Below are 44,189 nucleotides of genomic sequence, written 5' to 3'. Positions count from 1 at the left end.
GCCAGCCTGCGCAACCTGGCGATCGCGATCCTTCGCCTGACCGGCGCCACGAACATCGCCCAGGCAATCCGACACCACGCGCGGCGCCCCGAACGACCACTAGAGACGATCAAGAGCCTTGCTTGCTAACCGACAACTTTGCCGGGGCCCTGCCAGGCGGCCGACCGGGGGGATCAGATGATCAAAGAGTCTAAAGGTCGCGCTCGAAGCAGCAGTCCCACGTGCCTGAAGATCCCCACGTCACACTAGAAGACGGGCTCCACCTACGGCACCAAGGCAGCCCGACGTCGACCGGCCGACCACCAGCGATTTTCCATCGCCCCACGTGGCCGGCCAGTAGCCGCGTGAGGTCGATGCGGTGACGCTCGATCGCATCAGCGCCATCCCGGTGGTACTTCGATAGCCGCAGATAGASCCAGATCGGCCGCGTCCCTGACCGAACCTCGACGCCGTAGGACCGAAAGGGCGGATAGACCACGGCCCGTGTGCGTCGGCCTGGGCGACGCAGGAACGGGTGTTCTTCGCCTGTTTCGGGGTTGATGGYGATGCCTTCGACCGTTCCGTCACTTAGTTCGCGTTCCATAGGGTGTACTTTAGTTTGCACGACTCAGCGCTTAATAATGTACTTTGGCAGGCTATAGTGGGCCATGCCCTGCTACGCGGCACGCAGGTAGCCACGATCGTTGTCGAGTATCGCGACCGGTTCGGCCGGTTCGGCGTCGAGTATGTCGACGCCGACCTTGCCGCGTCCGGCCGCCGGCTGCTGGTCGTCGACCCCGCCGGGGTGGATGAGGACCCCGCCGGGGTGGATGACGATCTGGTCGGGGACGTGACCGAGATCCTGACGTCGCTGTGCTTCCGGCTGTATGGTCGGGAGGCCGCCGCGGACCGGGTCCGGCGCGCGGTCGCAGCCGCCGTCGAGGAAGCCCGTGAGGGTCCTCCAGGCGTATCGGGTTCGCTCTTGACCCGGAACGACGCCCAGCTCGCCGACCTGCGCCGGTATGCCAGCGCAGGTCGGTTCGTTTACAAACGGAACCTATAGCTCGACGAAGCCGGACACGCAGGTGATCGTGTCGCCGCCGATCCAGACCGTGCCGTCCGCATCAGCGGAGATGTGCACCCGTCCGGTCCGGTGGAGCAGTGTTCCCTGGCTCACCGTGTAGGGTGCGCTCGCTCGCCCGGTCCGGAGCAGCCATTGGGCGACGGACGCGTTGAGGCTTCCGGTTACCGGATCCTCCCTCGTCGTGCCGTTCACGGGGAAGAAGGCCCGAACTTCGAACGTCTMGGTCGACTCGGGCGGATACGGGCCGAGCACGCCGAGATGCAGGTCGACGATGCCCGGTTGCAACGCGAGGACCGCCTCGGCGCTGTCGAGTAGAACAGCAATMCATCCCGGCCCGTTATCCGCCCACTCGGCGGCCACGATGTCATCGCGGGCGATGCCCAGCGCCGTGCCGATGCGCTGGACGAGGGCCTCCTTAACCGGCCCCGAGCGTCGCAGCGGGGGTGCGGCGAACGCGAGTCCGTCCGCGGTCCGCCGGACGGGAACGAGCCCGGCACCACACTCCTGAACGACCACATCGCCCCGTTCGGCCGGAGGCCGGGTGGTCAGCCAGGCGTGGCAGGTACCCAGCGTGGGATGCCCTGCGAAGGCCAGCTCGGCACCGGGTGTGAAGATCCGGACCCGGTAGTCGGCGTCCGATGAGGTGGGCGGCAGGATGAAGGTAGTCTCCGAGAGGTTCGTCCACCGGGCGAACCGCTGCATCTCCTCCGGGTCGAGTCCCGATCCGTCGAGCACGACGGCTACCGGATTGCCCTGATACGGGGATCTTGAGAAGACATCGATCTGTTGGAAGGGACGCGGCATCGGCCCAGTGTCCCGCGGGCCGCCGGCTGACCGCGCGGATGCAGGTGAGGAATTCCTGGATTCCGATCGCCAGGCGGCTGGAGGCGATGGAGCGTCACCAGGAGCGGGCCGGCGCGGGAACGCATCCGGGTGCATATCAGCATGAAGGCATGAGTTCCTCCGCCGACACCCATGGCCGACCCCGTCACGCCGAAGCGGGTGGCCGCCCGCATCCGCGTATTTCCAACGAGCGGATCGCCTTCGCCCGGATGCGCACCTCGCAGGACCGCGGGGCGGATCTGATCACCTCCTTCGCGGGATCGCTGCCCTTCGTCTACCTGCATGCGGTCTGGTTCGGCGGCTGGATCCTGTTGAACGAGGGCGTGTTCGGCGAGGACGCCGTCTTCGACCGCTACCCGTTCGGCCTCCTGACGATGATCGTCAGCTTGGAGGCGATCTTCCTATCGACGTTCGTGATGGTCAGCCAGAACCGTGAGGCCGCCCGGCAGAACCTCCGTGCCGAACTCGACTTCGAGACCAACCTGCGGTCCGAGGTGTGGTCGGTCCACATCGGGCGGGCGCTCGGGCTTGACCCCGACGAGGTGGAACGGGACGTCCAGGAGCTCGTCGCGCACGCCCGCGCGGAGATCCGTAACGGCCAGGCCCAGCCGATGGGTCCGGGAGTGATGGATCCGGGAGTGTCGTGACGCCTCAGGTTCATCGTCGGCGACGACGCGAATCCGGTGCCTGGTGCCCGGCGCCGGGCGTGTGGGGCCGGGTCAACCGAGCGCGACGATTCAGTCGAGCGTGACGACGAGGCCGCGCAGCTCGTAGGCCGCGATCTCGTCCCGGAGGGTGACCTGGGGTGGGCTGGCCATGTGCAGGCCGTCGAGCATGAACAGCTTGTGCAGGAAGATGTCGGTTTCGTGGATGGCGACGTGTGCGCCGGGGCATTTGTGGGGGCCGTCGCCGAAGCTCAGCCCCGCCGGACTCACGCCGTCGCCGATCGGGCGGGCGGGGCGGACTGTGTACGGGTCGGCGCCGATGGCCTGCGTGTCGATGTTGGTGCTGCTCACCGCGATGTCGATCTGGGCGCCGGCTGGGATCGTTAGCGGGCCGTGCGGGCCCGGTAGCTGGATGTCGGCCGTCGTGCGCCGTTTGAGAGTGGAGATGACCGGTTCCAAGCGCAGGAACTCGTGCAGGATCGCGATCCGTTCGGTCTGGTCAGCGTCGTGGTAGCGGGCGCGCAGTGTGTCGTCGGTGAACAGGTGCCAGGCGGCGACGTTGATGAACTCCCGGGTGGTGATCATTCCTGCGGGTGCGAAGGTGACGCACTCGGCGAAGATTTCGGCATTGGTGCAGCCTTGGTCGATCATGTGTGAGATGAGGTCATCCGTGCGTCGCCGACGGCGGGCGCGTACCGCGGGGCGCACGTCGGCGAGGTAGAAGGCGAGGGCGTGGCGGTTCTGCCGGATGAACTGCCTGATGCCGCGGATGCTGGTGACATTCGGCGGTCCGAGGTCTCCCTGGGCGAACCGTTCCAGGCGGGCGGCCATGCCGGGGCGGCTGTTGGTGAGGCCGATCACCGCGGCGGCGACCTCGACGGCGAGGGCGAAGCTGAGCTCGGACAGGTCGACGCTCCGCTCGCGGCGCAACCGGTCGATCTGCTCGTCGGCGACGCGGTGCATCAGCTCGCGGTAGTGCTCGTCGACCCTGCGTAGAGTGAAGAATCGTGCGGTCAGCCGGCGGCGTTCCCGGTGCTCGGGGCCGTCGCTGTGCAGCACCGGTCGGCGGATCCGCTTGGGAATCGCCTTAGATGCGTCGATACCGAGGCCGGCCTGCTTGGTTTCCAAGCTGCGCAGCACCGCCTGCCCGGCGGCGTACCCGCTGATCCGCCATACGCCGTCGGCGCCCTGTACGACCGGGCATCCGCCGTTCGGGTCTTCGCGGTCGATCTTGCGTGCCGACGTCCCGACGTCGGTCACCACGGGATCCGCCATGGATTCTCCTTCCCAGGGCACTCCGGAAACCGGCCGGGGCGCGGCTTCAGGGCCGTCATGACTGACCGGTGCGGCGATGGAGTGCTGCTGATGCCTATCGAATCGTTGGTGGATGCGAGGGAAAGCCGCCGCCGCCGCCCCTGCGGCTGGCTTGTTCGGGTAACGGCTCGAGGCGGAGTCGGGTGGCATCGGAGGAAGCCGTCGGCCGGACGCCTGAAACCTCTTGCAACCACTTGTGAGCCGGCAATGATGCCCCCTGCGCGGGGAATCCGTGACGGTCCCGGCCATGACGGCCCGCCGGGTTCGGCGGCATTCCTCAACGGTTCTGGCCGCTTTTCACGCTCCGCTTTTCACGCTCCGCGTCCGGGTCCGGGTCCCGTCCGACTTTACCGGAAGGATTGGGAGGGCCGGCTCATTCGTGCCCTCATTCGTGCCCTCCGGGGCGCAGCAGCGGGCCGTGATCTGACTACCCAATTGTGTCAGTTGGTGGGCGGGGCGTTCACGCCGAGCGTGGTCACGGCGCTTTTTCGGAAGCTCGCCGTCATGGTCTACGGCAGACCCGGCAAGGCGATCGCGACGGGAATCACGTGTCGCGCCCTTCCGTGCCGCGTGAAGGATTTCACGCCGACCGGGACGCCCTCCGTGTCCCTCCGTGTCCCGCCGTGTCCCGCCGTACTTCCCGCCGGATGCCACCTCGGTGGTGCGGGTGACGCTCTTCCCGGCCATGGCCGTGCCGGGTTCCCGCTTCACAGCCACCCGCCCACCAGGGTGGGTCTTACGGTCGGCTCCACGGGCGTTTATCGTCTCCGACGTACTGGCGGCGACGAGGTGACGCAGGTTGACCGCGGCGTTGGCGTCGCGGTCGGCCACCAGCCCGCAGGACGGGCAGGTGAAGATGCGGTCCGGCAGGGTCAGGTTTGGGTTTCGCCCGCCACAGCCGGAACAGGTCTTGCTCGAGGGGTACCAGCGGTCCGCGACCACCAGGGTCGATCCGTACCAGAGGGTTTTGTAGGCGAGCTGGCGGCGGACCTCGGCCATGCCGGTATCGGACACGGCACGGGCGAGGCGGCGGTTACGGACCATTCCGGCCACGGGCAGGTCTTCCACCACGATCGTTTCGTGGGACGTCGCGAGCCGGGTGGTGAGCTTGTGCGGCCCGTCGCGGCGCAGCTTCCGCAGCGACCGGGCCAGCGGCTTCGGGTTCGCCACGGTCTCACCGGTCGACAGGACGGCGAGGTGGCGCACCCCGAGGTCGACACCGACCGTCACGGCGGCACGCTGCCGCCGTGACGGGCCGGTGGGAACCTCCCGCTCGACCTCGACGGTGAACGATACGAACCAGCGGCAGGCCGTGCGCGACACCGTGGCGCCTAGGAGGCGGGCCCGACCATTCGCCAGCCGCCCGGTCAGCGCGCCCATCGGCTCGCGGACCTTCACCCGGCCGATCCGGGGCAGCTTCACATGCCGGTCGTCRGCCGGCACGCTGGTTGTTGTTCGGGTCGAGCGCGAACCGGTACGCCCGCAACGCCTTCACGCCGGTCGTCCTTCGTMCACCTGAACACGGTGCCCGTCGGGTTGGCCCGAACGGAGAAGTAGCACGTGATCAACCCGCCGAGGCCGGTCCTGAATGAGGGCTCCGCGTAGGTCTCCTCGTAAGTGTCCTACCAGGGGAAGGCCAACCGGCGGGGTGCCCTGTCGAGGACGCTGGGTGCCCGGTCGAGGACAACACGGCCGGCGAACGTGATGACCGCCAACACTCACGAGCGTTCACGAGGTCAGGTCCCAGATTCGCCGRCCGAAGGCCAGTCGAAGGATCGTGGTCACCGCAGGAGCGGGTGCGGTGGGAGGCCGGCGCACGGTTTACACGGTCTGCGTAGTTCGTGCGGTCAGYGCGGGGTGAGAGGACCGCCGCTACCGCCGCCGGCCTGCCGTGGCCGTCTCGCTGGCCGTCTCGCTGGCCGTCTCGACCGTGTATAACCAGCCAACCGCTGGACCGTTTTCCGGTCAACGAGAACGATCAGATCACCGCCGTACCGGACCAGGAGATGGCCACCCTCGCCATGGCCACCCTCGCCATGGCCACCCTCGCCATGGCCACCCTCGCCGTCACCCTCCGCGGGTTCACCTCCGTGATCTCGGGTGTCAGATCCGGTGTTCGGTGAGTACCTCGGCGGTGAGTTCCTGGGCTTTCTGGGCGCGGTCGGGTTGCGCGAGGTGGACGGCCACRAACAGGGCGTCGAGGACCGTCGCGTGGATGATGCGGCTGCTCATGGCCTCGACTCGATAGTTTGTTTCGCTGCTGCCGGCGACGAGGGCTACGTCGGCCAGCCTCGTCAGGGGGGATCGGAAGAAGCTGGTGAGGGCTATGGTCGTGGCCCCTGCCGCGCGCGCCGCGGCGGCGCCGGCCAGGGTTTCGCGGGTCTGCCCGGTGTGGCTGATGGCCAGGCAGGCGGAGGCGGGAGGCAGCAGGCGCGCGGCCACGTGTTGGACGTGGGCGTCGGCGGGGGCTTCGGCGAGCAGGCCGAGAGTGCGGAAGCGGTAGGCGGCGTCCTGGGCGAGCGGGGCGGACGTCCCCGCGCCGATGAGCAGGACCCGGTCAGCGCATTGCAGGGCGTCGACCGCGCGGGTGAATGCCGCGCGGTCGACGGTGCGGGTGGTCTCGGACAGAGCCGACTCGGTGCTGTGGAGGATCTTTTCCAGGATGGTGGCAGGGGAGTCGGCGTGGGTGACGGCCTCGTGGAGGCCGMGTTCGGGAGGAATCGCTTCGCCGGCGAGACGAATTTTGAGGTCGGCGAAGCCCTTGAGGCCGAGATCCTGACAGAACCGGACCACGGTCGCGACGGAGGTGCCGGTCCGGTCGGCGAGATCGGTGACGGTGAGGTGAACGATCTCCCTCGGGTCGTCGAGGATCAGCTGGCCGATCTTGCGACCGCTGGGAGTGAGAGTCGGCAGGCAGGCGCGTAGGTGCGCGATGGTGCCGCCCGGCCCGGGGGTGGGTTGGGCGGGCTCGTCGATCGTCTCGACGGCCGTCGGTCCGGTCATGGTCTCTCCCAACGTCGTCACCATCCTCGCGCTTTTCGGCTTCCAGCTTGCCGGTGGTGCGCTGTCATCTGCCGCACGGGCCGGATGAAGATCTGTTCCTTTGGTAGAAATCATACTGTATGAAAATTCTATCCATCTAATGCATTCCGTTAAGAGGATGTTTCCTTCTGTCTCCGTCTCTCAGCCCTGCCCCCGCTGAGCCCGTTGACCGTCTGCCGTAAGCGAGGAGAGATATGAAGCTGAGCACCGACCGCATCGTGACCGCCCACGTCGGCAGCCTGCCGTGCCCAGGATGCTGGCCGAAGAGGTGCTCCAGCGGGAGCATCACGACCCGACCCCGGAGCGGGCACAGCGGCTGCCGGGAACCATCCGCCAGGCGGCCGCCGAGGCGGTGCGCCGCCATGCCGAGGTCGGCATCGACGTCGGCAACGATAGCGAGATGATCAAGATCGTCTATGCCACCTACGTCAAGGAGCGGCTGAGTGCCTGAGCGCCTGAGTGGCTTCGACGCGACCGCCGGGGCCAGGCCCATCCCGCCGAAGGCACCCGATCATGACCAGCGTCCCGCCGCCAACCGGGCCGTTCCCCGCACCCGACGCGTACTGCGACTCACCCGCTGAGCATCGACCGCATCGCGGCCGAGTTCGGGGGACGGCCACCGTGGCGGACGGGTCCCTGCTGCCGTGTCGGTCGTACAGTTCCGATCCGGAACTGTACTCGGGAGAACAGCACCTGACCGGRCACAACCCGGGCCGTCGCCAACTCCAGGGTCTGGCGAGTACTGCACACCGACCACCGGCGTCCGCTCCCGACCCGTCGGACGGAATTCTCCGTGATCTGGGCGCTCTATTTCTATTCCCCGAGTTCTGCGTAGCCCTCCTTATCACCCTCCTGGTTCTGGCGGTGCCGGGTGGACCCGGCCCAGGCCGACCTCGTTTACCGCACCCACCATTCCGGCGCGCTGGCGGCCATCGTCCTGCACACCACATCCGCGTACCTGGCCCGTTCGKAGAGCCCGACATAATCGTATCGCCGTCCTCACCTGTCCTGGTGAGGACAGGTGAGTCGGAAGATACCGGCCGAACAACTTTCGCCGGCGCCTCCTGGTGGGTACGAAAAAATCCTCTGCACACACGGCACGGACGGACCGTCCGCGCCCGGTTCCCGCCGCCGTGTTAGCCCGGACGGGGTACCTGGTGAGATCGTGCGGGGTAGCACGAGGACGTCGCAGAGTACTGTCGCCAGGGCGATTCAACGTACACGTACGCCGATAAATTACGCAGGGAAGGGGCGTCCCGCCATGCGCTCGCGAAAAATGTATTTTGCCGCCGTCGGTGCTGCCGGCGCCCTGGCCGCCGCCGTGGCCGGTCCAGCCGGTGCCGCGTTCCCCGACGGGGTGCCCGGTTCCAGTCAGGTCACGCTCCCGGGCGGCTTCGCCCTGCGGCCAGATCTCGACGTGAGTATCGACAACGTCGTCGTCAACCCGACCCCGCCTCATATCGTCGCGCAGATCAACCCGTTGTTCCGCGCCTACTCGATCGGGGCGGCCGACATCAACCGGATCCAGAGCCACCTGCGGTCGCTCGACCTGCGATCGGCAGGCGGGCACGGCATGGTCTCGTGGACGCTGAAGAACGTCACCGATCATCCGGTCGCCTTCGGCTGGTTCTCGAAGGAGGGGCGGGGCGGCAACGGGGTGCTGGCGGCGGGTGCCTCGCGCACCTTGGACACGCATTCCTCCCTCGTCGTGGCCCGCGTGTTCGACCAGTCGTGGAACCCCTCACCCCAGCTGCCGACGATCGGTGTGTCGACCCACGGTCGGCCGGTGCCGGCCAGCGGACAGGGCCCGTCGACCGCGGCCACCACTACCGGCCTTACCGGCACCGGTCCTACCGGCACCGGTCCTACCGGCACCGGCCCCGTCGCCCCGGGAGCCGGTATCGTGCCGGGCACGCGGGGCGAGGCGCCCTCGTACCCGCAGGCCTCTGGTGGCGGACAGGCCTCTGGTGGCGGACAGGCCTCTGCTGGCGGACAGACTCCCGGTACTGGGGAGTCGACCGGTGGCGGACAGATCCCCGGTACCGCGAAGGCTCCCGGAACGGGAGAAGCCCCGGCCCAGGAGACGGGCTCGACATCACCCGTAACCAGCGGCACGACACCACAGGGCTCGCCCGGGCAGCAGGGCGGCACCGGCACCAGTACCGGCACGACGGTACCGGCGACGCCGATCACGACGAACACCGTCCCCTTMACGGGATGACCGGCTCTATGGGATGACAGAGGTGACGGACGCGGGCACCCGGCGGCCTCGACCACCCGCCGGCTTGTCGGCGCCGCGCGCGTCGGCCGCGCTGATGGTCGCCGTGTGCGGGCTGCTGTTCCCGGCCGCCTGCGCGGTCGGTGGTGAGGGCATCGGCGCCGGCTCTTCGGCCACCGGTATGTCTTCGGCCATCCCCAGGTCTTCGGTAACCGCCAGGTCTTCTCGCGGCGCGGCGGCCGAGCCGGAGGCGGTGAACACGATTCTGACCGCGACCGTCGCCGGCGTGGACGTCTACCCAACGCCCATGTCCACCTGGCCCGCGTCGCGGCTGAGTAACCCGAATGAGGCGGGCGCGCCACGGGTCTTTCTCGTCACGGCGAGACTGCCCGGATGGTGGCAGGTCCTGCTGCCGATATGGCCCAACGGCAGCCGCGGATGGATCAGGGACGACCAGGTCCGCGCCAGCACCACCGCCTATCACCTGCAGGTCGTCCGCGGAGCCCACCAGTTGCGGCTGTATCGCGGGAACACGCTCATATCCCTGTTCGTGGTGGCGGTCGGAACCACGGACACGCCGACCCCCGGGGGGCGGTACTACCTGACCGAACTGCTGCGGCCGCGGAATCCGACCGGACCCTACGGGCCCTTCGCCTTCGGCCTCTCGGGCTTCTCCACCTCACTGGCCTCCTTCGAAGGCCATGCTCCGATTATCGGTCTGCATGGCACCGACCAGCCCCACACGCTGGGGCGTGACGTCAGCCACGGCTGCATCCGCCTGAGTAACAGCGACATCACCTGGTTGGCGGGCATGCTGCCCCTGGGCACGCCGGTCGACATCGTCGCCTGACCGGTCCCATCTCGACCTCGTCGGGGTCTGTCGCGGATGCGACAGACCCCGATGCCGATCTTGAATTACTCAAGGCTGAACCGGCAGCCCGGCAGCCCGGCAGCCCGGCAGCGGCTGGCCGCGGGGCAGAGCCGGTTCTGCGGGGTCGGCTGGGTGGATGCCGGCGCAGGAGCGCGAAGCCGAGGGTGGCGATCCATACTCCACCAGAGTGTGGAGCCGAGGAAGCCCGCCGATTCCCATGCGGGGACCCCGGGGATCGCGGTGGTCAGGATGTCGCCCTGGTTGAGCAGGTAGATGGCGCTTGCGACCAGGCCCAGCATGCCCACAGCGGCGGGAAGCAGACGGCGGCGGAGGATGATCACGGAGATCGTCGTCGACCAGGCGATGGCGAGCGTCTGGCCGAGGTGCTCGCCAAGCAGGGCGCCGCCGAGCTGGTGTTGTGCGAGCCAGGCGGCGTCGACGGCTGCTCGGGTCGTCGTGTCGCCGGCCATGTACTGCCGTGCCAGCGGCGGCACGACGAAAACCCAGCGCAGGAATCCGGCGAGCGCGAGCACGATCGCGGCGGAGCCGACCCAGGTCGCGGCGCGCAGGACGGGATCGTCCCGGCGACCGAGGGCCGTGGGCAGCAGCAGCGTCGGCGGTAGTAGCAGAGCGTAGGTCCAGCCGGTCGCGAACCAGGTCCAGACCAGGCCGGTGCCGCCTCGATGGAAGGACGGAAGGACGACTCGGTGGCCCGATGGACGGCCCCAACGCGCTCGCGCTCAACGAGCGGCTGCTCGCGGCGCTGGCCGACGGCGGGGTGCCGGCGGCGAACGCGGCCCGGTCCGCATATCTGCTGATCGTGTATGTGCTGGGCGCCATCGCGTTGGAGGCCGCCGAGCCGCACGAGCCGGGAACCACCGAGGCGGAGCGGATCGCCGCCCGCCGTGACGCGTTCGCTGCCGTGCCCGTCGAGCATTACCCACGCACCGCCAGCCAGATTGACGTGCTGGCCGCCTACGTCACCACCGAGCAGTTCAGCTGGGGCCTCGACCGTGTCCTTGACGGCATCGAACGCCTCATTGACCCCTGAGCGCGGGCAGTTCGTCGGCGCGGAGTCAAGGCTGTGGGATATTTTCAGTGGCGCTTCTCGCGCGTCCGCATCGAAAATCTTGTCGGGATTTCAGCGGTACCTCCTGGCCGGGCGGTGAACGGCCAATGAATCGGTCGGAATGGCGTCGGAATGGCGTCGGAATGAAGGTGGATAAAGCCGCTGTTCGGTGCTGCTCGATCGCCATCTCGAATGAATCGATAGCGCTGTGTAATAAGTGTTGACGACCTTCGTGGCGTGGGCCACAGTACCGGTTGAAAGTGGTGCTCGGCAGGTTGACCTGCTCGTGGCGACGAGAGGAAGCCGTTTCGAATTCCAGTAGTCTGGGCCAGGTCGGCTTTCCACATAGCCTCGCCGTGGGGCCAGACCTCCGGTCGGAAAAGTCGACCCAACGTTACGAGAGGCTCGATATGCACAACCCGGAAGGGCGCGGCACCTCGCCAGGTCCGGTGGCGCCGACGAGCGCGCGCCGCCTCGGGTCGGGAGCCGTGCGGTCGGGCGGAGACGTGGAAAGGATTCCGCTGTCGGCGGTGCAGCACGCAATGCTGTTGCACAGTGGCAGCGCTCCCGGCGAGGGATTCTACGTTCTGCAGAAGTTGTTCACGTTGCGGGAGCAGCTGAATCTGGCGGTGTTCGAGCAGGCACTGCGGGACCTGTTCGACTGGCATCCGATGCTGCGGACCAGGCTTCTGCTGGACCATCCGGACGGTCCGAGCCAGGTGGTCAGCAGTGATGTCGATGTGTCCTTGCCCGCGCGGGACTGGAGGCAGTTGGACAGCGCAACTCGGCAACAGAGCCTGCGCGAATACCTCGACRATGACAAGCGCCGGTCCTTCGATTTCGCGGCCGGGCCCCCGATGCGGTTCGCGGTCTTCCGCATGGATAATCATGAATACGAGTTCGTCTGGACGACCCATCATGCACTGATGGACGGGCGCTCCCTTTTCATGGTGAGCGCGGAACTCTTCGAACGGTACGATCACCTGCTCGTCGGGCGCCGGGCCGAGCGTCCCCGTCCGCGCCCGTACCGGGACTACGTCGCCTGGCTGGCCGAGCAGGACCTTGTCGCAGCGGAGTCGTTCTGGCGTGCCGATCTGGCTGGTGTTACGGAGCCCACGCCATTCGTCGTCGACGTGGTCCGCGTCCCCGACCCCGGTGAGAACGTCCTGACGGCCGTGGAGACCGAGCTTTCGGAAGAGATGACCAGGGCACTGGAACTCCTGGTCCGTGAGCAACAGGTAACCGCTAATAACGTCGTGCAGGCGGCGTGGACGGTCCTCCTGCAACAGCTCAGTGGCCGCCATGACGTAGTATTCGGTACAACCCGGGCATGTCGCGGATTCCTGGACGGCGCCCAGGACATGCTTGGTCTCTTTCTCAATAMGCTGCCATTCCGCGTCGTCGCCCCGAGCACGATGACCGTGATCGAGCTGCTGAAGCGGCTGCGACGGCATCAGCTGGCGCTGCGAGAGTTTGAGCACACCTCGCCGACCCGTATCCACACCTGGAGTGATATTCCGGCCTCGCTCCCGATGTTCGAGAGTCTGCTCATCTTTGAGAACTACCTGCCTGCTACCCGGCTGCGGTCGCTGGGGGGTTCCTGGCGGCACCGGGAATTCCGTCTGGAGGAGCAGACGAATTACCCGCTCACTCTCTATGCGAACCACGACCACCGCCTCATCCTCAGGATCGGTTATGACCGCCGCCGTTTCACCGACAAGACGGTAGAACGGATGGGATCCCAGGTTCGGCGGTTGTTGGAGGCGATGGTTGCCGCCCCGGAGGTCCCCCTCGGTGCGCTTCCGAAACTTGCCCCGGAGGAGCTGGCCGGCCGGCGGACGAAGGGACTGGCCGGGCCGGTCGGACCGGTTGAGCCGGTTGAGCCGGGGGAGCCGGCTGGAGTTGTCGAGCACGAGACCGACTGGGTACGGCGCCTGATGTCCGTCGAGCCGCTCGACCTCCCGCGCCGTAATCCGGTCGCGGATCCGCCGCACCGGTACCGGGATATCCGATTCCCCGTCCCCGCTGATCTCGCCGGCGTGGAGGAGAAGATGGCCGCACGGGATGGTGACGGCCGGGGGCGCGATAGGTCCGAATGGTTGCTCACGGTGCTGCTGGCCTTCCTGGTTCGATTCAGCGGTGCGGACGGTCCGGACGTCGACCTGTCGTGGGAAGCCGAATCCGACGCCTCGGGCGGGGATGGCATACCGCTTGCCCGCCATCGGCCGTTCCGGGTGCCCTCGCTCAACGAGAGCCGGGGTTTCCTGGAGTTCCGCCGTGAGGTGGCCAGGCAGCTCCGCCTGTTCAGCGGGCGTAGCGGCCACCCCCGCGACCTAGGGGTTCGTCACGCGGAGCTACGTGCGTGCGCGCCATGGGCCGAGCGCGGCATGCCGGTCGCCGTCGAGCTGGTTGACAATCTCGATGTCGCTGCCGAGCCGCGGTCCGCGACCGTGCTGTTCGCGCAGATCCCGCGAGACGGTGAGGGATGCCGCTGGCTCATCGCCGAGAACGTCCTGCAAACTGGTGCGGCCGACACGATGCGCTCCATGTTCGTCGCGTTCCTCGAGRCCCTCACGGGCTCCGCGACGGCCGATCTGACCCAGCTCCCGCTATTGTCGCCCGAGGACACGCAACGTGTGCTTGTCACCTGGAACGACACGGACGCCGACTACCCGCGCGACCTGTGCGCGCATCAGTTGTTCATACGGCAGGCACGTAGCCGTCCCGAGGCACCCGCCGTCGTCTGCTCTGATCGCAGTCTCTCGTACGGCGAACTTGATCGACGGTCGACGCGCCTCGCCGCGTTCCYCGGTCGCCACGGCATCGGTCCCGGCAGCCTTGTCGGCATCTACCTCGAGCGGTCGGAAGAAATTGTTGTCGCTGTACTCGGCGTGATGAAATCCGGAGCGGCCTTTGTGCCGTTGGATCCGGTGTATCCACCCGACCGCATCACTCAGATGCTCACCAGTTCGGGGTCGACACTGCTGCTCACCCGGACGAGTTTGGAGCCCGATGTCCGGGACTGCCCGGCGACCGTCGTCACGCTCGATCAGTACTGGGATGTGATCGCGACAGCCGGGGGCGGTCCGGGCGAGGAACATGACGAGGAATCTGACGAGGAAAAATATGACCGAGGGTCACCGGAGGGTCGTGCTTATGTAATCTACACGTCGGGGTCGACCGGCCGGCCCAAGGGGGTGGATGTCGGCCACCGGGCCCTGACGAACCTTCTGTGCTCGATGGCGCGGACTCCAGGATTTACCGAGTACGACCGCCTGCTGGCGGTGACCACGGTCTGCTTTKACATCGCCTACCTCGAGCTTCTCCTGCCGCTGGTGACAGGCGGGCAGGTCGAGGTGGTACCCGCCGATGTCGCCAGTGACGGGTTCGAACTGCGGAGACGGATCGAGCGGAGCCGCCCGACGGTCATGCAGGCGACCCCGGCGACCTGGCGGATGCTGATCGCCGCGGCCTGGGAGGGTGACCGTGGCCTGACGGCCCTGTGCGGAGGCGAACAGCTGCCTCGCGACCTCGCTGACGGCCTTCTCGCGCGGGTTGCGAAGGTGTGGAACCTCTACGGCCCRACCGAGACGACGATCTGGTCCTCGGTCGACCGCGTGGAGCCGGGTCGGCAGGTTACGATCGGGCGACCGATCGCCAATACCCGGTTTTACGTCCTCGACAGATGGCTTCAGCCGGTGCCGCCCGGGGTACCCGGCGAGCTGTACATCGGTGGGGACGGGGTGGCCGCGGGCTATCTCGGCGAGCCGGAGCTCACCCGGGAAAGGTTCGTCCGAGACCCGTTCGGACCGGACGAGTCCGCCGTCATGTACCGGACCGGGGACATCGTGCGCCACTTGCCCGACGGCCGGATTGACTACCTCCACAGGGTCGACAACCAGGTCAAGCTGCACGGATATCGCATCGAACCCGGTGAGATCGAAGAAGCTCTGCGCCGGCATGACGGCATCGCTGAGGCGGTGGTCTGCCCACGCGACATCGCCCCCGGTAACCGCCAGCTGGTGGCCTACCTCGTCTCGGCCGAATCCGGCCTCGGCGCGCGGCCGGAGGAACTCCGGCGGTACCTACGTACCCGACTACCTCCCTACATGATCCCGGCTGCGTTCGTGACCGTGACACGTCTGCCGCTGACAGCCAACGGCAAGATCGATCGTCGGTCCCTACCGGGGCCGCCTGAGGTTCTCCCGCCCGCAGGCGGAGAGCGGGTCCTGCCCCGTAGCGAGCTCGAGGCGGCAGTCGCCAGCATCTGGCGGGGTGTCCTGGGGGTGCCGGAGGTCGGAATCGACGAGAACTTCTTCGACGCCGGCGGTAACTCGTTGCTGCTCATGCAGGTTCTGATCCGGCTTCRGGCGGAGCTGTCCGAGTCGCTTACGCGGGTCGACATGTTCGCCTATCCGACTGTCCGGGGACTGGCGGCATACTTGTCCACCGCTGCGCCACGCCGGTCCGGTGACGCCGGATCCGGCGCGCCACACCCTCCCGGACGAGCTGGGGCACCCGAAGAATCCGGGGGGCGTTCCCGGTCAGCACTCGCGGGCCTCAGGCGCAGACGTGGTGGTCTCAGCTCCCGCCAGCCACCCGGCGCATGAGGCACCCGGCGCATGAGGCGGGCCCGTCGGCGACGCGTTCGAAAACTCGGCTGGGAAGGTGAGGAATGGTCCGCTRCAAGATCTGTTCACTGAACGCTGGTCATCCGGGAATATCACTTGACAATGATGGCGTGTGCAACCTGTGTAGCCTCGACGTCGCRGTCGAGATGTTCGAGAACTTCACCTACGTGTCCAGAACCTACGAGGAGTTCGCGAACAGCGGGCCGAACGAGCGTGGTCCCTACGACTGCCTGCTGATGTACAGCGGTGGCAAGGACAGCACGTACATGCTGGACAAGTTCGTGAACGAGTACCATAAAAGAGTCGTCTCCTACACCTTCGAAATTCCCTTCGAGAGCAGCCATGCCGCAGCGAACATGCGGCTTGCCCAGGAGAGGATCCCGGCCACCTTCGTCACCGACCGGTCCGACAAGATAAAGGACATGATGAGGGAGGTGTTCAACCGACCGGTCCCGGAGCGGCCGGGTAAGTACCTGGACGAGAAACTTCCCTGTGTCTCGTGCCGGTCATTCTTTGTCATCCGGGCAATCCTGCACGCGTGGCGGAACAACATCCCCTACATCATCCTGTGCGCGGACCCGCAACAGACGCTCACGATGGAGTCGAACGTCCGGAAGATCGTTAAGAACTTCTACCAGATCTTCGGCCGGGACCGGACCGGCGAGTTCTTCTCGGGCGGGCTGGAKGAACTACTGTTCGCCGACGAGCGTGAGCTGCCGAAGATTGTCTTTCCCTTCGTCGCCCTACGCGACGAATACGACCCCGACCGGATCGTCGCGGAGCTGAAGGCGAAAGGAATTTACGAATCCTCGCCATTCGAGAMCCACTGCACGCTTTTTCCGCTACTCAACTACTACTCGTTCAGGAATTGGGGCTGTATGTTCTACAAGCTGAACGCGTCGAGTTATGTGCGGGCGGTCAACCGAAACAAGGACTACGACCGGTCCACCTACAGTGTCAAGTTCCCCCGATCGGTCGATGTGGCCGAGGTCGAGGACCGACTCAGGGCGATCGTGTTCGAGATCGCGGCAGGGGAGGGGGACCCCGGCGCGCACGAGGAGGCCCTCGTCGAGGTGTTCAAGCAGCTTGATGCCGGCGAGGACRCCGCCCGGTATGTCGCCCGTAGTTTCCTCGACCTGCGTACCGTGGCCGCGGACATGGGCATCCGACTCGACTGAGAGTCTGCGCTGAAGGGGGAGACGATGGAACGACCAGACGACGTCCGGGATTCCGACATCGCTATTATCGGGATGGCGTGCCGTTTTCCCGGGGCCGATACCGTCGAGGAATTCTGGCAGAATCTGTGTGACGGGCGTGAGACCACCACCTTCTTCACCGAGGCCGAACTGCTGGCAGCCGGCGTCGGCCCCGCACTCGTGGCGGACCCGCGCTATGTGCGGGCCGGGCAGATACTGGCCGACATCGAGATGTTCGACGCCGAGGTCTTCGGGATCACGAGCGAGGAGGCGGAGCTCCTGGACCCACAGCAACGGCACTTCCTCGAATGCGCGCTCACGGCGCTTGAGAACGCCGGTTACAACCCGGACACCTGCCCCGGACCGATCGGTATCTATGCCGGCGCCGGGCTGAACACCTACCTTCTACGCAACCTCTCCGGCCGTTTCCGCCACGGGTCGACGCTGGAACGTTACCGGCTGATGATAGGCAACGACAAGGACTTCCTGGCGACGCGCGTGGCCTACAAGCTGAACCTGCGGGGCCCGGCGGTGAACGTGAACACCGCCTGCTCCACTTCGCTGGTGGCCGTCAATCTGGCCTGCCTGAGCCTGCTGGGCGGAGAGTGCGATCTTGCGTTGGCCGGAGCGGCCCATATCAAGGTGCCACAGGCCGAGGGCTACCTTTTCCAGGAGGGAATGATCCTGTCGCCGGACGGCCGGTGCCGGGCTTTCGACGCCCGAGCGCAGGGCACGATCCTCGGCAGCGGTGTCGGCATCGTGGTCCTGAAGCGGTTGGCCGACGCGCTCGCCGACGGCGACTGGATTCACGCGGTCATCAAGGGAAGCGCGGTCAACAACGACGGCGGCGCGAAGACCGGCTACACGGCTCCCAGCGTGCAGGGCCAGGCCGCCGTGATCGCCGAGGCTCAGGCTCTTGCCGGTTGCGCCGCCGAGACGATCACCTATGTCGAGGCCCACGGTACCGGCACCCCGCTCGGGGACCCGGTCGAGCTCGCCGCMCTGACCGACGTGTTCCTGCGGCAGGACGTGTTCCTGCGGCAGACAGGGGCAGGCGCCCGGTGCGCCATCGGTTCGGTCAAGACCAACATCGGCCACCTGGACGCGGCCTCCGGGATCGCCGGACTGATCAAAACCTCGCTGATGCTGCGACACCGGCGGATCGTGCCGAGCCTGCACTTCGAAAAACCCAATCCCGACATCGACTTCGACGCCAATCCCTTCCGCGTCGCCACGGAGTCCCAGGAGTGGCCGGCATCGGGCACAGCCCCGCGACGTGCCGGCGTGAGCTCGTTCGGCATTGGCGGGACGAACGCCCATGTGATTCTTGAGGAGCCGCCGCCCCGCGAACGCGAGCCCGGGGTGCCGCCTTCGGACGGCTGGCAGTTGCTGATGATCTCTGCCGGCTCGGTCGCGGCGCTCGAGGAGGCAACGGAGAATCTGGCGCGTCATCTGCGCGTGCACCGCGAGACGCYCGACCTCGCCGACGTGGCGTACACGCTCGCGGTGGGACGCCGGGCACGTGCGTACCGACGGGCGCTGGTGTGCCGGGACGTCCACGACGCCGCACTGACGCTCGCGCTCGGGGAGCCCGACCGCGTGTCCACCGGGCAGGTTGCCGACGGCGAGGCCGACGTAGTCTTCGTTTTCGCGCACCGTCTTATGGAGAACGGCGACGACACCCCTCTCGCCGGCCTGTACCGCGACGCCGCCGTATACCGCGACGTCGCTGTGTTCCGCGACGCGGTCGACCGGTGCGCGGTGGCCCTCAAGACTCTCGGGGTGAGGCCGCGGACACCCGACCCGGCGTCGTTGTTGCGTGCGCGGCATGGCGACGCCGTCGCCGCCTTCGTCGGGCAGTACGCTCTCGCCGAGCTCTGGACGGCATGTGGTGTGCGTCCGAGCGCGCTGGTGGGGTTCGGCTCGGGCGATCTGGTCGCCGCCTGCCTCGCCGGGATCTTCCCCCTCGAGTCCGCGCTCGGGCTGGCCTGGGCGCAGGCGCACGGCGAGCCGGCCGGCAACCTCACGCCAGCGGCCCCCCGGTACCCCGTGTGGTCCGCGGCAGTCAACGGTTGGCTGGACGTGGGTGCGCCGGTGCCGTCGGCGGGCTGGGTCGGGCCGCGTGACGAGACTCCCGACGCCGAGGAACGTCTCGCCCTCCTGCTCGACGGTCGGCGCGAGACATCATCCGGGCGGAAGGTTGTGCCATTGGAGATGGACCCGCGCGGCACCCGTCCCGACGCTGGCACCCGTCCCGACGACGACGCCCGACACGTGTGGCTGGCGACCGCGGGGCGCCTGTGGACAAGCGGCGTCAGCCTCGACTGGTCGGCGTTGCATGCTGGCCAGGGACATCGGCGCGTGCCCCTGCCGACCTACCCGTTCCAGCGCAGGCGCTACTGGGTCGAGGCGGACGAGCACGCGTTTCCGGCGACTGCCGGAGGAACCGATGCCGGCCCCGCGCCGGCGGAGGGGACGCTGCGCGACCGAGTGGAGACGGCACGGGACGCCGAGAGACCCGCACTTGTCATCGATTTCATCCAACATCAGGTCGCGGAAATGCTCGGACTGGACGATGCGGCACAGGTGGACCCGGATCAGAACCTCTTCACGCTGGGGCTGGACTCGCTGAATCTGATCGAGATCGCGGCACGGCTGGGTGCCGAGCTGGAGCAGGACGTCCGGGCCTCGGTCTTCACCGATCATCCGACTATCCGCGCCTACGTGGAAAAGCTGGCGGCATCGCAGGACCTGCCCGGCACCGGCCCAGGCACCCTGACGGGGTAGCCGGCGGTCCGTGGCGCGGATGCCTCCGGGACAGGCCGCCGGTGTCGTTCGACGTGTCGTGTCTCGGCATCCCGAGAGCCAACCCGCACCCGCAAGGGTGGCTCATCTGCTGGGTGGGAAGGTCGATGGTAACGGCTTGGGCGGGGCGACGATAGCCGGCTACGGGCGAGGCGGCCCTGGTGGAGGTTGCCGCGCATCCGGTGGACGCCGTTCTGCTCGACCTGATGTTGCCGGGCATGGATGGTTTGGAGGTGTGCCGTCGCCTGCGTACCTCAGGGGACCTGCCGGGCCTGGTGAGCCGCGGGCGCTGACCGTCGGCCCCCTGGAGATCCGTTGCGCGGAGGGGGTGGTCCTTCGGGACGGCCGCGACGCGCGCCTCACCTGCGGGTCAGCCGGGCAGCTGACGGGCATCTCCTGGCCATGCTGTCCGCGCGGCAACAAGGCATGTGGCGGTCCCGCGCGCGCCGGCTGTGGACCAGCTTCTGGACGATTCCGGCCCTGTGTACCGCCTTGGCGGTTGGTCTTGCCGTTTCGGTTCCCTGGCTGGATGAGCGGGGGCTGTCCGCCGCGCTGCCGTTCCTGTTCAGCGGCGGGCCGGACGGTGCACGATCCGTGTTGTCCGCGGTCGCCTCCTCCATGATCTCGTTTACCGCGCTGGTGTTCTCGATCACGATCGTGACGCTGCAGCTGACCAGTGGCCAGTTCTCGCCTCGGGTGCTGCGGACCTTCCTTCAGGATCGCCTCACCCAACTGGCACTGGGTGTCTTCGTTGCGACTTTCGTCTATGCGCTGGCGGTCCTGCGCTCGGTCCGCGGCGCGGACACGGCCCGGTCGTTTGTGCCGCGGACGGCTGTCACTCTGTCGGTTCTGCTGGTACTCATCAGCGTTGTGCTCTTCATCGCTTATATCCACCACGTGACCAATGCGGTCCGGGTGTCGCAGATCTTGGCCTCGATCGGCACGCAGACCCGCCGATGCATCRCTCGCCGCTTCGATGGCGTCGGCTCCGTATCCTCGGTACCTCTGCCGACGGCCGCGCGCAGCCCAAGATATAAGATCATAAGCGCCCCGCGGAACGGTATTATCGCCGTGGTGCGAGACCGACCGGTGGTTCGGGCTGCCTCGCAGGCTAATTGTCTGGTTGTGCTCKTGCCAAAGATCGGTGATTTCGTTGCTGCCGGGATGCCGCTGTTCACCGTGCACGATGGCCCCGCCGACGGCCTCCGCGGAGACCTCGACCGGCAGGCCGTGATTGACGCGGTGGATATCGAGATCGAGCGGAGCATGGAGCAGGACATTGCGTTCGGCTTCCGGCAGCTGGCCGATATCGCGGAACGCGCCCTGTCACCAGCCATGAACGACCATACGACCGCGGTGGCGGCGGTCGATCAGGTGCATGATCTGCTACGCCGGCTTGTCACGCGRCACCTGACGCCCCGGGCCCATACTGACCGGGACGRCCAGCCGCGGCTCGTGGTGCCGGAACCCGATCTCGAGGACTACCTGCGGATCGGCGTGGACGACATTAGCCGGTGGGCGCAGGACTCCCCACGGGTGCTCTCCCGGCTGCGCCTCATGCTGCGCGACGTGTACGAGCAGGCTCGGCCTGAGCACCGGGCGCGCATCGCTTGCCGCGTCACCCGCTTGGAGCGCCGCCYCGCCGCCAGGAAAGGCTGACCGGGACGGCTAGATGTCCCGTTGCATCCCCTCCCGTGACTGCCCAGACGTCACCTTCTCACCGCCGGTGAACGTCGCCGATGGGTGTGCTGATGGATGAGGTGTGCGATCGGGGATGCTTGGCGGTTGCCGCGGTCAGTGGTGGCGGTCCTCGTACTGCGCGGCTGTGGTGACGTCTCGGGGATAGGTGCGTAGCGCCCGGAGACCGACGAGGCCGGCGGCCACCATGGGAGCCATCATGATCAGGAAGGTGAGTTGCAGGCCCCGGCGGGGCGGGGGCGCGAGCTCGTCCGGAGGGGCCGGGATACAGCCAGCCGCGGGAACGGCGCCGAATGCCCGCGACCGATGCCTTCTTCCTCGAGGTGGAAGGCCCCCGCAGCCCGCAGCAGGTCGGGGGCGTCGCGGTTCTGAGACTCCTCCCCGGCAGCTCCTCGCCCACGCTCGCCGACATCCGCGCCCATGTCGCTCGGCGCCTGGCGGATATTCCCCCGATGTTGCGACGAGTCGTGTCGCCGGGGCCGTTGTCCGGCTACAGATGGGAACTGGCCCGGAGTATCGACCTGTCCTGGCATGTCCGCGAGGTGACCCGGCAGCCCGGAGCCGTGCGGCCGGATTCGCTGTCCGCCTCGCCCGCGCCCGCGCGATGGGCGGCCGTGACCACCGGCATGGTGCGGCTCGGGCTGGACGGAGCCGCGCCCCCCTTCCCCTGGTCTGGGCGATCGGGACCGGCTCGCCGGGTGCGGATGGTGCGGCTGCGACTGCCCGAGGTTCGGGCAGTCGCGCGGGCCGCGAACGCCCGCGTGACCGACGTCCTGCTCGCCATGGTGGCACAGGCTGGCCCAGCTGCTGGCCGAGCAGGGCCAGCCGTGCGGTGCGGCGGTCCGTGCCATCACGCCGATCTCTCTGCGCACGACAGGCACCGCCATCGGCGACGACCTGGGTAACGCGACCACGGCGGTGCAGCTTGACCTGCCGCTCGACCCGATGCCAGTGTCCTGGCGGTTGCGGGCGATTACCGCCGGTGGCCGGCGGGCGCGGCGCCCGGGGCGGATCCTCGCGGCCGGCGCGGCCCTGCGGGTGATAGGTGCCCTGCCGGCGCCGCTGCGCGGACCCGCGGCTCGCAGCGTCTATCAGGGTCGGCATATTGGAATGATCGTATCGAACCTTCCAGGCGCGGCGGGCCCGCGGGAGTTCGTCGGCCTGCCACTGCTCGACACCTACCCGCTGGTCCCCCCTCGCCGAAGGCGTGCCGCTTGCGGTGGGGGCACTCGGCTGGCAGGACGAACTCTGCCTCTCGGTGACGACGGATCCCAGCCTTGTGCCGCCGACGGCGGACCTGGCCGGGCGGCTGTCCGCCGGGCTGGACCAGCTGCGTCGCGAGGTGAGCGCCCCGGCGCGCGCCCCTGGGACGGGGTCCGCCTCGGCCGGCTACCAGGGGCGCCCAATCTCGATCGAGTGGGCTGGCCGCGGCTGGCGTCGCCCGGGCGATGCCGGTGACCCGTAAGGACGGCGTGTAGCCGGGAGCGGCCGTGGGTGGGGGCGGATGGTTGGCCGGTCGCCGGTGCGGGAATGGCCGAGGCGGTGGCCTGTCGAGTGCCTGACGGAGAGTGCCTGACGGAGAGTGCCTGACGGAGAGTGCCTGACGGAGAGTGCCTGACGGAGAGTCGGTGCGGGACGCTCGCAGGAGAGGGGTGGGTATGCGCGACTTCCCGATCGACCTGGGGATCAGGCCTGGCGCGGGAATGGGCGCGGGGCGGCCGATATGACCGCGGTCCGGCTTCCTGACCCGGTACGGCGGGTCCGGGCGATGCGTTCTGGTGGTGTGAGCGCGGCGGCGTTGGAGCGGGATCTGGCGGCGCGGGTGGATGGTGAGGTGCGGTTCGACGCCGGCACCCGGGGGGCGTATTCGACGGACGCGTCCAATTTCCGGCAGGTGCCGATCGGGGTGGTGGTACCGAGGTCGGTGGAGGCGGGTGCCGAGGCGGTCGCGGTGTGCCGGGAGCATGACGCGCCGGTGCTGTCGCGGGGTGGGGGGACGAGCCTGGCGGGGGAGTCGACGAACGCGGCGGTGATGATTGACTGGTCGAAGTACTGCACCGGGCTGTTGTCGGTGGATCCGGATGGCCGGCGGTGCGTGGTGGAGCCGGGCGTTGTACTGGACCATCTCAACGACCTGCTGTCGCCGCATGGGCTGYGGTTCGGGCCGGAGCCGGCCACGCACAACCACTGCACCCTCGGCGGGATGATCGGGAACAACTCGTGCGGGTCGACGGCACAGCGGGCCGGCAAGGTGGTGGACAACATCGCCCGCCTGGAGGTGCTGCTGTATGACGGGACCCGGATGTGGGTGGGGGAGACATCCGACGATGAGTATGTCGAGACCGTGCGTGCGGGAGGCCGTCGGGCGCAGGTGTACCGGCAGGTGCGGGAGCTGCGGGACCACTATCTGGCCGAGATCCGGCGGTGCTATCCGGAGGTGCCGCGGCGGGTGTCCGGCTACAACCTGGACAGCCTGCTGCCAGAAAAGCACTTCCATGTCGCGCGGGCCTTGGTCGGCAGCGAGTCGACGTTGGTCACGGTGCTGCGGGCCGAGCTGGAACTGGTGCCGGTGGTGCCGGCACAGTCGCTGGTCGTGCTCGGCTACCCGGACATCGCCGCGGCCGGGGACGCGGTACGGCGGGTGCTGCCGCACGACCCGATCGCGTTGGAGGGCCTGGACGACAGGCTGATCCACTTCGAGCGGGAGAAGCACCTGTACCCGGAGGCGTTGGCGCTGCTGCCCGAGGGATCGGCCGGCTGGCTGCTCGTGCAGTTCGGCGGCCAGACAACCGAGGAGGCCGACCGCAAGGCCCGGGCGATGCTGGACGACCTGTGCTCCTCGCCGCATCCGCCGGTGGCGTCGTTCTTCGACGACCCGGCCCGGGAGGCCGAGCTGTGGGAGGTGCGGGAGGCGGGACTGGGCGCGACTACCCGGGTGCCGGGCCTGCCGGATACCTGGCCCGGGTTCGAGGACAGCGCGGTCAGCCCGGACCGGCTCGGCGACTACCTGCGCGACCTACGCAAGCTGTACGGCGAGTTCGGGTTCTCCGAGGCGTCGCTCTACGGCCATTTCGGGCAGGGCTGCGTGCACAGCCGGATCCCGTTCGACCTGGTCACCGCCTCTGGGGTGGGCAGCTATCGGGAGTTCTTGGAACGGGCCGCGGACCTGGTCGCCTCCTATGGTGGGTCGCTGTCCGGGGAGCACGGCGACGGCCAGCAGCGCGGCGAGCTGCTGCCGAAGATGTTCGGCGCGGACATCGTCCGCGCGTTCGGTCAGTTCAAGGCGATTTTCGATCCGGGGAACCGGATGAACCCCGGCAAGGTCGTGGCTCCCTATCCGATTGACGACAAACTGCGGCTGGGCGCGGACTGGGAACCCGCCGAGACGGAGACCTTCTTCCGCTACCCACATGACGGGGGCAGTTTCAGCCGGGCGGTGCTGCGCTGCGTCGGGGTCGGCCGCTGCCGCCGCGAGGGCGGCGGTGTGATGTGCCCGTCCTACATGGTCACCCGGGAGGAGGAGCATTCGACTCGGGGCCGAGCCCGGCTGCTGTTCGAGATGCTGGCGGGCCACCCGGACTCGCCGATCCGCGACGGCTGGCGCTCGACAGCGGTGCGCGACGCGCTCGACCTGTGCCTGGCCTGCAAGGGCTGCAAGAGCGACTGCCCGGTGAACGTGGACATGGCCACCTACAAGGCCGAGTTTCTGGCCCACCACTATGCGGGGCGCATCCGGCCGCTGGCTCATTACTCGATGGGATGGCTGCCGCTGGCCGCCAGGCTCGCTTCCCTGGCGCCCCGGACGGTGAACGCGCTCGCGACCGCGCCCGGGCTCACCGACCTGGTGAAGCTCGCCGGCGGGGTGGCCCGGGCACGGGCCATCCCGCCGTTCGCGTCCGAGTCCCTGCAGGCCTGGTACGCCCGGCGCGGGCCGCGAGGATCCGGCCGGCGGGGCGAGGTGGTGCTCTGGCCGGACACCTTTACCAACCGCTTCCACCCGCACATCGGGCAGGCGGCGATCGAGGTGTTGGAGGACGCCGGCTGGCGGGTCGTGACGCCCGGCGGGACGGTGTGCTGCGGCCTGACCTGGATCTCCACGGGCCAGCTGGCCACCGCRCAGCGGGTGCTGCGGCGCACGACCCGGCTGCTGCATCCGTACCTGCGGGCCGGGACGCCGATCGTCGGGCTCGAACCGAGCTGTACGGCGGTCTTCCGCTCAGACGCCGAGGAACTGTTCCCGYGCGACCCCGACGTCTCCCGGCTGCGCCAGCAGACCCTGACCTTCGCCGAGCTGCTGTACGACCGAACGCCCGGCTGGCAACCTCCGTCGCTGGGCCGGSCCGCGATGGTCCAGACCCACTGCCACCAGCACGCGGTGCTGGGTTTCAACGCGGACACCGCGCTGATGCGCGAGATGGGGATGGACCCGCGGGTGCTGGACTCGGGCTGCTGCGGACTCGCGGGCAACTTCGGCTTCGAGCGGGGCCACTACGACGTGTCACAGGCCTGCGGGGAGCGGGTGCTGTTTCCCGCCCTGCGCGACGCGCCCGACGGCGCCTTGGTCTTGGCGGACGGCTTCAGCTGCCGCACACAGATCGAGCAGGGCGAGGCCGGTGGGCGGCAGGCCGTCCATCTCGCCGAAGTGGTGGCCATGGCCCGGTTCGGCGACGTGCCGGCAGCCCGGCCGGAGCAGGCTGTCGAGCGGCCCTCGTCGCCACGGGCCGCGTCGCTGGCGGTATTGCCCGGTCTCGGCGTTGCCGCGGCGGCCGCAGGCGGCCTGGCCGCCCGCGCCGCGGGACAGCGGATCCGTGACCACTGAATATCCCGGCACTGGACGTATCGCGGCACTGGACGGAGGGATGATGCGGAGATCAGCTGACCAGCCGGGCGGCCGGCGCGGAGTGGTGGTGGTCACCGGGGGTTCGGCGGGGCTCGGTCGGGCGATCGTCCGGCAGTTCGCGCGCCGCGGCTACGACGTGGGTGTCCTGGCCCGTGGCGAGGATGGTCTGGCCGGTGCGGTAGCGGACGTGGCGGCGGCGGGCCGGCGCGGCCTCGCGCTGCCCGCGGACGTCGCCGACGCCGCGGGCGTGCAGGAGGCCGCCGAGCGGGCGCGCGCGGAGCTGGGGCCGGTCGACGTCTGGGTCAACAACGCGATGGCCAGCGTCTTCGCTCCCTTTCCCCAGATCACCCCGGAGGAGTTCGAACGCGCCACAGTCACCACCTACCTGGGCCATGTCAACGGAACCCGTGCGGCGCTGCGGCACATGATGGCACGTGACCACGGGGTGATCATCCAGGTGGGTTCCGCCCTCGCCTTCCGCGGTATCCCGTTGCAGTCGGCCTACTGCGGCGCCAAGCACGCCATCGTCGGCTTCACCGAGTCGGTGCTGACCGAACTGCTGCACGACGGCAGCAACGTGCGGGTTGTGATGGTACACATGCCCGCGCTCAACACCGTCCAGTTCAACTGGGTGTGCTCCCGGCTGCGTCACCACCCGCGGCCCGTCCCGCCGATCTACCAGCCCGAGGTGGGCGCGCGTGCGGTGGTCCACGCGGCCGAGCACCCACGGCGCAGCATGTGGGTCGGCGTCTCCACCGTCGCCACCATCCTTGGCAACCGGATCGCGCCCGCCCTGCTGGACCGCTACCTCRCCCGCACCGGCTACGCCAGCCAGCAGGCACCCGACGACCACAACCCGATGCTCGGCGAGAACATCTTCTACCCGGTGCCCGGCGACCACGGCGCGCACGGCGATTTCGACGACCGCGCCCACGCCCACAGCCCGGAACTCTGGCTCAGCCAGCACCGCCGCGGGGTGCTCGCCGCCGTGGTCACCGCGGCCGGCATGGGAGTCGGGGCCGGCATGGGAGTCGGGGCCGACCGGATGCCCCGGCACCGGTAGGGGGCCGGCGACGGGCGCGCCGGGCCAGCCTGTTGATCTTTCGGTTGCCTGACGAATCCCAGCGGTAGGGGAGAACGTCCGCCCAGGTGGGAACGCTTACCTTGGCGGCCCGTGCAGATCGGCCGCCGTAGGTGGCACCAAGATTGCCAAAAAAGTCAGTCAGGAGGGAACACTCACTCATGGGCGCATTCGAAGAGGCGAAAGGCAAGATCAAGAAAGCGGCAGCCGATGTGACCGGCAGCGAAGGGCTGCGGCAGGAGGGGCAGCAGCAGGAGGAGAAGGGCCGGGAGCAGCGCGAGGCGGAAGAGGCCCGGGCTCAGGCTCAGGCCCACGAGAGGGAAGCCGAAGGCCACGAGCAGCGGGAGCGGTCCGAACAGGGGACCTGACCACGGTACGGATCGTGGCAACCGAGGCGGTGTCCCGCGGCCTGGAACCAGCCGCGGGACCAACAATGTGCGGGACCAACAATGTGGCGGATCGGTCGGACCGGGTGGGCGGCGCTCAGGGCCATGCGGACCGGGTGGGGGATCCTGCTGGTGGCGCAGCCCGGGCTGGTTCTGCGGGCCGCGGGCGGCCACTCCTCCAGCCGCGCCCGGCCGGCAGCCGTGCGGGTGCTGGGAGCCCGCCATCTCGTCCAGAGCCTGCTACCGCCGGGCCGGCTTGGCGTCGCTGCGGACTGCCTGCATGCCGCGAGCATGCTCGCTTTCGCCGCGGCCGTTCCCGGGCACCGCCGGCTGGCCTTGGCCGACTCCGTGGTGGCGTCGGCGTTCGCGGCGTCAGCGTTCGCGGCCGAGCAGCCAACCCTGCAGGAGGTCTCCGCGGCGAGGGGACGGGCCGCGCGGGGTGCGGGCGACGGCCCCGGCCAGACCGAGGGCGCAGCCGCCCAGCATCGGCGCTGCCGCCAGCCATAGCCAGCCTGTCCGGATCTGGCTGATCAGACTGGCCTGCAAGTCTCGCAGTACCGCCTGGGCGCTCGCCGGCAGAGCCGGCACCGCCCTGGTGACTCGGTCCCGCCGAAGGCTGGTGCGGCTGCCGCCGGTGCCTTGAGGTGACCGGCGGGTCGCGGGGGCCGAGGTTGTCTCCTGGCTTCGCCAGCCAAGGTGAACGTTCGGAGGAGGATTTCGTGCCGGAGGGCCGCCCAGCCCCGCGAGCCTGGCGGATCTTCCGTGGCCACGGAAGCCAACCTCGCCCACCCCGTCCCGGGGCAGCAGCCTGGGCGACCGGGTAGGCGTGGCGGGCCGCGGTTTCGGGGAGACAGCAGGCATGCCAGCGGTTGAGAGCGTGGAGGTCGCCGCCTACCTGGTGCCGACCGAGCAGCCCGAGTCGGACGGGACGCTGGAGTGGGGTTCCGTCACCCTGGTGGTGGTGACGGTCCGGACCGGCGGCCAGGCCGGTCTGGGCTACACCTACTGCCATCTCGCTGCCGCGGATGTCGTCGCGGGAAAGTTGGCGGCGGTGGTGACTGGCCGGGACGCGTTGCGGGTCGGTGCCTGCTGGTCGGCGATGYAGGCGGCGGTGCGGAACATCGGCCGTCCCGGCATGGCCGCAGAGGCGATCTCGGCGGTGGACATAGCGCTGTGGGATCTCAAGGCGCGGCTGCTCGGTGTCCCGCTGGTGGTGGCGCTGGACGCGGTGCACGACCGGGTCCCGATCTACGGCAGTGGCGGCTTCACGTCCTATCCGGACAGCCAGCTCTGCGATCAGTTGTCGGGTTGGGCGGCGGCGGGTATCCCGCGGGTGAAGATGAAGGTCGGCCGGGACCCGGCGGAGGACCGGAAGCGGGTGGCTGTGGCCCGGCGGGCAGTCGGATCCGACGTCGRGCTCTATGTGGACGCGAACGGGGCGTACAGCCGCAAGCAGGCGTTGATGCTGGCGGAGATCTTCGCGGAGCAGGATGTGCGCTGGTTCGAGGAGCCGGTCAGCTCCGACGACCTGGAGGGGTTGCGGCTGCTGCGGGACCGCGGCCCGGCGGGGATGGACATCGCGGCCGGCGAGTACGGCTACACGTTGTCCGGTCTGGAACGGATGCTGGCCGCGGGTGCTGTCGACTGCCTGCAGGTGGACGTCACCCGCTGCGGCGGCATCAGCGGGTTCCTGCGGGCGGCGGCGCTGTGCGACGCGCGGGGGATCGACCTGTCCGCCCACTGTGCGCCGCAGGTCAGCGTGCACGCCTGCACCGCGGTGTGGCATCTGCGGCACCTCGAGTACTTCCACGACCACGTCCGGGTCGAACATCTGCTGTTCGACGGGGTCCTCGATGCGCGGCCGGACGGGACGCTGGTCCCGGATCGGTCGCGGTGCGGCCTGGGCCTGTCGGTGCGGCAGCGGGACGCCGAACGGTTCCGGGTCCGATGACCGCGGCGTACGGCGAGGCGGACCACAGCACCGGGCCGGACGGGTCGATGCGCTGGGCTGTGTGCGCCGGCCCCGCCCGCTGTGCGTTCGGGCTGTTCTGATGGGTATGGCAGGAGCTTCTGGCGGGTATGGCAGGAGCGTGAGCCGGTTGACCGGCTGGATCAGTGGGATCGTCGCCGCTGCCGCGATGCTGGTGGGCGCCACCGGCTGCGGTACTGGCGGCGGGCCCGGCTCGCCGACGGCGGACCGGGCCGCCGCCGCGGACAGAGCCGGGCTCGGCGCCGTTGCGGGCATCGTCTCCGACGTCGAGCCGTCCGTTGTCACCATCCTGGTCGGGAACGAGCTGGGCAGCGGCATCGTCTACCGCGCCGACGGTGTCATCGTCACCAACCAGCATGTGATTGCCCAGGCATCCGGTGGAAAGGCCGAGGTGGCCTTCGCCGACGGCCGCCGGGTGGCCGGTCGGGTACAGGCCGCCGATGAGATCAGCGACATCGCCGTGGTGAAGGTGAACCGGACCGGCCTACCCGCCGCGACGTTCCGTAAGGATCTGCCCCAGGTGGGCGAGTTGGCGGTGGCGATCGGCAGCCCGCTGGGATTCGAGAACAGCGTCACCGCCGGGATCATCTCCGGCGTGAACCGGAACCTGCCCGTATCCGGTCAGCAGGGTGGGCAGGGGCGGCCGCTGGTGGACCTTATCCAGACCGATGCGGCGATCTCGCCCGGTAACTCCGGCGGGGCGCTGCTGGACAGCCAGGGCCGGGTCGTGGGCATCAACGAGGCCTACATCCCACCGTCGACCGGAGCCTCGTCGCTGGGCTTCGCGATACCGTCCGCGACCGCGGTTGACGCCGTTGAGCAGTTGCTGCGCACCGGGACCGTGAAGCACGCCTTCGTTGGCGTCCAGCTCGCCACCCTCACCTCGGCGATCGCTGAGCGGCTCGGACTGGACGTGCGTGCCGGGGCGCTCGTGCTGGCCGTCGTGCGCGGCGGGCCCGCGGGCAAGGCAGGTGTTCTACCCGGTGATGTCATCCGTAGCTTTAACGGCAAGTCGGTCGCCTCCGCCGGGGAGTTCTCCGCCAGGCTGCGCGAGGTATCCCCGGGTGACATGGTGACGCTAGGCGTCCACCGAGACGGCAGGGACCACACAGTGCAGGTCAGGGTGTCCGACCGGCCCGGCTGAGAGCTTCGCCGCCGATGCGGCGTCCCACCTCGGGGCTCGGCCCGGGGCTTCCGAGGATGCATCGACGCGCCGTCACGCGCCTGGGGACAGCGGGTTCGTGGACGAGATCTAGGTGAAGATTTCCGGGCCGGTGTCAGTGCCGGTGTCGAGTTGGCACCAGACCGTCTTGCCGGAGTGGGTAGGGCGGGTGCCCCACCGGGCAGCGAGTGCATCGACGAGGATCAGGCCACGACCGTGTTCTTCCTGCTCGTTGGGGTGGAGGACACGGGGGAGGTGACTGTCGCTGTCGGAGACCTCGATGTAGAGGGCCGTCGGGACGCTGCGGAGCACGAGTTCGCCGGGGACTCGGGAATAGCGGATCGCATTGGTGACGATCTCGCTCACCAGTAGTTCCGCGGTCTCGATGGTTTCGGGCTGCTGCCAGCGACGCAGCGCGGCGTTGACGGCGTGGCGAGCCTGTCCGACGGCCCTGAGGTCGAGGGTGAGAGGGATGGTAAGGGTGCGAGTGTTGATGGCCGCGGCGGCCCGGACGAGCAGGAGCGCCACGTCGTCGTCTCGATTGGCCTGATCGACCAGGCGCATCAGCCGGTCGGCGGTGGCGTCCGCGGTGCCGGCGTCCGCGAGAGCGTGCTGTAGCCGGCCGATTCCCTGGAAGATATCGATATCGCGTGACTCGACGAGGCCGTCGGTGTAGAGCGCGAGCGTCGCCCCGACGGGGAACGGGTAGCAGGTCTGGACGAAAACTTGCCCGCCGATACCGAGAAACGCGCCGCCCCCGCCGGTCAGGAGGCGGACCCGGCCATCGGGATCACGCAGGGCGGGAGGGGGGTGGCCGGCGTTGGCGAGGACTATCGTCGCGGTGGTGGGCTCAAAGATCGCGTAGACGCAGCTCGCCAAGGCACCGTCAGGCCCTGCCCCGATGGTCTGGGCAAGGTTGTCCAGGTGGGTGAGTACGTCGTCGGCGGGCAGATCGAGTGAGGCGAACGCCCGGCTGGCGGTGCGGAGTTGACCCATGACGGCGGCGGCGGTCACACCGCGGCCGGCCACGTCTCCGATGACGAGAGCTACCCGACCCGCCGAGAGCGGGATGAGGTCGAACCAGTCCCCGCCCACCTCGGCGTCGATCGGCGGACCCGGCTCGGCGCAGGGCGACCGGCCGGGAAGGGAGCCCGGCTCGTACCGCCAGGCGATGTCCATTCYGGCCACGGCCGGGATGTCGGGTGCAAGCAGGCTGCGCTGCAGCGTGACAGAAACCTCCCGCTCGCGAGCGTACGCGCGGGCATTGGCGATGGCGGMTGAGATACGTCCACCAAGGTTGGCGGCCATCTCGACGTCGTCGTCGGTGTAGGTACGCCCGGAAACGCCGACATGTACAACCATGACCCCATGAAAGTAGCGCCCCACCAGCAGGGGCACCGCGATCCCCCAACGCAGCAGCAGCCGCCGGAAGTAGTCGAGGAATCCAGGAGTCTGATATCCGCTGATCAACGATTCATCGTCGGCCGCGTGGTGAAACGGGCGACCCGACGCAAAGGCTTGGTAGATCGGAGAGTTTCGGTGGCAGTAAAGGATCTCTCCGGCGGCTGAGAACGGGATGTCGCAACTTTGCAGGGGCGGACCGGAAACGCGTGTTTTTATGGCGCGCCGCAATTCCAACAGCTCCGGTCGGGCGTCTGTGTCAAGGGGTTCGTCGAGCAGGTACACGCTGCAGGTGTCGGCGAATTCCGGTACCATAAAATCGGCTATACTCGCCAGTGTGGCGTCCAGTTCCAGGGATCGCCCGACGAGTGTGCTCGCCCGGGTGAGCAGCCGCAGTCGCCGCTCTGCTTCCGCATGCTTCCGCTCGGCACGGCGCTGATCCGTCACATCGACCAGCGTCACGCCAACCGCCGCGGGCACCCCCTCACGGTCCCGGAGCGGAAAGTGCGAAAAGCGCCAGGTGCGTTCCTCCTGCGGGAAAGCCACGCTCCTGCCGATGATCTCCGTGTCTTCAACTGATTCACCGCTGGCCAGGACCCACCGGGCAAGCTTCCACACCCGCGGGTCCATATCCGGCAGCAGCTCGGGGATGGATGTTCCCGCCAGTTGCTCGGGAGACAGGCCGTATATTTCCCGAAAGGACCGGTTGCTCCGTCGCACCCGCAGATCCGGATCGATAATTACCATCGCCGTCGGACTGAAATCGATCAGTTGCGTGCCCAGTAGCGAATCGAAACCGGCATCCAGTGCGTAGTCCGACGAAACGTCCGACAAGGTTCTCCTCGGCTCAGACGTCATTAAATCACATCCCCCTGTGTGGAATGATCATCTCCTGGTCTAATACCCAGGAACTTAGGATCAAATCAGGCCTGGGACTACGGTGGGTGGCGGTCCCGCGGGTAGGTGCCAGAATTCGGTTGCGGATGGCGCTGGTCATGAGGCAGACCGCGATGCCGGACCGGCAAGCATGGGGCGGSTTGCGGTGGCGTTGATGTCGAGCAGGTGAACGACCGCGTCGGTGCTGAGCACGACGAGGGTGTTCGATCCGAGCAGGACAGGCTGGGTGGTGACGGGCGCCGCGACGTCGCCGACCAGCAGCGGACCAGCGGGGCTGTCCAGTTGCCAGATACTGCCATCGAGCAGCACGATCATCGGTCCGAGTGGGGTATGGACGGCAGTGGTGGRCGCGCCGGTACCAGTGGACCGGTAGGGACCGTAGGCGGGGCGCAGCCCGTGCAGGTGCTGGCGGTCGAGGATGCCGCCGTGATCCGGGTCGAGCCGGTGCGCGATGCCGTCGCCGGTGACGAGCACGATTGCCTCGTCGGTGACCAGGGGAGCGGCTGTGGAGAAGCGGCCGGTCAGGGTGGTGCGCCACCGAGTCTGGCCGGTGGAGAGGTTCAGCCGCTCGAGGGTKGGTCCGGCGGTACGGAGCAGCAGCGCATCGGTCCCGTCAATGGCGACCAGCGAGCTKGAGGGCGGTGGTGTGCCGGGCGGATCGGTCCAGGTGATGGTGCCGTCGCGCAGGTCCAGGGCGGTCAGGCCCGGGGTGGGGCCGCCGAGGGGCAGCACGGCCAAGCGGTCGGTGGCCAGACCGGTTCCGTAGGTGAGCAGGGTGTCGACCTGGCCGAGCTGGTCGCGGTGCCAGGCGATATCCCCGGTGTCGAGGTCCAGGCAGGTGACGCCGCCGACGTCACCGACGATCAGCCGGCCCGCCGCGGTGAGGATGGGGGTGGCTAGCAGCCGGCGTCGCTGCCGGTGTGGGAGGTGTCGGGTCCAATGGGGTGCGCCGGTGGCTGGGGCGAGCGCGGTGAGGGTGCCCGCATGGCTGCACGCCAGGATCTGGTCATGGCCGGCGAGAACGCCGGTGATGGGGTCGTCTGCGGCGCGCACCGTCCACAGCACGTCGACTCGGCTGTCGTTACTGCCGGTGTTGGAGGGGTGTAGGCGGGTCAGGTGTCCTGCGCCGTGGGTGTCGGTGCTCGGTGCGATGACGGTGCCGGCGATGGTCGCGAGGGTGCCCAGATGTTGATGGGCGCCGATCGAGTGGCTGGTGGTGCGGGGCGAGGCCKGGGCATCGGCGCGAGACGTGGTCGGTGACCGTGGCGGTTTCGGTAGCGCCGGGAYCGTGTCGTGCCGTAGATCCATAGTTCTCAAGCCGGGGGTGAGGGTGATGAGGCGGAGCTGCGGTGGTGACCAGTCCAGTCCGCCGAAGCTGGCTGCGGGCGTGCTGAGCAGGTGACAGCCGCCGACGTTGCGCTGCGCGTCGGCATGCCAATGTCCCGACAGGACGGCGAGGAGGCTGTCGGGTGCGGCACTGTAGCGGATCAGTTCGAGTGTGTCGTGGTCKGGCTGGTCGTGGGTGAGCACGACGACTGGCAGCCCGGGGGTTCGGGTGGCGAGATCGGTGATTATGAAGCGTTGYTGATCGGTGTCATCGATCGCGCACCAGGCGCTGAACCAGTCCAGGGCGAGGAGGTGCACGCCGGCCAGGTCAGCTGACCACCAGCGCGGGCCCATGGCCTGCTCGTAGCGGGTGAGGGTAGCCGCGCCGAGAAACCCGCCACCGTGGGGGGTGTCGCTGGGGTGGGGTTGGTGGCGGTGGCCGTAATGGYCGTGGTTACCCGGCACGATCTCTACCGGCAGCGGCGCTGCGGCGAGGGAGTCGAGTACGCGCCTGAACTCTTCGGGTGTGCCGTGGTCGGTGAGGTCACCGGTGATCACGGCGAATGCCGCGCCGTGGTCGGCTGCGGTCCGCAGCGCGTGGTGCAGGCCGCTGGTGGTGTCCGTCTGGTCGCCGTAGCGGGCGGCGAGCTCGACCGCCTGGGACGGGTCGCCGTCGATCGCGCTGACATGCGTGTCCGTGATGTGCGCGAATCGCAGCTCCCCTGAGGGAGCCGAGGGTGGTTGTGGATCGCTGCCGGTGCGGCTTGGGTGCAGCTGAAACAGCACCGGCTCCCCCGCTGYCGGGTGCTGCCACCAGCGGCCCGTCCAGCCGTTGGGGCGCCGGGCCCAGACCGGGCGCCCCGGCACGGTGCGGAGGCTGAACGAGCCGTCGTCGCGAGTGAATGTCCAGGTCCGCCCGTCGCTTACCGCGATCCCTGCGAGCGCGTTGCCGTGGATGGTGAGCACGGCGCCGATGATCTGCATGCCTGAGTCTAGTCTCCGACAATAGATCATTTACAACCCTTCGCATCATTATGTATGTAATTTCCTTACGGAAGTAAGATGTTGTTTAGATAAAGTTTCCCTTGGCCTGTCAGTGTCACCGCCATGACCCCACCCGGCCTCGCGCTGCCACCGCAGTCACAGGGGGCGGCCTCGACGAGGCTGTCCGGGTGGCCGGTGCTGTCCGGAACCGTCTGTACCGCTTAGTCCACTTGATGGAGGAACTGTCATGAAACTCAGCAGCGACCGCATCCTGACCACGCACACCGGCAGCCTGCCCCGACCGGCCGGGCTGGCCGAGCTGATCCGGGCCCGGGAACAGRAGACCCTCTCGGTCGCGGACGCCGAGTACCTGCCCGAGCGGATCGCGGACGCGGTTGGCGTGGTCGTCGGCCATCAGGCGCAGGTCGGGCTGGACGTGATCAGCGATGGCGAAATGAGCAAGATCGGGTACGCCACCTACGTCAAAGAACGCCTCACCGGTTTCGACGTGGACGTTGCCGTTCCCGAGGGCGGCGGCCTGTCGATCGCTGATCTGGACGACTACCCTKGCATGGCCGAACGTTCCCTGGCCGGCTTGGAGACCGCGACACCGACCTGTACCGGTCCGATCAGCTACACCGGCACCGCCTTGCTCGATACCGATCTGGCCAACTTCGCAGCCGGCGTCAGCTCAATCTCGGCAGGATCGGGTCAGCCGACCGAGCGGTTCATGAATGCCGCGTCACCTGGAGTTATCGCGCTCTATCTTCCGAACCAGTTCTATGCCAGTTTGGATGAGTACCTGTTCGCGTTGGCCGAAGGAATGAGGGCCGAGTACGAGGCGATCACCGCAGCCGGGCTGGTCCTGCAGATCGACGCCCCGGATCTGGCGATGGGTCGGCACATCCAGTACGCGCACCTGTCCGAGCAGGGATTCCTGGACCGGCTGCGCGTGCACGTTGAGGCGATCAACCACGCGCTACGCAATATCGACCCGGCGAGGGTGCGGGTGCACCTGTGCTGGGGCAACTACCAGGGCCCGCACCACAAGGACGTCGGCCTGGACGTCATCCTGGACACGATCATTCAGCTCAAGGCCGATGGGCTGGTATTCGAGGCCGCCAATCACCGCCACGCACATGAATGGCAGGTGCTGGCCGACGCGAAGATTCCCGAGCAGAAGGTCCTCATCCCGGGTGTCATCGACACCTCCAGCGTCTACGTCGAACACCCCGAACTCATCGCCCAGCGCATCACCCGCTTCGCCGACATCGTCGGCCGCGAGCGCGTCATCCCCGGAACCGACTGCGGCTTCGCGTCCTTCGCCACCTTCCTCGCCGTCGACGAGAGCCTGGCCTGGGCGAAACTCGAATCCCTCACCGCCGGCGCTCGACTGGCCAGCGATCGACTGTGGTCATGACCAGCACCACCCCGACCCACAGCACGACCGAGCACGACGCGGCGCTGCCGGTGCTCGACCTGCGCGAGTTCGACCCTGGCACTGATCCCGCGGTGCGCAGCCGGTTCCTTGAGCGACTGCGCGAGACCTGCCATGACGTGGGTTTCTTCTACCTGGTGGGGCACGGCATCGGTGACACCCTGTTCCGGGAGGTCGAGGAGGTCACCCGAGCGTTCTTCGCTCTGCCCGAAGCCGATCGAATGGCGATCGCGATGACCCGGTCGCCACACTTCCGTGGCTACACCCCACTGGGTGGTGAACTCACGAACGGTCGGGCCGACCGGCGCGAGGAGATCGACCTCGGCGAGGCCACCATCAAAGCCATCCACTACCCTCCGTCCGGACCTGGCTGCGATCATCAAGGCGTTGGCACCCACCGGGACTTCGGGCTGCTCACCTTCGTCCTGCAAGACGCCGTCGGTGGACTGCAGGTGGAGCGCGACGGATGCTTCTTCGACGTCCCGCATCTGCCCGGCGCCCTGGTCGTCAATCTCGGCGAAATGCTGCAGCTCGCCACCCACGGCTACCTCAAGGCCACCGTCCACCGCGTCATCAGCCCACCCGCTGGCGTGCGGCGATTCTCGGTTATCTACTTCTTCAACCCGCGCCTGGACGCCACCCTCACTCCCATCGACCTGCCCGCCGAACTTGCCGCCCAGGCAACGGGCGGACACAGCGCTGACCCGGACAACCCCATCCTCGCTACCTACGGCGAGAACATCCTCAAGGTGCGGCTGCGTGCCCACGCCGACGTCGCGCAACTCCACCACGCAGATTTGCTCGCCGCCGAGAGCTGACCTGATCCACCGGCACACCGCAACCCGCCTTCGTGCTGGCCCGCGCGCCCCGCGCCCCACGGCTCCCACGCGCGCCCAGTCATCCCCTGAACAGAAAGGCGATCCGCCATGACCGTTGATGCCCCGCCCGCATCGGTGGCAACGCATGTACCGCTACTGACCGAGGCCGAAACCCCGCCCGACCCACCGGTCACGAACCCGCTGCGAGGCAACCCCGGCATCGTCGGCATCCCGATTACCATCGCTGGCGCGCTCGGACTCGGCTTGGTCGACGCCGGCTACGTGCCCGCCGAGGCCGCCGCCGCCGGCATCCCGACCATCCTCGCCGCAACCTCGATCGGGCTGCTGCTGGCTACCGTCTGGGCCGCCGCGCTCGGGCAAAATGCCTCGGCTAGCCTGTTCGCCGTTTTTTTCGGCTTCTACGCCAGCTAYGCCGCACTCGCCCTCGGACTCGGGCACAACTGGTACGGCATCCCCGATGCCCAGATCGTGCACACGCAAGCCATCTGGCTGATCTGCTGGCTGGTCACCATTGCCATGCTCACTCTGGTCACCATACGGCTACCTTGGAGCTTCACCCTGCTCCTCGGCCTGGTCGACGTCGCCCTCGTCCTGYTGCTCGTCGGCACCCTGGAGGCCAACACCACCTTCATCCATCTCGGCGGGTACGTGGTCTTCGCCTTCGTTGCCGTCGCCGTCTACCTGTATGTCGATCTTATGTGGAGCGAGACCGGTGGCCGTGGACTTCCTCTCGGTAAGCCTCTCGTATCTTGACTCGGTCGCTGTAACAAAGTTGCATCACAGCGTCTCTTCTTGATACAAGAGTTACACAGACGTTCTGGTTGACCGGCTCCTCGGAGGCTCACGTTGCTGACCGATTCCCTTGACCTCACGACCTGGCAGGCCAGTGGYGTTCTTCTCATGGACGGCTTCCTTGGCCCGGAGCGCCTGCGGGAGGTGCGACGCTGGGTCGATGAGATCGAGGCCCTGCCGGGCCGCGAGGACGGTCTGCTGCAGTACGACGAGACCACCGGGGACGGATTCTCGGTGCGGTGCCGCACCGAGAACATCGTGCCCTTCCATGACGGCATGCGTGCCTTGCTCACCCGGGGCACGCTGCTCGACATTGCCAGCATGTTGCTCGGCGAGCCCGCCGTCCTCTACAAAGAAAAGATCAACTATAAGGAACCCGGCGGCGCCGGGTTCGCCCCACACCAGGACGCGCCCGCCTACCCCTTTGTCCGGTCCACCATCACCTGCATGATCGCTATCGACGATTCCACCACCGACAATGGCTGCCTGGACGTCGTCGAAGGCATGCACCACGAGCCGCTCCCCACCGACGATGTCGGCTGCATCCCCGCYAGTCTCGCCGAGACCCTCCTCTGGAAACCCRTCCCCGTCCGCGCTGGGTCGTTGCTCTGGTTCAACTGGTACGTCCCGCACCGCTCCGGAGTCAACACCTCACCACATCGTCGCCGGGCCATCTACCTCACCTACAACGCAGCCTCCGACGGTGACCACCGCCACCACTACTACCAGGAAAAGCAGCACCGCCTAGCCGCCGGCACCGACCGAATCAGCCTCATCGGCCACTTCACCGGCGACAGCCACGTCAGCGCCCGGGGCGCCGAGGAATCTGCATGAATACCGACCGGCTCCTCCACGGCACCTTCACTGGCGCGGACGAGTTCTGCGATGAACTGTTCGCCTACCTCACCGCCGTTGGCCAAAGTCAATACGACGAAACCGTCACCCAACTCGAACACGCCCGGCAAACCGCCGCCCTCGCCGAAGCCGACGGCTATGACCAGGCCGCGCAGGTCGCCGCGCTGCTGCACGATATCGGCCATCTCCTCCTCGACGAACACGACGCGCACCACAATTTCCTCGCCGAAGACCTCCATCACGAAATCGTCGGAGCACGCTACCTGACCCGATGGTTCGGCCCCGATATCGGCACTCCGGTCGCGCTGCACGTCAAAGCCAAGCGCTATCTCGTGGCCACCGACCCCGCCTACGCCAACAGCCTGTCCGTAGCCTCCACCCGAAGCCTACGCGTCCAAGGCGGCCCGATGACTGGCAGAGAAGTCGATGCCTTCCTTTGCCTGCCACATGCCGACCTCGCCATCGCGTTGCGTCGATGGGACGACAACGCCAAGCGAGCCGGCGTCGCGGTACCGGAACTTGACCATTGGCGTCCGGCTGTCTGYCGGCTGGTCAATGAGGCTTCCGCGGTGGTTTGACAGGCGGGTATGGCCCCTGACCGCCCGTCATCCGTGAAGGCGAGGAACGCGTACTGTTCTGTGCGGGTCAGGCCCGTGCCGCGGGCGATACTCGTGCCCGCCGACGCGGAAGTCCAGCTCGTGATGGGCTGTCCCCGGCTCGTTGGGTAGATGGAACCAGCGCTTTCGTATTGCGAAGTCAGCGAAATCGGCCAAGATATGACTTGGCGCTGCCGCCAGGTGCGGGCCAGGGTGAACAACCCGTGAATGAGGGGTGAGCCTGCCGCCGTTGATACGGTGTCGCTGTCCGCTTCGCCGGTGAACTCGGCAAGGGTCGCGCCAAAGTCGGCGCACACGCCGCGCATCGTCCGTTCGCAGGCGTCGAGCATCGCCTCATCGAACACGCCACGCCGGTACTTCGTCTGGACCCGGCTGTTACGGGGCGAGTTCGTCGGCACGCCCACTCGCTCGGCGCGGGCGGCCCTGGTAGGAGGCGCGGTAGGCGGACGGCGTGTTGGCGGCGTCGCGGGCGAGGTGGATCCGCAGGTTGGCGGCGGTCCCCAGTCCGCAACGGGCGGCGATCCGATCCACCGGCAGGTCGGTCACCTCGAGCAGCAGCCGCGCCTCGGCGATCCGGTGGGCGWGCAGCCACTGCCTGGGCGTGACGCCGTACTCGGCGATGAAGCGCCGGGCGAACGTGCGCGTCGCGTAGCCAGCGTGGCCGGYGAGATCAGCGACGGACAGTGGCTCGGCGAGCCGTTCCAGCGCCCAGTCGCAGGTCGCGGCCAGCCTGCCAGGACCGCCAGAGCCGGGCTTTGGACCGGGCACCGGGCGGYGTAACAGCTGGGCTTGGCCGCCTGCGCGATGGGGCGCCACCACCAGCCGGCGGGCGACGCGGGTGGCGACGGCACTGCCGAGGTCGCGCCGCAGTATGTGCAGACACAGGTCGATCCCCGCRCACACTCCGGCGCTGGTGAGGATCCGCTCCCCGTCGACGTAGAGAACGTTCGGGTCCACCTGCACCGTCGGATGGCGGGCGGCGAGGTCGCCCGCGTCCTCCCAGTGGGTGGTGGCCCGCTGACCGTCGAGTAGCCCGGCGGCAGCGAGGGCGAACGCTCCGGTGCACACCGACATCAGTCTGACGCCGCGGTCGGCAGCCGCGCGCAGCGCGTCGAGCACCCCTGGTGCGGGTGTGACCAGTGGGGCGTACCCGGGGACGACGACGGTGTCAGCGGCATCCAGCGCGGCGAGCCCGTGCGCCACCTCCAAGGCGAAGCCGGTGGTGGTGGGCAGCGAGCCAGGCTGCTCCGTGCACAGCGTGAACGTGTAATGCTCGGCCAGGTCCAGGTGGCCGAACACCTGGGCCGGGATCGCGAGGTCCATCGCGACGGTGGCCGGGACCGCGAGGGCCACCACGGCGTGGCGAGTGGCCGTTTCCTTATGCAGCACGGCAGAACAGCCTATTCCGCTGCGCACTCGGCGCCCGGCACTCTGGCCTCGTGTCCAGCAAGCCGCTGCCCCGCCGGGCCGACCCGAAGGATGCGGACCCGATGACGACTCGAGACGCCGCCGACGCACCTGAAGTCGCGTCCCCTGCTGGTCGTAGCCGGCGGAACACGGCGCTGATTTTCGCCGCGACGCTCGCGTTCACGCTGTCGCTGGCCGGGTCGGCGTTGAAGAACACGATTCAAGTGGACTTCTCGCCGATCGCAGTGGACCTTGGTGTCAGCCGCGGGACGTTCGCCTGGTCGACGACGGTCTTCGCTGTGGTCATCGCGGTGGCGAGCCCGGTCGTCGGGGTGCTGGCCGATCGGTTCGGCGGCGCGGCCGTGCTGGTCAGCGGAACGGTGCTCGCCGGTGCCGCCTTCCTGATMTGCGCGGCGGCGCCGGGGGTGTCGCTGTTCGCGTCCGTCTACGGCGTGCTCGGCGCCTTCGCCTTCACGATGCTCTCGTACGTTCCATTGGGAAAGCTTGCCAGCGAGCTGTTCACCGCCCGCGGGGAGGGCCTGGCGTACGCGGTCATGACGAACGGCCCGGCTGTCGGGTTCATCGTGCTGGTGCCGCTGTGGGTGTGGCTCGGCGCGTTCGCGTCCTGGCGGGCCGTCTTCGTCGTCGCCGGTCTGTCGATGCTCCTCGTGCTGACCCCACTTGCGCTGCTGCTGTATCGGCTGTCCGGCCAGGACGAGCCGGCGCCTACGGCGACGCCGGGCACACCCGGGACCGCGGACGACGCGCGGCTCGGCTTCGGGGACCGGTTGCGGCTGGCAGCCGCCAACCCTGTGTTCCTGGCGCTGACCGTCGCGTTCACCGGCTGTGGGATCACGATGGCGTTTGTCGACGTTCACCTGGTCACCGATCTGCACGAACATGGCATGAGCCCGGGTGTCGTCAGTGGCACCCTCGCCATGCTGGGCGTCTTCGAGATCCTTGGCTCACTGGCCGCCGGCCGAAGGTGTGACCGGGGCCGGGTCCGGCAGACCCTGCTTGTCGGTTACGCGCTGCGCGGCGGGGCGATGGTGCTCGTCGCCTTCGACGCGACCGTAACCGCCTCGCTGGCCTTCGGGGTCATCTTCGGGGCGAGCTATCTGGCGACGGTGGTCGCGACCACGCTGTGGATTGGCCGGGTGCTGCCCGAGGGCGCCCGGGCCACCGGCCTCGGTCTGCTGTGGACGCTGCACAGCATCGGCGCCGCTCTCTCCAGCCAGCTGGGCGCGCTGGTCGCCGACTCGTACAACTCCTATACGCAGGTCGCGATGGGCGAGGCGCTGCTGGTCGGGGTGTCGTTCCTGCTGATCGCCCGGCTGCCCGCGCCACGCCCGGCGGCCGTCCCCGCCGGCGCTTCCCGGCAATGAGCGGTCTGCGTGGCACCCTGTCGAGCCCTGGAAAAACCGGCTGGCCTGGCGCCTGCGGGGCTGTCGGCTGCGGGTTCATCGGGCGCGGGCCCCGGCAGGCCTGGTCGCTGCGAACGCCCGGGCCAGATCGGCGACGATGTCCTCGACGTCCTCCAGGCCGACCGATAGGCGCAGCAGGCCGTCGGTGACGCCGGCGGAGTCGCGCTGTGCCGGCGTGAGCCGGCCGTGGGTGGTGCTTGCCGGATGGGTGATCATCGACTTGGTGTCCCCGATGTTTGTCGTGTTCGACACGAGCTCAAGCCGGTCGACAAACGACCAGCTGGCCTGCTGGCCGCCGTACAGCTCGAAGCTGATCACTCCGCCGTGCCCGGACTGTTGGGCGGCTACCAGCTCCCGCTGCGGGTGATCCGCGCTGCCGGTGTAGTGCACCGCCCGTACGTCCGGTTGGTCGGCTAGCCAGGCAGCCACCACCGCCGTGTTGGCGTCGTGCGCCCGCATCCGCACCGGCAGCGTCTCCAGGCTCTTCAGGAAGATCCACGCGTTGAACGGGCTGAGGCTCGGGCCCGCGGTGCGCAGCACACCGTGCAGCTCGGAGATCAGGCCCGCGCGGCCGGCGACAACGCCGCCGCCGCAGCGGCCCTGACCGTCRATGTACTTGCCGGCGGAGTGCAGAACGAGGTCTGCGCCAAACACGATCGGTTGCTGGAACACCGGGGTGCACAGGGTGTTGTCGACCAGCAGCAGCGCGCCGGCGGCATGTGCGAGCTCTGCGAGGTACCTGATGTCGGCCACGGCCATTACCGGGTTCGTGGGGCTCTCAACGACGAGCATCCTGGTCTGCGCACGCATTGCGCGCGCCCAGGCGGCCGGGTCGGTCACCGGAACGACGGTCGTCATGACGCCGAACCGGTCCAGATAGTGAGCATAGAGCCGGGTCGTGGTGCCGAAGACACCCTCCGCAAGCAGGACATGGTCCCCGCCGCGCAGCAGCCCGAGCGACACCGCCAAGAACGCGGCCATCCCGGACGCGGTCGCTACGGCGGACTCGGCACCCTCCAGCCGCGCGACGCGCTCCTCGAACGCGCGCACCGTCGGGTTCGTGAACCGGACGTAGACGTTGCCGGGGCGCCGCTGCGCGAACTTCTCCGCCGCGTCGTGCGAGTCGTCGAACAGGTAGCTCGACGTGAGTACCAGCGCCTCGCTGTGCTGGTCGTCAACGGACTGGCGATGGCCGGCACGCACCGCCTCCGTCGCCAGTCCGCGGCGGGTGCCGGAGGCCGTACGGTTGGAGGACGGAGGCGTCATGCGGGCAGCAGCCGTCCGGCCAGGTATTCCTGGTAGATGCCCTCGTACATGCCGTAGAACAGCTCGCAG

Annotated in this window: 33 protein-coding genes and 4 pseudogenes (1 of these 37 only partly in view); 27 read left to right on the top strand and 10 right to left on the bottom strand. The window is 68.4% G+C overall.

Annotated features, from left to right (window positions below):
* Window positions 1–649: 649 nt before the first annotated feature.
* Window positions 650–928: pseudogene (locus CcI156_RS13450) on the top strand (IS607 family transposase); the annotation flags it as partial.
* A gap of 108 nt (window positions 929–1,036) precedes the next feature.
* Here CcI156_RS13450 and CcI156_RS13445 read toward each other — a convergent pair.
* Window positions 1,037–1,867, bottom strand: coding sequence for a PhzF family phenazine biosynthesis protein (locus CcI156_RS13445; protein ID WP_076805987.1), 831 nt, complete (start codon window positions 1,865–1,867; stop codon window positions 1,037–1,039).
* A gap of 149 nt (window positions 1,868–2,016) precedes the next feature.
* On the opposite strand from CcI156_RS13445, the gene CcI156_RS13440 reads away from it, so the two are divergent.
* A complete protein-coding gene (locus CcI156_RS13440; RefSeq protein ID WP_035941686.1) occupies window positions 2,017–2,553 on the top strand; it encodes a DUF1003 domain-containing protein in 537 nt (178 codons plus the stop codon).
* A gap of 90 nt (window positions 2,554–2,643) precedes the next feature.
* On the opposite strand, the gene CcI156_RS13435 is transcribed toward CcI156_RS13440, so the two are convergent.
* The 3 genes and pseudogenes from CcI156_RS13435 to CcI156_RS13425 all read right to left on the bottom strand — a co-directional run bounded on the left by CcI156_RS13435 (window position 2,644) and on the right by CcI156_RS13425 (window position 6,912).
* Window positions 2,644–3,846 carry a cytochrome P450 gene (locus CcI156_RS13435; RefSeq protein WP_011436398.1) on the bottom strand — a complete coding sequence of 401 codons (1,203 nt, stop codon included), beginning with the start codon at window positions 3,844–3,846 and terminating at the stop codon, window positions 2,644–2,646.
* 711 nt (window positions 3,847–4,557) lie between these two features.
* A pseudogene (locus CcI156_RS13430) lies at window positions 4,558–5,349 on the bottom strand (RNA-guided endonuclease TnpB family protein); the annotation flags it as partial.
* A 639-nt stretch (window positions 5,350–5,988) separates the two neighbouring features.
* The gene (locus CcI156_RS13425; RefSeq protein ID WP_254847413.1) at window positions 5,989–6,912 is read right to left on the bottom strand and encodes a MurR/RpiR family transcriptional regulator; all 924 of its coding nucleotides are present in this window, start codon (window positions 6,910–6,912) and stop codon (window positions 5,989–5,991) included.
* A gap of 268 nt (window positions 6,913–7,180) precedes the next feature.
* On the opposite strand from CcI156_RS13425, the gene CcI156_RS13420 reads away from it, so the two are divergent.
* The 4 genes from CcI156_RS13420 (at window position 7,181) to CcI156_RS13410 (ending at window position 9,995) form a co-directional block, all read left to right on the top strand.
* Entirely contained in the window at window positions 7,181–7,378 is a 198-nt protein-coding gene (locus CcI156_RS13420; protein WP_023841247.1) for a GspH/FimT family protein, read from the top strand.
* Window positions 7,371–7,508, top strand: coding sequence for a hypothetical protein (locus CcI156_RS25670; RefSeq protein WP_157493373.1), 138 nt, complete (start codon window positions 7,371–7,373; stop codon window positions 7,506–7,508). The genes CcI156_RS13420 and CcI156_RS25670 overlap by 8 nt, the downstream gene beginning before the upstream one ends.
* 680 nt (window positions 7,509–8,188) lie before the next feature.
* A complete protein-coding gene (locus CcI156_RS13415) occupies window positions 8,189–9,148 on the top strand; it encodes a hypothetical protein (RefSeq protein ID WP_139341499.1) in 960 nt (319 codons plus the stop codon).
* 13 nt (window positions 9,149–9,161) lie between these two features.
* Window positions 9,162–9,995 carry a L,D-transpeptidase gene (locus CcI156_RS13410; RefSeq protein WP_011436404.1) on the top strand — a complete coding sequence of 278 codons (834 nt, stop codon included), beginning with the start codon at window positions 9,162–9,164 and terminating at the stop codon, window positions 9,993–9,995.
* 65 nt (window positions 9,996–10,060) lie between these two features.
* On the opposite strand, the gene CcI156_RS13405 is transcribed toward CcI156_RS13410, so the two are convergent.
* Window positions 10,061–10,684: a DUF4386 domain-containing protein gene (locus CcI156_RS13405; protein ID WP_198031000.1), complete on the bottom strand. Its 624-nt coding sequence runs from the start codon at window positions 10,682–10,684 to the stop codon at window positions 10,061–10,063.
* 47 nt (window positions 10,685–10,731) lie between these two features.
* On the opposite strand from CcI156_RS13405, the gene CcI156_RS13400 reads away from it, so the two are divergent.
* The 15 genes and pseudogenes from CcI156_RS13400 (at window position 10,732) to CcI156_RS13335 (ending at window position 30,856) form a co-directional block, all read left to right on the top strand.
* Window positions 10,732–11,067 (top strand): TetR/AcrR family transcriptional regulator C-terminal domain-containing protein, encoded by a 336-nt coding sequence (locus tag CcI156_RS13400; RefSeq protein WP_023841243.1) that lies wholly within the window; start codon window positions 10,732–10,734, stop codon window positions 11,065–11,067.
* A 428-nt stretch (window positions 11,068–11,495) separates the two neighbouring features.
* Window positions 11,496–15,695 (top strand): non-ribosomal peptide synthetase, encoded by a 4,200-nt coding sequence (locus tag CcI156_RS13395; RefSeq protein ID WP_083718513.1) that lies wholly within the window; start codon window positions 11,496–11,498, stop codon window positions 15,693–15,695.
* Between the two features lie 65 nt (window positions 15,696–15,760).
* Complete coding sequence (locus CcI156_RS13390; protein ID WP_076805978.1) at window positions 15,761–16,894, top strand: OzmP; 1,134 nt, start codon at window positions 15,761–15,763, stop codon at window positions 16,892–16,894.
* A gap of 24 nt (window positions 16,895–16,918) precedes the next feature.
* Window positions 16,919–19,699: a type I polyketide synthase gene (locus CcI156_RS27490; RefSeq protein ID WP_076805977.1), complete on the top strand. Its 2,781-nt coding sequence runs from the start codon at window positions 16,919–16,921 to the stop codon at window positions 19,697–19,699.
* Between the two features lie 173 nt (window positions 19,700–19,872).
* Window positions 19,873–20,010, top strand: a pseudogene (locus tag CcI156_RS13380) (response regulator); the annotation flags it as partial.
* Window positions 20,011–20,119: 109 nt separating this feature from the next.
* On the top strand, window positions 20,120–21,376 hold the full coding sequence (locus CcI156_RS13375) for a DUF2254 domain-containing protein (RefSeq protein ID WP_254847411.1): 1,257 nt from the start codon (window positions 20,120–20,122) through the stop codon (window positions 21,374–21,376).
* Window positions 21,377–21,708: 332 nt separating this feature from the next.
* Window positions 21,709–22,320: a wax ester/triacylglycerol synthase domain-containing protein gene (locus CcI156_RS13370; RefSeq protein ID WP_035732345.1), complete on the top strand. Its 612-nt coding sequence runs from the start codon at window positions 21,709–21,711 to the stop codon at window positions 22,318–22,320.
* A gap of 40 nt (window positions 22,321–22,360) precedes the next feature.
* A pseudogene (locus tag CcI156_RS27775) lies at window positions 22,361–22,552 on the top strand (hypothetical protein); the annotation flags it as partial.
* Window positions 22,553–22,622: 70 nt separating this feature from the next.
* Window positions 22,623–22,880 carry a hypothetical protein gene (locus CcI156_RS26925; RefSeq protein ID WP_023841238.1) on the top strand — a complete coding sequence of 86 codons (258 nt, stop codon included), beginning with the start codon at window positions 22,623–22,625 and terminating at the stop codon, window positions 22,878–22,880.
* Window positions 22,881–23,138: 258 nt separating this feature from the next.
* Window positions 23,139–26,234 carry an FAD-binding and (Fe-S)-binding domain-containing protein gene (locus CcI156_RS13360; RefSeq protein WP_139341498.1) on the top strand — a complete coding sequence of 1,032 codons (3,096 nt, stop codon included), beginning with the start codon at window positions 23,139–23,141 and terminating at the stop codon, window positions 26,232–26,234.
* Window positions 26,235–26,277: 43 nt separating this feature from the next.
* Window positions 26,278–27,318, top strand: a complete 1,041-nt coding sequence (locus tag CcI156_RS13355) for an SDR family oxidoreductase (RefSeq protein WP_076806001.1) — start codon at window positions 26,278–26,280, stop codon at window positions 27,316–27,318.
* A 179-nt stretch (window positions 27,319–27,497) separates the two neighbouring features.
* Window positions 27,498–27,704, top strand: a complete 207-nt coding sequence (locus CcI156_RS24885) for a hypothetical protein (RefSeq protein ID WP_023841235.1) — start codon at window positions 27,498–27,500, stop codon at window positions 27,702–27,704.
* Window positions 27,705–27,827: 123 nt separating this feature from the next.
* Window positions 27,828–28,229 carry a hypothetical protein gene (locus tag CcI156_RS25665; RefSeq protein ID WP_051623852.1) on the top strand — a complete coding sequence of 134 codons (402 nt, stop codon included), beginning with the start codon at window positions 27,828–27,830 and terminating at the stop codon, window positions 28,227–28,229.
* 352 nt (window positions 28,230–28,581) lie between these two features.
* Entirely contained in the window at window positions 28,582–29,673 is a 1,092-nt protein-coding gene (locus tag CcI156_RS13340; protein ID WP_076805998.1) for an enolase C-terminal domain-like protein, read from the top strand.
* A gap of 139 nt (window positions 29,674–29,812) precedes the next feature.
* Window positions 29,813–30,856, top strand: coding sequence for a S1C family serine protease (locus tag CcI156_RS13335; protein ID WP_011436419.1), 1,044 nt, complete (start codon window positions 29,813–29,815; stop codon window positions 30,854–30,856).
* Window positions 30,857–30,964: 108 nt separating this feature from the next.
* Here the strand turns inward: CcI156_RS13335 and CcI156_RS13330 are convergent, their stop codons facing one another.
* Complete coding sequence (locus CcI156_RS13330) at window positions 30,965–33,109, bottom strand: SpoIIE family protein phosphatase (RefSeq protein WP_175637583.1); 2,145 nt, start codon at window positions 33,107–33,109, stop codon at window positions 30,965–30,967.
* A 159-nt stretch (window positions 33,110–33,268) separates the two neighbouring features.
* Entirely contained in the window at window positions 33,269–35,482 is a 2,214-nt protein-coding gene (locus tag CcI156_RS13325) for a PQQ-binding-like beta-propeller repeat protein (protein ID WP_076805968.1), read from the bottom strand.
* 247 nt (window positions 35,483–35,729) lie between these two features.
* Between CcI156_RS13325 and CcI156_RS13320 the strand changes: the two genes are divergently transcribed.
* The 5 genes from CcI156_RS13320 (at window position 35,730) to CcI156_RS13300 (ending at window position 39,984) form a co-directional block, all read left to right on the top strand.
* Entirely contained in the window at window positions 35,730–36,902 is a 1,173-nt protein-coding gene (locus CcI156_RS13320; protein ID WP_076805966.1) for a cobalamin-independent methionine synthase II family protein, read from the top strand.
* Window positions 36,899–37,738, top strand: a complete 840-nt coding sequence (locus CcI156_RS13315; RefSeq protein ID WP_023841231.1) for an isopenicillin N synthase family oxygenase — start codon at window positions 36,899–36,901, stop codon at window positions 37,736–37,738. The genes CcI156_RS13320 and CcI156_RS13315 overlap by 4 nt, the downstream gene beginning before the upstream one ends.
* A 108-nt stretch (window positions 37,739–37,846) precedes the next feature.
* Entirely contained in the window at window positions 37,847–38,512 is a 666-nt protein-coding gene (locus tag CcI156_RS13310) for a GPR1/FUN34/YaaH family transporter (protein ID WP_011436424.1), read from the top strand.
* Between the two features lie 93 nt (window positions 38,513–38,605).
* Window positions 38,606–39,385, top strand: a complete 780-nt coding sequence (locus CcI156_RS13305) for a phytanoyl-CoA dioxygenase family protein (protein ID WP_076805964.1) — start codon at window positions 38,606–38,608, stop codon at window positions 39,383–39,385.
* Window positions 39,382–39,984 (top strand): phosphonate degradation HD-domain oxygenase, encoded by a 603-nt coding sequence (locus tag CcI156_RS13300; RefSeq protein ID WP_011436426.1) that lies wholly within the window; start codon window positions 39,382–39,384, stop codon window positions 39,982–39,984. Before CcI156_RS13305 ends, CcI156_RS13300 begins: the two co-directional genes overlap by 4 nt.
* Before the next feature lie 414 nt (window positions 39,985–40,398).
* Here the strand turns inward: CcI156_RS13300 and CcI156_RS13290 are convergent, their stop codons facing one another.
* Complete coding sequence (locus tag CcI156_RS13290; RefSeq protein ID WP_254847409.1) at window positions 40,399–41,412, bottom strand: GlxA family transcriptional regulator; 1,014 nt, start codon at window positions 41,410–41,412, stop codon at window positions 40,399–40,401.
* A 101-nt stretch (window positions 41,413–41,513) separates the two neighbouring features.
* Here CcI156_RS13290 and CcI156_RS13285 point away from each other — a divergent pair, with 101 nt between their 5' ends.
* A complete protein-coding gene (locus tag CcI156_RS13285; protein ID WP_011436428.1) occupies window positions 41,514–42,815 on the top strand; it encodes an MFS transporter in 1,302 nt (433 codons plus the stop codon).
* Between the two features lie 75 nt (window positions 42,816–42,890).
* On the opposite strand, the gene CcI156_RS13280 is transcribed toward CcI156_RS13285, so the two are convergent.
* Together CcI156_RS13280 and CcI156_RS13275 are read right to left on the bottom strand one after the other, a co-directional pair.
* The gene (locus CcI156_RS13280) at window positions 42,891–44,120 is read right to left on the bottom strand and encodes an O-succinylhomoserine sulfhydrylase (protein WP_011436429.1); all 1,230 of its coding nucleotides are present in this window, start codon (window positions 44,118–44,120) and stop codon (window positions 42,891–42,893) included.
* Window positions 44,117–44,189, bottom strand: the 3' end of a protein-coding gene (locus CcI156_RS13275; RefSeq protein ID WP_076805962.1) for a TenA family transcriptional regulator. Its footprint extends 650 nt past the window's final position; 73 of the gene's 723 nt are visible here — the last part of the coding sequence; the start codon falls outside the window, past its right edge — the gene reads right to left on this strand; its stop codon occupies window positions 44,117–44,119. The genes CcI156_RS13280 and CcI156_RS13275 overlap by 4 nt, the downstream gene beginning before the upstream one ends.

Source organism: Frankia sp. CcI156, from assembly GCF_001983015.1.
Classification (GTDB): domain Bacteria; phylum Actinomycetota; class Actinomycetes; order Frankiales; family Frankiaceae; genus Frankia; species Frankia casuarinae.
This window is presented reverse-complemented; position numbering and strand designations above follow the sequence as displayed.

Coding starts and splice junctions, on each gene's coding strand:
- CcI156_RS13410 (WP_011436404.1), top strand. CDS start 9,162: ATGACAGAGGTGACGGACGCGGGCACCCGGCGGCCTCGACCACCCGCC.
- CcI156_RS13435 (WP_011436398.1), bottom strand. CDS start 3,846: ATGGCGGATCCCGTGGTGACCGACGTCGGGACGTCGGCACGCAAGATC.
- CcI156_RS13370 (WP_035732345.1), top strand. CDS start 21,709: ATGCCCGCGACCGATGCCTTCTTCCTCGAGGTGGAAGGCCCCCGCAGC.
- CcI156_RS13420 (WP_023841247.1), top strand. CDS start 7,181: ATGCTGGCCGAAGAGGTGCTCCAGCGGGAGCATCACGACCCGACCCCG.
- CcI156_RS24885 (WP_023841235.1), top strand. CDS start 27,498: ATGGGCGCATTCGAAGAGGCGAAAGGCAAGATCAAGAAAGCGGCAGCC.
- CcI156_RS13315 (WP_023841231.1), top strand. CDS start 36,899: ATGACCAGCACCACCCCGACCCACAGCACGACCGAGCACGACGCGGCG.
- CcI156_RS25665 (WP_051623852.1), top strand. CDS start 27,828: ATGCGGACCGGGTGGGGGATCCTGCTGGTGGCGCAGCCCGGGCTGGTT.
- CcI156_RS13400 (WP_023841243.1), top strand. CDS start 10,732: ATGGACGGCCCCAACGCGCTCGCGCTCAACGAGCGGCTGCTCGCGGCG.
- CcI156_RS13440 (WP_035941686.1), top strand. CDS start 2,017: ATGAGTTCCTCCGCCGACACCCATGGCCGACCCCGTCACGCCGAAGCG.